The following is a 57,671-nucleotide window of genomic DNA, read 5'->3' on the forward strand; positions in this document are numbered from 1 at the left end:
TAACCCATAAGCTTATGTACACATTTTTCCCGATAACCTCGGTTATCGGGAGAGAGCTTTCTAGTTCTTCATTGAATATATTAAATTTTCTTTATCTCAGTATGTTAAGATATTATGTAATTGTTCCCGAACTTATCGGGACCCCTTGCAAAACGACTTAAGGTGGTTATTGCGGCGGGGCTCACCTCTTCCCATCCCGAACAGAGAAGTTAAGCCCGCCTGCGCAGATGGTACTGCAATTTGTGGGAGAGTATGTCGTCGCCTTTCTTTATCCTGAATTTATTTTAGGATCTTTAAAAACCCTTATCCTTGCGGATAAGGGTTTTTTGTTTTATAAAATAATATAGTTTTGTTTGACCGCTGATAGCTATCGGGGGTCATCGCCTTCCTTTATTCGAATACTGTTATAATTTTTATCAAAGTCTCCATAAAATGAGTCTTCTTTTGTTTAAATAACTCTCGTATTTAGTGGGATTGCTCTGATTATATTGAGGAATAGTTCATTTTTAAAGGTTATATCTTGTTGTTTACTAGTGTGTTATCTCTTTAGAAGTGAAATGGAGTGCTAGTTCATAGCTGTAATTTTTCAAAATTACAAATAATGCACGAGTCAATGACATTTAGCAATTTGTTGATAGAAACACTGCCTTTTATACTGTTTGAGACTAAAATTTATGTGCTTAATGTTGTTATTATTTAGGTGAATTTATGAAGTAATGATAGATTGAAAATAAGTTTAATTTTCGCTGTATCCTAGATTGCAACTTGGCCTTTGAAATTATTTAAAAAGTTCAGCATATTGTAGACAATAGGTAATAATAATTCTTTTTAATACCAAGTATACTCTATGATCTATGTATATTTTCACTAAAGGCAGTTGGTAAGATTACCTACATTTTTAATTTACTCTATAATGTCAACCATTATTATATATATGTATTTATAAATTAAAAATTTCTATTAAATCTTCAGATAAAATCGATATATTACTCGTTGCATTGCCGAAGGTTGTACTAAATGATCGTTGTCTAATGATTCGTCAATATTAGAGATCTCTTCTACTTCCGAGTTTTTCCTGAGACTTTTTTAGACATGTAGGGCAAAATTTTTTGAAAACTCAATTTTCTTGTGCTTGGATATTGTCGTTTTGAAGTCATATTGTTGAAAATTAATGCAACTATTAGTAAGATTAAGCAACCTACTAATACGGGTGAAATCACGTACCAATATCCTAAATTTTTAATTTCTGCAGATCCTGTTACTGCAATTAACGCCGTTGCACCGCCGGGAGGATGTAGTGTTTTTGTAATTTGCATGATGACAATGGAGAGCGAAACCGCAAGTGGCGCACTAATATAAATGAGATCCGGAACAATCTTCTGAATTGTAACACCAATTATTGCCGACAAAACATGTCCTCCGATTAAATTTCGCGGTTGAGCAAGTGGACTTTCTATGACACCATATACCAAAACGCTTGAGGCACCAAAAGATCCTATCAAATAAACGATGTCTGAAATGGGCAATTGTAATGTTTGCAGATATGATATAATTCCAATTCCAATAAATGATCCAATAAATGCCCACATGTGTTCCGTGAAATCCACCAAAGTTTCTCTATAAAGGATGTACTTTGTTGTACGATAACCGCGCTTTATCTTTTGTATTGCCATTATTTTGTAGTAGGAATGATAGAATAAACGGTGTAAGGGTAAATATATTTAGAAGTATATTTTGCAATCAAACAAACGACTAAAATGGGTATGAAAAGTGTATAACTGCCAGTGGCACCACAAATTAAAAATAAGGATGTAAAAGGTGCATGAATACTAGCGCTTAAAACGGCTGCCATTCCTAAAATCATAAAATTTATTGGTATAACTTCTGCATGAAAATAAGTGTTTAGTATTGTGGCCAATAGAAATCCTAGAAATGCGCCTGCAAATAGACTTGGAGCAAAAACGCCGCCATCTCCTCCAGCAGCTAAAGTCACAGATGTTATAATTGGTTTCAAAAGTATAATCGCTAATGTGGAAAGTAGAAGTGTAAAAGAAACTGTAGCATCGGTGTGCAAAAGTGCTCTCATTGCGTGATATCCATCGCCATAAAGTTGCGGAAAGAACAAGAGTGATAAACTTAAAATTGCTGAACCAATCAAAACTTTATGATAGTCGTTATTTAATTTTGCAAAAATTGATTTCAAAAACATAACTGTTTTTGTAATGTAAACTGAATTCAGTCCTGCCAATATTCCAAGTAGGATGAAATAGGGTATTGCGTAGTAATTCCATGTAATGTTATGTATCGGAAACAATGGTGCTTCATCTAAGAGGTGCAATAGTCCCGTCGCAATCAGAATTGAAATTCCAATGGTTAAGAAAAATGCTTTTGTCTTTTTTTTCGAAATCACTTCTATAACAAAAAATATTCCTGCCAATGGACTTCCGAATAAAGCAGTAATTCCAGCTGCTACTCCAGCGCCAATCAATTCCGACTTGTATTTTCTAAAAGTATTCTCCTTTCTTTGTGCAATGGAACCTATAGTGGCAGTAGCTACAACCGTTGAAACCTCAATTCCGGTGGAACCTCCAAAAGCTACCGTAAGTAAACCATTTATAAAATGTGATGGCACTTTATAAATTGGTAGGTTTTTATTCTTGTTTTTTGTGACTTCAAAAACTTCCTTGATTCCTTTATTTGATTTTCCTTTGAATAAATAAATACGGAGAAAGTAAATAATCGATAAACCAAAGACTGGGAAAACTATTAGCAACCACGGTGAAACAATTGATTTATGAAAGAATATGGTTTCATAATACTCAGTTGTGCGTTTTAGTGTTAATGCTAAAAAAGAGGATAGAAATCCAATTAAAATTGATGCAATCACTAATTTTTGAAGAACGATGTACTTGTATTTTTTTTTGATATCAGAAAAAGGACGCATTTTAAATGTTTTTTGCAAAATTAGGAAACGAGTGGTCAAATAGTCCAAAATTTTAGCTAAAAAAAAAGGTGTACATTAATGCACACCTTTCAGTTTCTGATTCACAATTAGTAGTTGTGTTCTTTTTTGTAAGCTTGAATATCGGCGTCAATATCATTTTTACTTTTTTCAATACGATTTTTGAAATCATTCCAATTTTCTGAAGCTCCTTCTTTAAAATCATCAATATCGTCTTCTAACTTGTCATTCCTTTTCTCTAAAGCATCCACTTTTGACTGCCATTTTGCTTTATTTTCAGCAGTTTCGGCTTGCAATTTTACTTTAAATTCTGCAATTCGAGTCTCATTTTCTGCAATGACAACTTGCGTTGCTTCTTTAAATTGCTCATAATCCGATGCATTTTCGTATTTTGCTTCATTCAAATCTTGTTGTGCATCCATTTCATCCTCTTTTGCCTCAACAACATTTTCTTGTGCGTCTTCCACTTTTTCTTCATTCGACTTACAACTTGTAAATACAGCTCCCGTTAAAAATAAAGAAGCGGCTACTAATCTGATTGACTTTTTCATAGTGTTTAATTTTAGTATTATTGATAAGTCAAATTTCCAATAATTCAAACAAATTACGGTTACGATACATCACTTGTGTTTTATAAAATTTAAATCAACTAGTTAACGGTGTATACTACGTGATCTGTTTCCGAAAGACTAAAAAAGCCTAAAACATAATTGTCTATTACTGTATTGTTTACGATGTTTCCTCTAACCGTTGCTGGTGGTGATTGGAAGGGACTTCCGCCTGCACTTCCTGCAATGCTCAGTAAAACTTGCAGGTAGTTAAAATAACCTTCTGAGATTCCAGACAATGTAAAATCTACAGTGTCTCCTGATTTAATATCTTCATTACTATAAATTCCGAAAATTTGATTTCCTTGATAAAATTCATCACGACTCACACTGTAAGCCGGAATTTGGTAAGTAGAAAGTTGCGATCGAAATAAGTAGTAATCGTTTGTCAATCCATTATCTGTGTAAAATAGTTTTAATTCTATATTTTCTCCGGAAAAACCGCCGTCGTCTTTTTGCTCAATTTTATCAATGGAAGGAACTGGTTTTAATTGTTCTGTTGCGGTATAATTGATCCCGTTTTGAATCACCGTTAATGTATAAGTAGCATCTACAACAGGAATAAAATTGGTACATAAATATTCGCCCGAATAAGGAACTGTTTCTATAAAGTCAAAAATTACAGCATCTTCATTCGTTACAAAAATTGTAGCTCCAGAAACTTTCGGAATATTTTGATCAAAATAACCTGTCGTAGTTGAGAGTTTTATGATCTGGTTGGCACCATCAGTTCCTTTTTCCCACTTTAAGGCGGCGTCAATTACGAGTCGCGGTGCTGCAGTATTTAAATCAACGTCAATGACTTCTTCGCAAGATGATATTCCTAAAACAAGGATTAAAATCAGTATTATATATTTTTTGGTTTTCATTTTCTTAAAATTTAAAATTATAACTTACCGCTGGAACTACGCCAAATATGGAAAATCGTACTGCCTCATTTGCTCCATTATCATTTTGACTAAAATTTATGGAAGCAGCATTGGATCGGTTGTAAATATTGTAAACACTAAAAACCCATTCTCCTTGCCAACCTTTTTTCTTATCTGGTTTTGGCGTATAAGTTGCCGCAAGATCCAAGTGATGGTACGTCGGCAAACGTTCCTCATTTCTCAATCCGTAACTGGGAATAGTAATGTCTTGGTATTGGTATTGGCCGTTTGGAAACGTAACCGGTTGACCCGATTGCAAAGCAAAGTTAGCTCCAAAACTCCACTTTTTGTTCAAATCATATGCTGCAGTTATGGCAATATTGTGCAACTTGTCGTAAGCCGATTTATACCAATTTCCGTTATTGATTCCAATTTCTGTAGCTGTTCTTCCAGGTGTTTGCTGTTCAGAACGCGAAAGTGTGTAGGAAATCCATCCGTTAAATTTTCCCGTATTTTTTCGGAACATTACTTCTAATCCATACGCTCTTAATTTTCCGTTTAGGATGATTTGCTCTAAAGCTTCATTTGCAATCAAATCTGCTCCGTCAATATAGTCAATTCTGTTTTTTACAGTTTTATAAAACGATTCCACTTCTAATGAATAGGCATCATCGTTGAAATTCTGAAAATAACCCAACGCTACCTGATCCACAATTTGTGGTTTGATGTAACGGTCACTTGGCGTCCAAACATCCAGAGGAGTTGGTGAAGAAGTATTGGATACCAGTTGCAAATACTGTATCATCCGATTATAACTGGCTTTAACCGATTGTTTGTCGTTCAATGCATAAGCTACTGCAACTCGTGGTTCTAAATTATCAAAAGAAGCCAGCGTTTTATTACTGTCAAAAAATTCAGTTCCAATAGGTTTTCCTTTCTCGTAAATTTTCAACGTTTCATTGTAAGTTACGGCTTGGTTATTTTCGTATATATTTACAGTCGATTGTCCCAAACGGTAAAACATGCTGTAACGTAAACCGTACATCAACGAAAGTTTTTTACTAAAATCATGTTCTGCTTCAAGATAAAGTGCCGGTTCAAAGGCATATTTTTGCTCCAATTGTCTGCTATTAATTCCAGAAGAAGAATTAGTAGGGTTTATAGTTCCTGGATTGAAATCATAATAAATAGCGTTGGCTCCAAAATTTAATTTTAAATTTTCTGAAATGTAATTTTTAAAATCATATTTTATATTGTAATTCTTGATTCCAGAATCGTATTGAAACCCAACAAAGTCTAATTTCAAACCGTAATAATAATCGCTATATATTAAGGACAAATTTGAAAATAATTTATCACTGTATAAATGATTCCATCGTAAATTTAAAGTTGAATTTCCATAAATATTGGTAAAACTATCGGCAAGCTTAAACACGTCACGACCAAAATATCCGGAGAAGTACAAACTGTTGTTTTCATTTAATTTATAACTCAACTTTGCATTCAAATCATAAAAATAAGCGGCGTTATCGTTATCGGCTAATTTTAAAAATAAATGTGCATAGGAACCTCGACCACCAATTAAAAACGAGCCTTTGTCCTTTACAATTGGTCCTTCGGCTAGAAGTCGACTCGAGATTAAACCAATTCCACCGTTCATGTGAAATTCTTTTGAGTTTCCATCTTTCTGATAAATATCTAGAACAGAAGAACCTCGACCACCATACCTTGCGGGAATTCCACCCTTATACAACTTTAAATCTTTAATGGCATCGGGATTAAAAACAGAGAAAAATCCAAAAACGTGAGACGAATTAAAGATAGTAGCTTCATCCAGTAGAATCAAATTTTGATCGGCTCCACCACCTCGAACATTAAATCCCGAAGCGCCTTCGCCTGCATTTGTAACACCCGGAAGTAATAAAATGGACTTAATAACGTCAACTTCTCCTAAAACCACAGGCATCTTTTTAATTGTTGCAATGGATAATTTATTGACACTCATTTCAGCTTTACGAATATTAGTTCTGGTTTTTTCCGTAATGATCACTTCCTCAAGTAATTCTCCACTTCCTAAACTAACATTCTTTTTTACATTGGCAGTCATTGCAATTTCGCTTACAATAGTTTGATAGCCCACATAACTAAACTCAAAAGTATAAGTTCCTTCGGGAAGGGTTAACGAGTAAAATCCATATGAATTGGTGGAAGTTCCAATCTTGAGTTCAGGAACATAAATATTGACACCAATTAAAGTCTCGTTACTATTGGCATCTGAAATGGTCCCGCTTAGAGTGAATTTTTCTTGTGCGATTCCAGTAGCAATTTGAAAAAAGCAGATAATCAGAAGCAGCTTTATTTTTAAATGCATGGGTGTAAATGTTAAAATTTGAATGTTAAAAAATGCTAAATTACTCCTTTTTTATTAAAAACACTTGTTAACGTTTCTACAATTGTAAAGGTACAATTCAGTCGTATTTATCAACAGTTCAGTTCTTTTTAATTGATATCGAAAGGTTGTAATTGCATATTTGTACTATAAATAGTCACAACATGAGAACACTAATTACCTTTTTACTTTTAACACTTACACAAATTTTACTTGGGCAAACTGTAATTTCAGGGAACGTCATGGACGAGAAGAAACAACCTATTCAAGGAGCAAATGTGTTTCTAGACGGAACGTATGATGGAACTTCATCCGACGTAAACGGAAATTTTAAATTTTTGACTTCCGTCAAAGGCATTCAGGTATTGAAAATCACGTTTCTTTCTTACGAGGCTGTTGAGCATAAGCTAACCATCGAAAATTATCAAGAACAGACTTTTGTTTTACGGGAAAGCGTCAACAGTTTAGACGCTGTAATTATCAATGCTGGAATGCTTCAAGCGGGAGATAAAGCGCGAGTTTCAGTTTTAAAACCGTTGGATATTGTAACAACTGCGGGTTCGGCTGGCGATATTGTATCTGCTTTGCAAACGCTTCCTGGAACCCAAATGGTGGGCGAAAGTGGACGCTTATTTGTTCGTGGTGGTGAAAGCGATGAAACCCAAACCTTTGTAGATGGACTTAGAGTGGCTCAACCTTACGGCGCTTCTGCTAATAATGTTCCTACTCGTGGCCGATTTTCACCGTTTCTTTTTAGTGGAATTTCTTTTTCAACGGGTGGTTTTTCAGCAGAATATGGCGAAGCATTGTCAAGTGTTTTGTTGTTAAATACAATTGATGAACCCGTTCAAGAACAAACCGATATTTCATTAATGACAGTCGGTTTAGGATTGAGTACTACAAAAAAGTGGAACAAAAGTAGTTTGTCTATCAATACGGCTTACATTGATTTGGCACCTTATCAAATTGCAATTCCACAAGCTGTGGATTGGAATCGGCCGTTTCAGTCGCTATCTGGTGAAGCGGTTTATCGGTATCAATTTGAACAAGGTTTACTGAAAGTTTACACAGCTTTTGATGCTTCTCGATTTGATTTGAATCAAGAAAATCTCAATTCTCAGGTGAAAGATAGAGTAGATTTGAACAATAATAATTTATACTTTAATGCGGTTTATAAAGGGTTTTTAGTTAACAATTGGCAACTTATTGCTGGAGCGAGTTATGGTTTGGGTCAAAATAAAATCGATCTAAATCAAGATGATATAAATAATGAAGAAGATGCGTTGCATTTAAAAATGAAAGTTTTTAGCAAATTGACCAATCGCTTTAAAGTGAGTTTTGGCGCTGATTATTTCTTGACGCAGTTTGATGAAAGTTATAGTCCGTTCCAACAAAGTCGTTTGACCATTAGCTATAATTCAGAAATTGGCGCGGTATATTCGGAGGTGGACTACTTTTTTAGTAAAAAACTGGCCTTTAATTTGGGAATTCGCGCTTCTAATAATGCAATGTTGGAGGTGTCAAGTGTTAGTCCTCGTGCTTCTGTGGCTTACAAAACGGGTAAATTCAATCAGTTTTCTTTTGCATATGGCAATTTTGAACAAGCACCACGACAGGATTATCTTAAATTTTCGAATCAATTTGGCACTGAAAAAACACAACATTTTATCCTGAATTTTACTTTCGCCAAGGAAGGAACCACTTTACGTGCCGAAGTTTATTATAAAAAGTATAAGGATTTAGTCAAGTATGATACGGAAACTCCAATCTTCAGCAGTGATTATAGTAATTCAGGTTTTGGATATGCAAAAGGTTTAGATGTTTTTTGGAGAGAAGATTCCAGGATTAAAAATCTAGAATATTGGATTTCTTATTCTTTTATAGATACGCAAAGAGATTATAGAAATTATTTGCAAGAGGCAACACCGAGCTTTGTAGCGAAACACACTGCTTCGGTGGTTACTAAATATTGGATTTCGACTTTGCGGTCGCAACTGGGCGTTACTTACAATTTTAATTCAGGACGTCCTTACGAAAATCCAAATACTGAAGGATTTCTAAATGAAAAAACTAAAAGTTTTAGCAATATAAATCTCGGTTGGGCTTATTTACTTTCGCCTCAAAAGATTTTATACTTTTCGATGTCAAATGTATTGGGAACTAAAAATGTTTTTGGTTACGAATATTCCAACACTGCAAATCAACAAGGTATGTTTCCGAGTCGTGCAATCATTCCTACGGCAAGTCGCTTTGTCTTTGTAGGTTTTTTCTGGACCATTAGTGCAGATAAAAAAACCAATCAATTGGACAATTTGTGAAATTACAATTGAGTAACCAAAATCTACACTTCAGTCATTCCGTTTTTTATTTTGTTCCAAAGCGACGCATATTTGTATCAGAATTAAAGACCTTTCAATCAGCTATTCACTAAAAATCAATATCATGAAAAAATTAATTTTAACTTTAGTAGTCGTATTTGCAGTTTTTTCTGCACAATCACAAAACCAGTACGAACAAGGAATGAATAAGGCATTTGCACTTTGGAAAGAAGGAAATCCAACGGAAGCTGTTGCGTTATTTGAACGTATCGCTTCTGCAGAAAAAAATAATTGGTTGCCTAATTATTATGTTGCTTTTGTAAATATAACAACTGCTTTTCAAGTAATGAACGATAATGAACAATTGACACCTCTTTTAAATAAAGCGCAAGAAACGTTGGATATGGAACTCATTAAAGACCCAAATAATGCTGAGTTATTGGTTTTGCAAGCATTGATTTATACGGCTTGGATTTCTTCTGATCCTATGAAAAACGGCATGAAACTTTCAGGAAAGGTGATGGAATTATATTCAAAAGCAGAGAAATTAGCACCCAATAATCCAAGAGTTGTTTTTGGAAAAGCAGAATTTGAAATAGGTGGAGCCCGCTACTTTAAGCAAGATACGTCTGCAATGTGTGGACAAATTGATAAAGCTATTGCTCTTTTTAGTACTTTTAAACCGGAGTCCGTTTTTCATCCCAATTGGGGATTGGACCGAGCGTTGGAAGCGCAGAAAAAATGTGCTAAAAAATAATTCAAAATGCAGAAATTCATTCAATATACTATTAAAAGTATTGTTACTGGCTTTATTGTCAGTATTGTCATCGCTTGCGTAATTATTGGAATCGAATATATGTTTGGAAGAACTCTTCTATTCAATAATTCATTCCTTACTGAAATAGCATACTATTGCTTATATGGAATAGTTTTGACGGCCATGAACGGTGCTTTTTTTGACTATATGAACAAGCGCGTGGACTGGAAGAAGTACGCTAGATTCCGATTAATATTGGGGGTTGTAGGTAGTATTTGTGTGACGATTGTAGGTATATTTTTGATACGATTGGTTATTAATATTACTATTGAAGGAAAATCGTTCGCAGAATTTTACGTGTCTGAAAAGTATACCTATTATGTTTTTTCAATACTGATTACATTAGTTGTTTCTCTTTTTTTTCACACTATTTATTTTTACAAAAAGTCGCAAGAAAAGAAAGTTACAGAACAAAAAATAATTGCAGGTACGGCATCTGCTCAATTTGAAAGTTTAAAAAATCAGATCGATCCGCACTTTTTGTTCAACAGCTTGAATGTGCTAAACTCTTTGATTGAAGAAAATCCAGAAAACGCTCAACGATTTACCACTTCACTTTCCAAGATTTATAGGTACGTTTTGGAACAGAAAGACAAAGAATTAATTTCGGTGGCAGAAGAGTTGGCTTTTGCAAAGACGTACATGAATTTATTGAAAATGCGTTTTGAAAACAGTCTCTTTTATGAATTGCCTGAAGAAGCACCTGATGTAAATGCTAAAGTAGTACCGCTTTCCTTACAATTGTTATTGGAAAATACAGTAAAACACAATGTGGTTAGTGAACAAAAACCACTTTATATTCGGATAAAAATTATTGATGCTACTTTAGTTATTGAAAATGATTTACAGAAAAAGGAAGTTTTGGGAGATCGAGTAGGAGTAGGTTTGCAAAATATTATCAATAGGTATGCGATATTAACGCACAGAAAAGTTCAGATTGAAGAAACAAAAAATCAATTTTCGGTCAGTCTGCCTATTTTAACTAAACAAATAACAACGATGGAACATACCAAAACTATTTCAGAAGATCGTTACTTAAAAGCACAAAAGAGAGTTGAAGATTTAAAAGGCTTTTATGGTAATCTGACTTCTTATATTTTGGTAAACAGTGGCTTGCTAATTTTGAATCTACTTACAACTCCGAAACAGCTTTGGTTCTATTATCCACTTTTAGGATGGGGAATTGGAGTTGCCATTCATGCCATGTCGGTTTTTAACTACATGCCTTTTCTCAACCGCGATTGGGAAGCAAAAAAAATTCAGGAATTGATGGATAAGGAAAAAACAAACCAATGGAAATAATGTTAAATAAATCAATCTCGACTTCTGAAATCCAATTTCAGAACGCAAAGGAGAAGGTTCGCAGTATTAAATCGTTTTACATCAATCTGAGTTTGTATTGTATTCTTATTCCTGTAATTATAGGAATTAATTTGCAGTATGTTCCAGAATACCATTGGTTTTGGTTTTCTATGATTGGTTGGGGAACAGGCGTTATATTTCATGGTTTGTCGGCATTTGACGTCAATCCATTTATGCAGAACAATTGGGAAAAAGGAAGCTCGAACAATTTATGAAAGAAGAATTGGAACGCGAAAAGCTAATTAACAATACTATAAAAAATAAAAAATGGAACGATTAAAAACACCAGATGAAATTCGTTTAGACCGAATTACTAAAAAAGTTCAGAAAATTAAAGGATTTTATAAGCACCTTGCTGCATATATTATAATAAATGTAGCACTTATCGCTATTCAATTTTTTAAGCTAGATAAAGGTGAAGTTTTTTTTGAGTTTTCTACGTTTTCTACTGCATTTTTTTGGGGAATCGGACTACTTTTTCATGCATTTAATGTATTTGGAAAAAACATGTTTTTCGGAGAAGATTGGGAGGAAAAGAAGATAAATGAGCTCATGAATCAAAACCAAAATCAAAATAGAAAGTGGGAATAATTAAACGCACTAATTTCAATCTATAAAGAGAAAAATATGCAAATTATTATTATTGAAGATGAAAAACCTGCTGCTCGATTGTTGCAGCGCAAAGTGGAACAGTTGGGATATCAGGTTAGTAAAATGCTACATTCCGTAGAAGAATCCATCCTTTGGTTTTCTGCAAATGCGCATCCGGATTTAATATTTCTGGATATTCAATTGTCTGATGGTTTGTCTTTTGAAATATTTGAAAAAGTAAAAGTTCAGAGTGCAATTATCTTTACTACGGCTTACGATGAATATGCGTTACGGGCTTTTAAGTTAAACAGTATTGACTATTTGCTTAAACCCATTGACGAAGAGGAACTTAAAACTGCTGTTGATAAATTCCAATTGCAACATGCTAAAAACGAATCACTTTCCTTAAATTTTGAGCAAATTAGGAGTATGTTCGCTCCAAAGGAAAAGATCTACAAATCCAGGTTTACGGTTAAAATAGGTTTGCAACTTAAAATCATCGACATCGAAGACATCGAATGTTTCTTTAGTGAAAATAAGGGAACGTACATCCACACGTTTGATAACCGGGATTATTTAATTGACACTCCGCTTGAGGTTTTGGAAGAGGAACTAAATTGCAAAAAATGGTTTAGAATTAGCAGAAAATTTATTGTGCCAATAACATGTGTGAAGGAAATTGTGGTGTACAGCAATTCGCGTCTCAAAATTATTTTACCAACCTATAAAGTAGAGGAAGTTATTGTGAGTCGCGAGAAAGTGAGTGACTTTAAAAACTGGATGGCATAAAAAAATCGATAACTGGGTGGTTATCGATTTTTAATTTGTGTTAGATTTGAAAAGTTAATCAACTAGTGATTTCAATTCTTTTTCAGTTTTACCTAATTTTTGTTGCAATTTTCCCCACATTTCTTGTTCTTTACCTTCTTCGTACATCAAATCATCGTCTGTTAAATCAGCATACGATTGTTTCAATTTACCTTTTAACTCTTCCCAAGAACCTTTAATTTCATTTGAATTCGGCATAATATTAGTTTTTAATTATTAGTTTAATTCTTTTTCTTTAACAAAGTTACAAGGTTAGGAGGTTTATAATGTTACAGTTTTCGCATCATAGATTACATTATTTTATAGCGCATAAAAAAAGCGCCTCCTTGCGGAAGCGCTTTTCATCAAACCTTATAGTTAATTAATCTACAATTTCGAATGATTGGTTATCACCGCTAACTGCTTTTCTAACGTTGATGGCTCTATTATCAGCACCCACGATGAACGCTACAAATTCCATGTTTGCTGCGTTTGCAACATTTGCAGGTACAGGAACAGAATACGTTTTAGTGTAAGTATTATCGTATACAGATTCAGATGCAGGAATCTCATCTCCTATTATGTTAGTATAAGTAGCTCTTAAAACATGATTGTGTTCAAAATTAGTAAGAGGATTTACACCACCGTAATAAGCAGTAGAGTTGGATTGATTGTATAACAATCCATTTTCTAAAGCATAAACTACTAATTTAGCTCCAGTAAAAGTTTTACCAAATTTAGTTTTTACAGTTAAGCTTACAGTTCCACCAGAAACCATAGCCGTCATTGCTAAACCTAATTTTGGTGCAGCTCCTTCAGTAAGTGCAATAACTTGACTTACGTTATTTGGTTCAGGGTAGCCCCATTCTGTCAAGCGGTTCAAACGAGCATCTGGATATCCTTGTAATCCAATTAAACTTTCCAAAGCACTAGCAGCTGAAAAGTGATAAGGATCTGCACCACCTGATCCTCTATGAATTGCAACAGGAACGGCATAAGTTGTTTGTGCCATAACCAAGTCAATTCCTTGAGAAACTCTTGGGCAATATTGGCACCAAGTTCCTGTATAATCTTCAATCAAAACTCTTTTTGTAAAGTTAATTGATGGAGTGTACACTACCGTTATTGCAGGGGATGTAAAGTTTTCAAAAGTAGCAACAGCTTCAAAACTTCCTGGAGTATTAGAAGTAAATACAGCACCATTAACTGGAGTTCCGTTTACTTTTACAACTGCAGTTGAAGTCACATTGATTCCTGTATTCGTTTTTACAGTAAATGCAGTCTCATCTCCAGTAGACTGTGCCAATGAATTTGCCGTTAAAATAATAGATGTTGGCGGCTCATCAATGAAGGTTACACTAACAGTTGCACTTTTTCCACTGTATTTTGCTTCAACTACAAATTGTCCAACAGCAGTGCTGGCAAATGTTGCGTTGGAAATAACGTTATTTCCAGCAGAAATAGTAGAAGTTGCAGTTACATCGGTACCTGCATCTGTAGTTACTACAAATGTAATTGGCTGACCTACAATTTGTGTAGCAGTGCTTGCCGTAATCGTAATTGAGGAAATGTTTGATCCTCCATCTCCATCGCTGTCAGATGAGGAACAGGAGTAAAGCCCCATGAATAATACACTAAGAAATAAAAATTTTAAAATTCTCATAATGATTTGGTAAAGTTTTGGTTAGTAATGTGGTTTTATTTATTGAATACAATATTAGGGGATTTTTCTTCAAAATCGCAAAATAATCGAATTATTTTTGTTTTATTTGCAACACTAAACAACTAAATTATGAAAAAAATAGCATTACTACTTCTATTTGTATCCACTGCCGCCTTGGCACAAAAGGAACTTCCCAACCTCAATTTAAAGTCGCTAGACAATAAATCGGTGAATATTAAATCAGATTTTAACGAGAAAGATAAAGTGTACGTGTACGTATTTTGGGCCACCTGGTGTGCACCTTGCATTCAAGAGTTGGACGCAATTAACGACGTATATCCAGATTGGCAAGAAGAATTAAATATGGAAGTTATTGCAGTCTCTATTGATGATGCAAGAACAGGAAAGCGTGTAAAACCATTAGTAAACGGTAGATCTTGGGAATACAATGTTTTACTAGATACCAATCAGGATCTAAAAAGAAGTTTATCCATTGCAAATCCACCCTACACGATTGTTGTAAAAAATGGAGCAATTGTTTTTGAACAAGCAGGTCATGCACCAGGAAGCGAACACGACTTTTTTAAAAAATTAAAATCTTTATAAGCTATTCATGAAGAAAAAATTAGCATTAGGTATATTACTTTTATCAGCAATAACGGTAGTAGCCCAGCAAGAAAACGATTCAATACGTAAAACAAAATTTAAATTCAACGGAGGTTTAGAATCTAACGCCCAATGGTATTTAAATGATGTAGAACGCAAAATTGACCAACCAGAAAGTCCACTTCGGTCCAACAACTATTTATTTTTAAAAGCCAATTATGGAAATTTCACCGTTGGAACTCAGGTAGAATCGTACTATAAAGAGGCACTTTTAAATTACAATCCCGCATTTGAGGGCACTGATTTTTCGCTATATTGGGCAAATTACCGCTCTAAAATATTAGATATTACCGCTGGATATTTCTACGAGCAGTTTGGAAGCGGAATGCTTCTTCGTGCTTGGGAAGATCGCGCACTGGGAATAAACACGGCACTTCGCGGAGGTCGAATTAATTTTAAACCCACTGATGGCGTATCTATTACAGCACTTTACGGCAGACAAAAATCAGGTTTTCACGTTTCTGATGCAGATGTTTTTGGTGCCAATGCCGACTTAGATCTTGCTACGCTTTTTAAGCAAGATAGTTTTGGATTAACAGCAGGTTTCAGTTATATATTGAAAAATGCAGAAATTGACGAATCAGTTGTAGATCCTAAATTTGATAAGGAAACACCCGCTTATTCGGGTAGAGTCGGATTTTCAAAAGGAGGATTTTACGCTGCAACTGAGTACAATTATAAAGGTGAAGAGCCCATTTATCAACCAACTACAGGACTAGATTACGATTTTATAAAACCAGGAAATGCGCTTCTTGTTAACTTGGGTTATTCGCAAAAAGGATTGGGAATTGATGCTACATTAAGACGTATGGAAAACATGTCTTTTTTAAGTGATAGAGAACCATTTGTATATCAAAGTAATGGCGATCAATTGGCTACAAACAGTTTGGATTATAACGATAGAGTGTTGAGTTTTACGCCTGCTTTGACCAAACAGCATCATTCTAACTTGGCAAATATTTACGTTTATCAAGCTCAAAACAGAGTGAACATTGATGTAACAACCAATATTAATAAAACAGGAGAAATCGGAGGTCAGTTTGATGTTTTTTACAATTTTAAAAAGGGAAGTCCTTTAGGTGGAAAATATGGAACTAAAGTAGCACTTAACGTTTCTAATTGGTTCAACCTTGACGCTGATTTTGAGTTCGAAGATGAAAATGGCGCTTATAAACCCGATTATGATGCGAAATTTTTAGGTGGTGGTGAGAAATATTTTTCAGATTATAACATCGAAGTTTCAAAGAAATTTTCTAAAAATTTTAGAGGAAACTTTATGTTTATCAATCAATATTACAATGACAGGTTGATCAAGGGTAGCTTTATAGAAAATGTTGTTAAAACCAATATTCTCTTTGCTGAAGGAATTTATACGTTCTCAGGTTCTCGATCACTTACAGTTGGTGCAGAACATATGTGGGCGGATAACGACAGAAAAAATTGGGCTTCACTTTTAGTAGAATACAATCATAACATGAACTGGTCTGTATTTGTTATGGACATGTACAACTACGGTTTTGAAGAAGAAGGAAATCTTATTGATGACGCGTATGACTTGTTTAAAATTCATTTTTATAATGCGGGAATAACCTACAGAAAAAACAGCTCTCGATTCTCTCTTGGATATGGACGTCAAAGAGGTGGCTTAGTTTGTGCAGGAGGCGTTTGCCGCTTTGTACCGCCAAGTACGGGATTGTCTTTTACCATTTCTACATCGTTTTAAAGCAATTCGAATTATAAAAAAAAAAGCAGTTAACTTTAAAGGTTAACTGCTTTTTTTTTTAGACTGTAAAATTTACTTGCTCAGTCGATGCAATGTAAAAGTCATTGAAGCTAATAGTAAAAAAGCCATTATTTGGTGTACTAATCCCAACCATAATGGAACTTGGAGCAGCAATGTAAAGACACCTAATGTAAACTGTATGAAAACGAAAAGCAGTAAAATATTTAAGCCTCTTTTTTGACTTGTAACTAATACAAATTTCCGGGATTTATAATATAAAAATAAGATGAGTCCTACTACAATATAGGCTACATTTCGATGCACAAATTGGACGCCACTTTTTCCTTCCACCAAATTTAAAAACAGAGTTGGCTGCTCAATTAAAACCGTTTCATGCATATATTGTTCTTCGCTCATCAATGGCCAATGGTTGTGAATCAAACCCGCATTTAAACCTGCCACAAACCCGCCATAAATAATTTGAAAAATCAAAAAAACTAACGCCACTCGAGCTGTATTTCTCAAAGGAATAAAAACCGTTTGTCGATTTGGATACATTAAATCAAGTGCGACCCACAATGTATACGCAAAGGTAATGAAGGCAAAGGTCAAGTGTAAAGCCAATCTAAAATGACTTACATCCGGATTGTCAATTAGTCCGCTTTTTACCATAAACCAACCCAAGAATCCTTGGAAGCCGCCCATAAATAACAGAACGACGCACTTTTTTATGGTAGACGCATCTAGTCTTTTCTTGATCAAAAAGTATACAAAAGGGACGATGAAAACCAATCCAATAATTCTACCTATAAAGCGGTGAAACCATTCCCAAAAATAAATAAATTCGTAATCGGCAAGTGTAAAATCATTGTGGATGTTGATTTTTTGGTACTCGGGAAATTTCTTGTATTCGTCAAAAGCTTGTTGCCATTTTTCTGCTGTAAGTGGTGGAAATGTATCCGTGACTAAATGCCAATCGGTCATTGAAAGTCCCGAATTGGTGAGTCGGGTAATACCTCCAACTACAACCATTATAAACAATAAAACACAACCGGAGAGGAGCCAAATAATGACTGATTTATCTTTTTTCATTTCTATGTAATTGGAAAGTTGGTTCAGATTTTTCCCTTACCACACCTTCTGTAAATCTCAATTAAATGCAAAATTACTGCTTTTCTAAAACGGGTTGAACGAAACATTCGTTAATCTTTCTTTAAACCCATTTTTAAAGCTTTTTTAATTACAAATTCCAGAGCAGCTTCATACTCGTTAGCAATTGTTCCTTCTAAGATCGCTTCTTTTACCGCTTCTTTTAAAGTGCCAATTTCCCGACCGGGCTGCAAATTAAACAGTTCCATAATTTGTTCACCGGAAATAGGAGGTTGAAAATTCCGAACTTTATCGCGTTCTTCCACTTCCACAATTTTCTTCCGAACGATATTAAAATTGTTGTGGTACTTTTTAAATTTAGAAGGATTTTTGGTTGTTATATCTGCTTCGCATAAAACCATCAAATCATCCACTTCTTCACCAGCATCAAAAACCAAACGTCGTACGGCAGAATCAGTTACTTCGTCTTGCGACAAAACAATAGGTCGCGAACTCATGATGACCATTTTTTGTACAAATTTCATCTTTTGGTTCAAAGGCATGTGCAATCGTTCAAATATTTTTTTGACCATTTTTCCGCCCAGAAATTCGTGTCCGTGAAATGTCCAACCTTGTCTTTTATTAAATTTTTTGGTAGGTGCTTTTCCAATATCATGCAATAACGCTGCCCAACGAAGCCAGACATCATCTGTGTTGGGACAAATGTTATCTACAACTTCCAACGTGTGGTAAAAATTATTTTTATGGGTATGTCCCTCTATTTCCTCCACTTGATTTAAGGCAGTCAATTCGGGTAAAATAGCGTCAAGTAATCCTGATTTGTACAATAATAGAAAACCTGTGGAAGGTTGGTCTGTCATTAAAATTTTATTCAATTCCTCTACAATACGTTCGCCAGAAATAATCGAAATTCGATCTTTGTTTTTTGTAATGGAATCAAAGGATGTCGACTCAATTTCAAAGTTCAATTGAGCTGCAAATCGAATACCTCGCATCATGCGTAACGGATCATCAGAATAAGTAATGTCTGGGTCAAGAGGCGTTTTAATAATTCTCTTTTCCAAATCGTTCAAGCCGTTGAAAGGATCTACTAATGTTCCAAAACTTTCTTTGTTTAATGACAAAGCCAGCGCATTTATCGTAAAATCTCTTCTGTTTTGATCGTCTTCCAAAGTGCCATTTTCTACCAGAGGTTTTCTGCTGTCAAAATTATAAGACTCTTTTCGGGCGCCAACAAATTCAATATCAGTATCTTCAAATCGAAGCATTGCTGTTCCATAATTCTTAAAAACTTGGACTTTTGGTTTTCGGGGCAACAATTCAGAAACTTTTAACGCCAGTTCAATGCCGCTTCCTACAGCTACAATATCGATGTCTTTTTTAGCACTGCGGTTTAAAAGTAAGTCACGTACAAAACCACCAATTACATAGCTGTCCACTTCAAGTTCTTCAGAGGCTTTTGTAATAATTTCAAATATGGGATTTTTTAATGCTTGAGAATAGTTCATTGTTTGTTTAAAGTTTAAGCAATTCCGTTATTGCTTGTTTCGCTTCTTCAGTCAGTTTGTCTTCGGATAACTTTCTTTTGAGTTCTGTTTTGGATAAATTTTTAAATTGTCTTCTAAAGAAGTTTACTTTTCTTGTGTTTACGTTTTCTATTTCCTTTTCGTTTTCATCAAAAAAATTTTCTTTTAAGTCTAAAATTTGACTCCGTCTTTTATAAAATAAGACGACTAATAAAATAAAATTTGTTATACTAATTACGCCCAAATTCAAGCCGAAAGCAAGACTGAACTTAATTAAATTAAAGGTAGCACAAAGTAAAATTACGATTAAACTTGCTAAACTAAATTCGGGATATTTTTTAGTAGTAATTGTAACTAATAATAAACTTAATATTCCAAAAATAAAAAATAAATCAAATTTATAATTAAGGTATAATGAGAGAATTACACTTGACCAAAGTATAAAAATTATCACTATTTCTATGGTAAATTTATTCATTACGCTTTCTTTTGCTATGTGTTGCAAACGTATAAATGCAAACAATTATCGTTTTCACTTAAATAGTACTATTCGTTAACTATGAAAAACATAATAATTTGTGAATTTGCGACGAAAAATTATTTCCGAATGATTTTCACCTGTGAATCGTTTGTCAATTTTATAATTGAAGATGGATTTCCAGCGCTTTTTTCGTGGTGCAAATTTACAACATAGTCCACGCCTTTTATAATTTCAGGACTGATTTCTTTAAAACATTTTGGCGTCGGTTGGCCCGAAATATTTGCTGAGGTAGAAACCAGTGGTTTTTTCATGCGTTCTAATAATTTGAAACAAAAAGGCTCTTTAACCATTCTAATTCCTAAGCTATTATCAGCTGCAATCAAGTTTGGTGCTACATTTTTTGGATTATCTAAAATTATAGTTGTGGGTTTATCCGCACATTCAACAATGTCCCACGCCACTTCTGGCACTTCTTTAAAAACGTGATGAACCATACGATCGCCACTCATAAGTACAATCATACTCTGCGTTTCTGCTCGTTTTTTCAAGGCGTATATTTTAGCTACTGCTTCCGCATTTGTCGCGTCACAACCAATTCCCCAAACCGTATCGGTAGGATAAAGTATAATTCCACCATTACTTATAACTTCAAATGCGTTGTGTACTTCTTGATTAATTTGCTCCATGCCGTGTTTTTTTGTAAAGGTATTTAAAATCAGAATAAGGAGTAATAGTAGGTGGAATAAAAATCAGTTAAATGCATAAATATTTCTTTATTAGTACAGGAAATTTATCTTTGTCAAAAAAATAAAGATGAGATTGATTCAGTTTACTGCAGCAGATGGATGGAGAGGTCATGAACAGAAGATTATTTATTTATATGAGGCTTTTCAAGAATTTGGACTTGTAGAAGACCAATGGATTATATGCAGGAATGATTCTGAAATCTTTAAAGTAGCGACAGAGAAGAAGTTGCAGGTTTTAGGTTATGACTTTAAATCAGAATATGATACGTCATTTGCAAAAAAACTAAAAAATATTTCACACAGTTTAAATGCGGATGTTTTATTTATGCACAGCAGTAAAGCGCACACGCTAGGTGTTCTTTCCTCTCTTCTTTATGGAATGAAAACTAAAATGGTTTTATGCAGAACTATGATTGAACGTGTAGATACCAACTTTTTTAGAAAATGGAAATACAATTACAAGGGAATACAAAAAATCATTTGCGTGTCTCAACCAGTAGTTGATATTTTGAAATTCGCCGTAAAAGATGCATCTAGAATGTCCATTGTGGGAAGTGTAACTGATATCCGAAAATTTGAAAATAGCAGTAAAAAAGGATATATTCATGAGAAATACGCCATTCCTCACGACTATAAAATTGTTGGAAACATTGCCGCTTTTACTCCGATGAAGGATTTGGTGACTTGGGTCAATACAGTAGAAGAACTTGTAAAAAGAAAGGTAAAAGCTAAATATGTTTTAATTGGAGAAGGTCCTTTGGAAGCAGAAATTAAAGAATTAGTTAAAGTAAAAGGTTTAGAAAATGACATCATTTTTGCAGGATTTGTAAAAAATGTTCCAGAATATTTACCTGAATTTGACGTGCTGCTATTTACCTCAATAAATGAACCTACTGGAGGAGTAATCTTAGAAAGTTATGCGTGTCATGTTCCTGTAGTGGGTACCGATGCTGGAGGAATTCCCACTGTAATTATGGACAAGGTAACAGGATTATTAGCACGTAAGCAAGATGCAGTTGATTTTGCTGACAAGGTACTTTTTATCTTAGAAAATCAAGAAGAAAGAGATAATATGGTGGCGAATGGTTACAAATTTTTACTTGAAACTGGAACTAAAGAAGTTATTGCAAGAAAAATGATGATTGAATTAGAAGCTGTTTTGTAAGAATTATTTCACTTTATAAACACCGATACTTTTCTTGATCACCTTACTCATTAAGGTAAGTTTGACGTGCATAAAGTTCCTAAAACTTTTGAATTGCCATTCTTTAAATGGAATTATTTTATTTGTAATTACAGCGTTTATAGCGTCAGAAACTATAAACGTTCTGCTTATTTCATTCCAATCCACTTTTCCATAACCATCAAATTCGTTGACTTTATTTTTCTCGTGAATAATGGACATCCACAATCTTCTGTCTGAAATTTGCTGGATGTTCGTTTCTTTTTTCCAAGCGGTATGGTCATTGGACCAAACGGTTTTAGGATTCACATTTCGTTCAATTAAACTGATAAACGGATTGAAAACGTGCTCTTTTTTGCCCAAAATAAATTGCGGCTCAATTTGCAGCGTAAATCCTTTTATGATATCAATGGCTTGATATTCTTGTTTGTTGAATGATTTTTGAATTGCATCAATATAGTCCACATGGACACAATCGTCGTTATCAATTCGGGTAGTAATTAAGTACGGTTTTGTGGCGTGTTCTGAAACATGTTCCTTTATTGACGGTTGAAAAGCACCCATTCCATCAATGAAAAATAATTTTATAAATGGATAATTGGCAGTCAGCTTTTCTAAACGAGTTTTGAATTTTGGTGTTGTAGTTTCATCTAGATACAGAAGCCAAGAAAAATTTTTATTTTTTTGTGCAATAACAGATGGAAAGCAGAAATTTTCAAACAATTCCAACCGGTCTTCCATCCATTCATCCGTAAGAAGAGAGCCCTTATTCTTGGTAAAATCCCATTGTGGATTTCTCAAATTAAAACGGGTAATTAAAAAGTGGTCAAACATTTGAAAGTTAAATTTAATAAATTACTGGTTTTCCTTGTACAGTCGTTCAAGTTCTTTATATCGGGCAGTAACGCTCAAAGCGTTTAAGTAGCAAATTACAATTCCTTTTCTACCGTCTAAAATGCCAAGTCGAATCAAATATTGGTAGAGGAAATTATAAATAGAATGTCCATAATAATGAAACACAGTAGGTTTAAAGCCACTTTGGTATTTTTCTCTGGCTTTCAATTTGCCGTATGTGATCATCTTTTTCTTGTACGATTCATAATCAGCATAGGAGTAGTGAATCAGGCGATGTTTGAAATAAGTGATTTTGCCATCCACGTCTAGTTTTTCATGGACCAGACGTTTGTGAGTATATCTGCACTTGTCCTTCTTGAATAACCTAAAAATTCGGTCGGTCTGCCAGCCGCTGAACCGCAAAACTTTCTTTTTAAAGTAAAATTTTCGGTAAAACAGATAAGCGCTAATTTCTTGATTTTGCGAAACGGTTTCAATTATTTCTGCTTTTAGTGCAGGAGTCAAACGTTCGTCGGCATCAATAAATAAAATCCAATTATTTTTGGCTTGATCAATTGCAAAATTTCGCTGCGACGTATAATTCTCAAATTTATTGACTACAAATCGGACATTTGAAAACGATTCGCAAATTGATTTTGTCTGATCCGTACTCATGGAATCAATAACGATTACCTCATCAGCAAACTCTAAGTCGCTCAGTAACTCGTACATATGCGCTTCCTCGTTCAAGGTGATGATTAAAACCGATATTTTTTCGTGTGGTTGCAATTCCATTAAGTAGGATATATTCAACAAATATAAATTATTTACTATTTTTGCAATGGAATAATTGAAAAAAAAACATGAAAATTTCTGTAATAGTAAGTACGTACAATGCCGAAAAGTGGTTGGAGAAGGTTTTGATTGGATACAGTTGTCAAACATATAGTGATTTTGAAGTCATTATTGCAGACGATGGTTCTCGTGAAACTACCAAAGAATTGATTGATAAATATGCAGCAAATTATCCCGTTCCTTTAAGACATTTGTGGCACGAAGATCAAGGATACCGTAGACAAGAACTACTGAACATCGCCATTGTTGAAGCTAAAAACGAATACATTTTGATGACCGATGGTGATTGTATTCCCCGAAAAGATTTTGTAGAAGTTCATGCAAAAAATGCACAACGAGGACGTTTTTTATCTGGAGGTTATTGCAAACTTAGCATGAAAGTAAGCGAAGAAATTACTAAGGATGATATTCTTGCCGAAAATTGTTTTGACGTAAAATGGCTTAAAAGCAAAGATAAATTGGGCTTTTCGCAAACACTTAAACTTTCTAGTGATGGCGTTTTAGGAACTATTTTAGACACAGTAACGCCAACTAATCCTTCGTTTAACAACTGTAATTCGTCTGGTTTTAGAGACGATATGATTGCAATAAACGGTTATGATGAACGAATGAAATATGGTGGTCCAGATCGTGAATTTGGCGAACGCTTGGAAAACAACGGAATTAAAGGAATGCAAATTAGACACAAAGCCATTTGCCTTCATTTAGATCACGCACGCGGTTATAAAACACCAGAATCATTAGCTGCAAATTTGGCTATTCGTTCAGATGTGAAAAAGCAAAACAGCGTTTGGACACCGTACGGAATTGTGAAAGAGGAAAAGAAAGCTTAATTTTTTAAATAGTTTTCTAACGAGGGAGTGATTAAGTCAGGCGTGAAACTTTGATACAAAGTCATCGCTTCTTTTTTCATTTCCTTTGGTGATTTTGAACCGTATAATTCAGGTTTGAAATCTTTTAAATGCACCGACACATTTCTAGTTCCGTCCTCAAAGGAGTTCCAAGCTTCTTTTTTAATCCAGGTTGAAAAAATGGTAAAAGTAGGAATATTTAGTGCTTTTGCCATATTTACCGCGCCACCTTCGTTTCCAATTAAAGCGTGGCAGTGGTGCGTGATGGATAGAAATTCTCGAATACTTCCCGGAACAACATCTATTTTAATGTGGTTTTGTGTTTCTTTTTGACACAAGTCAAATATAGCTTTTGCCTCTTCAATTTGAGAGGGCATGTAATTAAATAAAAGCGTTGCATTTGTTTTTTGAACAATATTGTCAAGCACTTTTGCCATATATTCCAGCGGATAGGTCTTTGATTTGCCACTTCCAAGGACGCCAATCATGAAAACTTTTTTAGAAAAATCGATGTGGTGTTTTAATAAAATACTTCTACCGATTTCTATTTCATTTTCCGTCAAAAAAATCTTTGGTCTGAAATCAAAATCAGTTTGATCTGAAACAGCTTTGACCAAATTGATGCGGTTTTCCAAAGCGGTTCCTGCATTTGTTAAAGGTGTTGGGATTTCCTTAATTGTTTTGGTATACAGAAAATTAGAATACGACTTATGAAATCCAATCTTAGTTTTTGCATCAGAAAAAGCAACCACTAGATTACTTTCCAATTTACCATACGCGTCAAAAACCATATCGTAGCGTGACTTTCGTATGGAAATCAGAAATTTTAAAAATGCTTTTTTGCTTTCTCGATATTCGTCTTTAAATAAGATGAGGTGGTCAATATTGGGATTGTTTTCTACAACAGGCTTTGTAAAAGGATAAATTAAATAATCAATTTCCGATTCGGGATACAGCGTTTTCAAGTTGTTGCAAATAACGCTACTTGCCAAAACGTCGCCTATCATTTTCTGTTGAATAACCAATATTTTCATAGGTCAAAACTACTTAATTGAAATGAGTTATACTATACTTGGATTTGATTATTTAAGGCAATTTATTTTATTTTTTAAAATTAATAGTAAATATTGTATCGAGTTTTCAACAGATCTTGGCTAAGATTCAGTACGTGTGTCAGCATAAATCGTTGTGTCAAAATTCACAAAAATGGCATCTGTTGGTGAACGTCTTATTTTGAATAAGCGCCAGAAGAATATGTTAATTCGTAACTGTGGGTGTAAATTTCAAATACAATTCCGAAGGGATCTTCTACATAGCACATTTTAAAGGGTTTGTCGTTTGGATAATAAGCTCTGATGGGCATTCTTTGCTTTCCGCCATAGTGCACAATAGTTGCTATCAGTTCTTCAATATTGGGATCCTGTACGGAAAAGTGAAAAAGTCCGGTGTTAAAAGGATTAAATTCTGGTGCTTCTTTAACGCCATTAGGAAAGCTGAACAATTCAATTCCAATACCATCTGACGTTGCTAAATGAGCAATTTCAAATTCTGTCCAGTCCGTTCCAAAAACGTCAATGCACATTTGTCCAATGGCAGTTTCCGTTTCTTTTTTGACTGTGGAAGGTTCCATAATTACATACCATCCCATTACTTCTGAGTAAAATTTGACCGCTTCATTTATATTTGGAACGGTTAACCCAATGTGCGAAAAGGATTTTGGATAATTTTTATTTGTTTTCATAATTTTTATTTTGGATTACAAATTTAGATTATATTTGTCTTAATAGCAATAACTTACCATTTGGTACTATACATACTAAAAGGGGTAAAATAATGATTATCAATACTATATTTTTTAAATTTTGGAAAAAGAAAACATTTGCCCATTGAATTATACGATGAATTTGATCGGGACAAAATGGAAACCGTTGATACTATTTCACTTATTGGAAGGCGAGTTGCGATCTGGCGTTTTACAGAGCAAAATTTTAGCAATTTCAAATAAAATGTTTACGCAGACGGTAAGAGAATTAGAGAAAGATGGACTTATTCTTAGAAAAGTCTATCCAGTGGTTCCTCCCAAAGTAGAATATAAATTAAGTACAAAGGGTAAATCCTTAGAACCTATTTTGAGAAGTTTAGACGATTGGGGTTTAAACAACATGTAGAAATAAATTGAACTAAAGATCTAGTTTTTTTTAAAAGACGAATGATTACAACTTTTTACATTGTAATTGCAAAGCAAAAAATAGAGTGGCGCTCTTACTATTTTTGATTTTAATTAATGAATTTCTGGGATTTAGTTAGTAGTAAAAGTTAAATAAATTGCGATTTGAAACCTGAATAAAATGCAATCTTTTCATGCACTGTTTTTTACATTAACTTTTTATTGAAGAAGTTCTAGTCGCTATAAATTGTAGCCTTATTTATGAAGCTCAAAGCCCAAAAGATAAAAAGAAGCCTTAAGCCGTTAAGTCAGCCCCGATAGAAGAGAAAATCCTTATGTCCCGGGGTTCGGGACATAAGGATTGCAACGGATAGCGGGAATAGGGTTTAATAGAAGCACTAATGACGTGCTCCAAAAAAATCTTAAACTGCTACGTCATATTCTCTCAAAGCGTCGTTTAGACTTGTTTTTAAATCGGTAGAAGGTTTGCGTTTTCCGATGATCAATGCACAAGGCACTTGGTAGGAACCTGCAGCAAATGTTTTGGTATAGCTTCCAGGAATTACCACTGAACGAGCGGGAACAATTCCTTTCATTTCAATAGGAGTTTCGCCGGTTACATCAATTATTTTTGTAGAAGCGGTAAGACAAACATTAGCACCTAAAACGGCTTCTTTTTCTACACGTACACCTTCTACAACAATACATCTGGATCCGATGAAAGCACCGTCCTCAATAATTACGGGTGCGGCTTGAAGTGGTTCTAAAACGCCTCCAATTCCAACACCGCCTGATAAATGTACGTTTTTGCCAATTTGAGCACAACTTCCAACGGTTGCCCAAGTATCTACCATGGTTCCTTCGTCTACGTAAGCACCGATGTTTACGTAACTTGGCATTAAAATTACACCTTTAGAAATGTAAGCTCCGTGTCTTGCCACAGCATTGGGTACCACTCGAATTCCTTTTTCAGCGTATCCTCTTTTCAATGGAATTTTATCGTGGTATTCAAAAATTCCTGCTTCTAAAGTTTCCATTTTTTGAATAGGGAAGTATAAAACAACTGCTTTTTTAATCCACTCATTTACTTGCCAACCGTTTTCTGTAGGTTCTGCTACACGTAACTTTCCTTGGTCTAGTAAATTAACAACTTCACGGATTGCCGTAGTAGTTTCAGATTGTTGCAACAATTCGCGGTTTTCCCACGCTTGTTCTATAATGGACTGTAAGATTTTCATGTTTTTAAATTTTACTACAAATATAAGGTTTTGAAGAGTTCAGGAAAATATTTTATTGGGTTTATGAAAAAGGCAAATACACTAATATAAATTTTTTAATTTTTTTTTCTTTTGCGTAAGATAAATTCTATCTTTAGTGCGCTAACGATTCAATAGTAAAAGCGCAAAATGAATAAATTGACTAAGATATTTAACCTCCACGATGGAGAGGACGACAGAGAGAAGACGCTGGAAATTATCAAGAAAAACATTGATTTTACAGGTGCAAACTTATGGATTCTGGCCTGTGCTATTATTGTAGCTTCGGTGGGCCTGAACGTCAATTCTACAGCCGTAGTAATTGGGGCGATGTTAATTTCGCCATTAATGGGGCCTATTGTTGGAGCAGGTTTCGCATTAGGCGTTTACGATTTCAATTTGTTAAAAAAGTCCTTGCGCAACTTGGCTTTATCCACCATTATTGGATTGGTGTTTTCTACTTTGTATTTTTATATCAGTCCTTTTAAAGATGTGCAGTCGGAAATCTTGGCACGAACCACGCCTAATATTTACGACATTTTAATTGCCTTTTTTGGAGGAATTGTAGGTGTTATTGCGGTAACACGTGTTGAAAAAGGTAATCCAATTCCCGGAGTGGCCATTGCTACAGCTTTAATGCCGCCACTTTGTACCGCGGGTTTTGGATTAGCCACTGCCAATTGGAGTTACTTTTTAGGAGCCATCTACCTTTATTGCATTAACTGCGTATTTATAGGAATTGCAACGTTCTTAATTATTAAATATTTAAAATACGCTCCTAAAAAACAGGTCGATGAAAAACAGCAAAAGCAAGTGCGTTACATCATCACGGGTTTGATACTGGTAATGCTGGTTCCTAGTGCTTATTTGGCTTACAATTTATACATCGAACAACAACTTAAGAAAAATATCGAACTGTTTATTCAAAATGAATTTGTTGAAAACGGCCATACTATTGTCTATAAAAGAACCGATTTGAACAAACAAAACCGGGAAATAGAATTGGGATTTTTAACGAAACGCTTTGATAAAAAGGAAATTGATCTTTACAATAAGAAACTAAACAAGTACCATATTTCAGATACTAAGTTGGTCATTTTACAAGACAGTACGGATCGTTTACTGACGATGAAAGGTGATATTTTAAATGAAATTAGAGGCAGTCAGAAGGTAGACGACCGTGATATTAAAATTGCGAAGTTGGAAAATGAAATGGCGCTTAATCGTTTTGACGATGTCAATATCTATAGCGAATCTAAGATTTTGTTTCCAACAATTGCTAAATTTTCAATTGCCAACCATACTGTTTTAATGGAAAAAGACAGCACCTTTAAAGAAACGGTTGTCATCATTTCCAGCGAAAATCCACTATCTGAAGAAGAGAAAACCAAATTTGAATTGTGGTTGAAAACCAAATTAAAACTGAAACGCATTCAAGTGTTGCAGGATATTCAGCCTAAAATTGTACCAACAAAAAAACTCAAGTAATGCACTTGAGTTTTTAGTTTTTTTATTTAGAAACGCTTATTTGTATACTCGAGTTACTTTATCAATTCCGTCAATCTTCTTAATATTGTCGCTTAGTTTCTTTAAAATGGTAATGTTCTGCACAATAACCACAACTTGACCTTTAAAAATACCCGCTTCCGAACTTAAGGAAATGCTTTGAATATTGACGTGCATGTTGCTGGAAATAACTTTGGTTAATTCATTTGTCAATCCCAAACTGTCCATTCCTGTGATGTCCAACATCGCCTTAAATTCTTGTTGAGACGAGTCAATCCATTTGGCTTGAATAATGCGATACGCATAATTGGATTGCATGCTAATGGCATTGGGACAATCTTTTTTGTGCACTTTGATACCTTCATTTATAGTGATAAAGCCAAAAACATTGTCACCCGGAATGGGATTGCAACAAGCAGAAAGTTTATAATCCAACTTGTCCTGCTCTTTCCCGAAAACCAGCATGTCGTAATTACTACTGATTTCATCTTTATGAATGTGTTCAGGCGATGCGGTTGGAGCACGTTTTATTTTATTCTTGAAGAAATTCATAAAGGAATTACTTTTCAGCGAAGCAAATTCCTTCAATTGTGCATTGTCAATAGAGCCAATTCCCGCCCTGAAAAATAAGTCTAAACTGGTTTTTAGTTTAAAAAAACTAACCATTTCGTTGACAGTCGTTTCATTGAAAGCAATTTTCAAATGACGCAATTTCCGGGTCAATAATTCCTTTCCTTCTTCTGCAACTTTCTTTGTATCCTCGTTAAGAACATTTTTAATTTTGGTTTTGGCACGAGAAGTAGTCACATAATCCAACCAGTGCGAAGTTGGTTTTTGATTGGAAGATGTAATAATTTCTACCTGATCACCGCTTTTCAATTCGTAATTCAGCGGTACCAATTTTCCGTTTACTCGTGTCCCACGTGTGGTAATTCCGATCGCTGAGTGAATGCTAAAAGCAAAATCCAATGATGTAGCACCTTTGGGAAGCGATTTGATTTCACCTTTTGGTGTAAAGACAAAGATTTCTTTGGAATACAAATTCATTTTAAAATCTTCAACAAAATCAACCGCGTTGGATTCCTGATTTTCTAACGCTTCTTTTAAAAGATTCAGCCAAACGTCCAATCCGCTTTCTTCGGTAGCACCTTGCTTATACTTATAATGTGCAGCATAACCTTTTTCGGCAATTTCATCCATTCGTTCACTTCGAACTTGTACTTCTACCCAACGTCCTTTTGGTCCCATAACGGTAATGTGCAACGCTTCATAACCCGTAGATTTTGGCGAAGAAATCCAGTCCCGTAACCTACTCGGACTCGGACGGTAGTGATCCGTAACAATTGAATAAATTTTCCATGCCACAAATTTCTCTTGACTCGGGTCGCATTTGTATACAATTCGAAGCGCAAATTTGTCGTACACTTCATCGTAGCTTACGTTTTGCGCTTTCATTTTTCGCCGAATCGAGTAAATCGATTTTGGGCGGCCTTTAATGACGCAATCAATTTCTTCGGATTCTAATGATTCCCGAATAACCTCAGAAATGGTCTTGATGTACTCATCTTGTTCCTCTTTTGTTTCCTTGATTTTGCTTACTATATCATTGTAAACTTCCGGTTCCGTATATTTTAAACCTAAATCCTCTAATTTCGTTTTAATGTTGTAAAGTCCCAAACGGTGGGCAAGTGGTGCATAAATATATAAGGTTTCAGAAGCAATTTTCATTTGCTTATAATCCGCCATAGATTCCATCGTTTGCATATTATGCAATCGGTCTGCCAGTTTTATCAAAATTACCCGAACATCGTCATTTAGCGTCAACAGCATTTTCCTAAAATTTTCCGCTTGAAGCGAAATATTCATGTCTTTTTGCACTTGAGAGATTTTGGTCAAACCTTCTACAAGTTGCGCAATTTTACTGTTGAATTTTTTCTCGATATCTTCCACAGTGATGTCCGTATCTTCCACTACATCATGCATCAGAGCTGCTGCAATGGAACTCGGACCCAAGCCAATTTCAGACGCAACAATTTTGGCCACGGCAATGGGATGAAAAATATAAGCTTCACCCGATTTTCTCCGCACGTCCTTGTGAGCTTCCACCGCTAAATCAAAAGCATCTCGGATTAATTTCTTGTCAACATCCGTCAGTGTTTGGTAACTAATACGCAATAATTCCTTGTACTCTTTTGCAATTGCTTTGTTCTCTAATTCAATCTCAACTTCTGTCATAAACCGTTTTCTAGTTTAGTTAAAATTAGAATTAAATATTGGATTGTGCAAACAAATACACCTTTTATACAGAATGCAAAAAAGGTCTATTGAATGCAAAATAAAGTACCAATCTGAAATTTTTTTAAAATAATTATTTTTTGGGCGTTCCCTTTTCTGGTCAAAAAAGACGTATTAAAATCAACTGTTTTCAAGACCAGAAAAGGTCGCGTCTTCCGCTGTATCTTTTGTTGAGTCGCGTCCATAAAAATGACGCAACTCTTCAAAAGGATGCCGCTGCAACCGCTAACGCAAACCCGTTGTTAATTGATGCAATTCATTTTTTTCATAACATCTTATTATTTCATTTCCCAATCGATCTTTCTGGAAAAATACATCACAATTCCTAAAATCAAGAACAATCCGATGCTTCCTACTAACAAGGCGTAATTTTCCAACTGAATAATGACGTAAATAAAAGTATACAAAGAGGCCAATGCCAAACCTATAAAAAGTGAAAATTTCATACTTTTTAAAATTGAAAGTGTATACAAAAATAGCATGGCTATTACAGCGAAAGTAGCAGTTGCGTAGGCAATAGAAAACGTGGAGTGTTCCGTAATGGAAATTAATAGAGTATAAAAAAGTACTAAAGCCAATCCAATCATTCCGTATTGAAATATGTGAATACTGATTTTACTAATGGTTTGAATCAAGAAGAAAATTAAGAAAGTCAACCCAATCATTAGAAATCCGTATTTGGAAGCCCGCTCATTTTGTTGGTATTGGTCCACGGTTTCAATTAATTTGACGCCAAATAAATACTCGTCGAGTTGAGGTAATGTTTCCGTATATTCTTGTGAAAACGGTCGGTTGACTTGTGAAACCGTCCAATCGGCATGAAAGCCGTTTTCCGTAATTGATTTTGATTTAGTATTGGCAGAAAAGATACCTTCAAAACTTGGGTTTTGCCAATCTGAATCAATGGAAACCGTTGTGGATTTTCCAACAGGCGTAAATTTTACCGAGTTGCTTCCGTTGTATTTCATCTGGAATTTAAACGGAAGGTTTTCAAGGTCTTTTACTGCAAATACTTCAGATTCCAAATTATCGAAGTATTTATCGGAATTGGCTCTGGACTCAAAAGTTAAAGTAGTGTCGCCGACTTTTAAATTTAAATCACCTTTACTGCTTTTTAAATTTGTGGTTTTAACCAAAATGCTTGCTTGATCCCACATGACATTGGCTTCGTCAATTTGCAATTTTTTAAAATTGGGTTTTGAAAACGCACCTTGAACATTAATGTCTGTGGAAAATACCACTACATTATATAAACCTCTTTTTAAAGAACTGTCTTTTTGAATAGTTGTTTTGAAATCAGCTTTTTCTGGAAAAAAATAAGCGTGATCAATGGATTGCGTCGTACTGATTTCTTGCTTGTTGTTGGTGGGATTTAAAAGGGTTGTGGTGATGTAAATTTTGTACGGTACTTTAAGAATGGGGCCGTAAATATGTACATCGGTTCCCCAAGATTCGGTTACTTCGGTTACTACATTTTGTTTTCGGTTAGCACGCTCGGTAATTAAACTTTGCACGTAAGAAAGCGGAATCAATAAGAAAAGTGCTAACAAACCTACCATAATAATTTTAGCTGTGGTGGTTTGATAAAAAGGAATTTGTTTTTCAGTTTCCATAATAAGTAATTTAAGTTAAAGGTTTTTTTAATTAAAAATGATAAAAATATAAAGTGCGGCAATTGGAATATTTGCAAGAACAGTAAGGATTTCTTCAGTTGTTTTTGGATTGGTTGAAGGTGCTTTAAATGCTTTTCGGATCAAGTACAACAGTGTGATGAAATTTACTAGAACGGCCAACAAGACGAAGAAAAGCCCAAAAACGAGTAAGTCAAATTGATTATGATATATGAATTGACTAATAAATAACAGTGTTCCAATAACAAAGGAAAACAGCGCAATTTTGATAGGAAGGGAAAGTGTTTTTAGCATTGTAATTGCATTTTATAAATTAAAAGTACTTTGAATTTCAAAGTAAGTAGACAAATTTTTTTTAGTTAAGACTTTTGGATCAATTTTTCAAGTGCTTCAATGTGTTCCTGAAAGGCTTTTTTTCCTAGCTTTGTGGTCATGTATCGTGTATTGGGTTTTTTGCCAATAAATTGTTTTTCAATGGCAATATAATTCTCAGCTTCTAAGGCTTTAGTATGGCTAGCAAGATTTCCATCGGTCACGCCAAGCAATTCTTTGAGCATGTTGAAGTCGGCAAACTCATTCACCATCAACACCGACATAATGCCGAGTCGAATGCGATGATCGAACGCTTTGTTTATATTTTGGATGATATTTTTCATTATTTTCTTTCGTATTTAAAATACATCATGGCGCCGTAAAAAATGTGGCACACGCCAAATCCCAACGTCCAAAATAATAAACCATATCCAATAAACCAAAGCGAAAGAAATGCGAGTAGAAGTAATGTTAGTCCTAAATACCGAACATCTCCAACAGTATATTTACTGGCGTTGATACAAGCTAAACCGTAAAATACAAGTGTCAGCGTTGCGATCAAAGAAAATTGACTTTTCTCAATCAAATACAAGATTAAAACGCCACCTGTAACTAGCGGAATTAGGAAATTGATAATCAAACGTTGAGAGGATTGGTCCCAAATTTTCTCACCTTCCACCTTTGCTTTTTTAACGGTCAGAAAAATACCAGTGATAATGGAGAGTGCCACAACGCTTGAAGCTATTATTAAAAGTTTATAAACGGCATATTCTGAAATTACCAATGACTTATACGAACCCATTTCAGCTCCGTCAAAATAAATAGTCCTGTAAGCGAAGTAAGCGCCAATCAAGGCATAAACACCAGCTAAGATTCCAGACAAACCACTTAACGATATAAACCGCGAGGAACGATTCATCATGTTTCTGATTTCGGAGATGTCATTTAAATATTTATTTGCTTCCATTTTAAAGTACTTTGAATCGCAAAGTAAATGCAATAAAATGATTTGAACTAATTTTTAGGAAACTATTTTTTATTACTTAATTTCAAAGTTGCGTAAAATCAATGATTTTAAGATAAAACGATATGAGAAAGGAAGAGTATTGTACTTACTTTATTTAGAATTACACGATTATATAAATGTGTTTATGACTTTTTAAATTCAAGCAATATTATTTCACAAGTCAATAACGTGCCATTTGATATAAGAACTACAAGAAAAATTAGCACAAAAAAAAATCGCTTTTCAAGTTGAAAAGCGATTTCTATTATGAAGTATAATAATTAAATTCTGAAAATTCCTCCTACAGCAATAATGCGTTGAAAAAATGTAAAGTGTTGCGAAGCGCTGTCGTCTGCACTTTGAGTTGTTCGAATATCGGGCATGTTGATGTATCCACCTTTTAATTCGCCTTGGATGTAAAAATGCTTGAAAAAGGTGATATTTAAGCCTGCTTTTGCCGAAACACCCCAACCTGAAATATGAAAATCATCGTGGCGTTCTTTACCTAACAAAGTGGTATTGGTTTTAGGATATAAAACACCAGCTCCTAAACCTTCGGTAATGTTGATTTGGATTTTATCCGTATCGGTAATTTGAAACAGTTTAGAAATATCGTCAAAACGCGACACTTCGGTATGCACATAATTCAATCCATCTGTATGCTCGTATTGTAAAAACTCTTCGGTAAGAAAAACTTGACCATTAGGCAATGTTTCTCCATAAGTGCCTGCATTTGTATACGTTCCAGAATAATCCACCGCTTGGTTTTGGTACATCACGTATTTCATGTGATCCACTCCTAAAGTGATGCTGTACTTGTCAGAAATAAAATAGCCCAATCGGAAATTGGTTTGCGGAATGGTCATTCTTGCCGGATTTACATAATCAATATGCCATCCTTTGGGCTTGTCTTGCGCTTTTACATCGTAAAGTGTAAAATCATAATCCGCACCTTTAAAACGAATATCAGATTTGGAATAACTTTCTCGATTTCCTCCCCACGAAACAAAGAATTTACCTTTGTTATGAGCCGTATATTTTTCAGGATTTGTGCCTAAATCTTGGGCAGAAACCAATGATGAAAAACTACAAAAAGTCAATGCAATCAATGCTAATTTTGTTTTCAAAACTTAAATTTATGTGTATTAAAATTTGCGAACCGTTTGTCTAATGGCAACTAATTTTTTCATTAAATCTTCAAAGTAATCCAAGTGCAACATATTGGCGCCGTCACTTTTTGCATTTGCTGGATCAAAATGAGTTTCTATGAAAATTCCGTCTACGCCAACAGCAATTCCCGCTTTTGCAACAGTTTCTATCATATCTGGACGACCACCCGTTACACCAGCCATTTGATTGGGTTGTTGCAAAGAATGGGTCACATCTAAAACGGTTGTTGCATATTGCTGCATTGTAGGAATTCCACGGTAATCTACAATCATATCTTGGTAGCCAAACATGGTTCCACGATCGGTAACCATTATGTTTTGGTTGTTGCAATCCAATACTTTTTGAACGGCGTGCTTCATACTTTCCGGACTCATAAATTGTCCTTTTTTCAAGTTGACTACTTTTCCCGTATTTGCAGCAGCCACAACTAAATCAGTCTGACGTACTAGAAATGCTGGGATTTGTAACACATCCACATATTCAGCAGCCATTGCAGCGTCTTCATTGGTGTGAATATCTGTTACGGTAGGAACATCAAAAGTTTCGGATACTTTACGTAAAATCTTTAAGGCTTTCTCGTCTCCAATTCCTGAAAAACTGTCAATTCGGGAGCGGTTTGCCTTTTTAAACGAACCTTTAAATACGAAAGGAATTTGAAGATGATCAGTAATACCAATTAGTTTTTCGGCAATTCGAAGCGCCATTTCTTCACCTTCAATGGCACAAGGACCCGCTAAAAGGAAAAAATTATCACTTTCTAAATGTTTTATTTTTGGTATATGTTGTAAGTCCATAGAGTAGAATTTTAATTTTGCAAAGATAGTTAAGTATTGCCAAAGATATGGGGAAGATTGTGCTAATGTTTAAAACTGGATTGGTGGATATTTAGCGCTTTTAAAATGGCATATTTTTGTGAACGACATTTACGTTCTGGAAGTGCAAACGGATAAATGATTTTTTAATAAAAAAATTATTTTGAAACAAAAATGGTTGCTTTTTAAAAAGCCAAAAGTTTAAAAGAAACCAAAAGATTGTTTTATTATCCCTGACCGGAAGGAGCATCCTTTTTTAAAACTGATGGCGCTTAGCCAGCGGTATTAAAAAAGAGGCGGAAGGAGGGCAGGTTTATGGTATAAAGAATGCCAAAAGCCGTGATCCCAATTAAAATATTTTTAATCCGAAACCTTTAGGTGCTTGAATAAAACCTTTTTCGTAGATGTTTAAGTACAATGTTACAGGCGTTTTTTGTCCCTGCCATTTGACTTCGTAAATATCCAACAAGGCTGCTCCTGATGCTGATTTTTTAGAAGGAAAGGGGCAACATATACCTACTTTTTCATAAAAAATTTGTTCGCCATTGGGTCCTGTCAAGGCGTTAAAAAAACGTTTTTGGTTGATGGAATCATTTGCAGTGTTGAGGTGAAAGAGATTAATAGGATAATCTTTATCATAGCCATACTTTTCATCCGTTGCACGTTCTTTTATTATAAATGCATTTTGTTCATTCACGATTAAATACGGTGCCGAATCGTCTACATTTTTTAAAGTGGACTTGGTGCTGATGCAGGAAATACATAAAAAACTGAAACTGATGAGGATTGCAAAATGAGTTTTCATAAAAATTATTTTTTAACTTTAGTTTGCAAAAATAAAGCCACAATAGCAGAAAGTACAACGCCAAATGAAAGTGTGGAGAAGACGTTTTGCAAGATGTAACTTGAAAGATTAAAGTAATTGGTTGCCGTTTCTAAAGAATTTCCCTTTGATACCGAATATGCAATCATGTTTGGGAAAAATTCTGGTGCAATGGCTTTATGGAAAATGATTTGACAAAATGGAGTCAAAATAGCCATGACGATGGTCAAGAAAATACCCGTAGTACAGCCTTGTTTCCAACTCATCTCTCCTTTAAAGAAGTCGTTTTTCTTTTCTTTAATCGCGACATAATATAAAAAAGCGGTGATGAAAAGAAACAGCAAGGAGTAAAGCGCATGATCGCTGATTTTTGCTTCATAATAGCCGCTGCTTTTTTCGATAAAAAGCCACAGAATCCATATAAAGGCGTATCGAATTCCCCATTTAATTTCTGTTGCAAATTTCTTCATTATATAAAACGATTTTAGTGACGCAAAATTAAACCATTATTTTAAACTCACTGCTTTTACCACTAAAAATGATTAATATTCTTACTTTTGCACAAATTTTTTTTAATGGACTATTTATATACAACATGGCCTTGGTACATTTCTGGTTTTATAATTGGAATGATCATGCTTTGCCTGAATTATTTTGGAAAAGTTTTTGGAATGTCATCCAATCTTCGAACGCTTTGTACAATTGCAGGAGCGGGAAAGCACGCTGACTTTTTTAAATTTGACTGGAAAGCACAACGTTGGAATTTATTGGTGGTGTTTGGTGCAATGTTAGGCGGCTTTGTAGCCGTTCATTTTATGAGTGATGCTTCAAACGTAAGTTTAAATCCTGCAACGGTTGCGCAACTTGCTGAATTGAATATTGATGCTCCTGAAGGCAAAATAGCTCCTGATGCACTTTTTGGCAACGCTGTATTTCAATCGCCTAAAATGATAGCGATCTTAATTATTGGTGGAATTCTTATTGGATTTGGCTCACGTTACGCAGGAGGTTGTACTTCAGGACATGCTATTTCGGGATTGAGTAACCTGCAATTGCCTTCATTAAAAGCGGTAATTGGCTTTTTTGTGGGTGGTTTAGTGATGGTACATTTCTTATTGCCCTTGATTTTTTAGCAAGGAATGGATTGGGTTTTCTGATCGAATCGCTCTTTTATTTTTAAATTACAAAACACATTAGAATGAAATATTTAAGATATATACTTGTTGGATTTATTTTCGGCATTGTTTTAACCAAGTCGGAGGCCGTTTCTTGGTACCGCATTTATGAGATGTTCCAATTTCAATCGTTTCACATGTATGGAATTATTGGTGTAGCGGTAATTACAGGAATTGTGGGCATCCAATTAATAAAACGTTTGAATGTTAAGGACATTGATGGTAATCCAATTGTAATTGTTCCGAAAGAGTCAGGATCGGCACGCTACTGGATTGGCGGTGTGTTTTTTGGACTGGGATGGGCTTTAGTTGGTGCATGTCCCGGACCTATTTTTATACTTTTGGGTGCTGGAATTTTGCCGACCATTTTTATATTAATTGGCGCATTGGTGGGAACTTATATTTATGGACTGTTGAAAGATAAGTTGCCTCACTAAAAATAATAGTTAGACCTTGTTCTTATCCCTTCATGACTGTAAAAGATGTAGAATTACGTTCCACTAGTTAGTATACATTAAATATTCGTGCTTAGAAAGTAGTAACTTTAAAAGCATAAAACGTAAGAATGTAAGAGGCAAAGTAAGTTACCTTGCGTTTTAAATAGTAAAACCTAAAATTAAAAAAAATGAAAAAGATTAAAGCAATAATGTTCGCCTTTGTTTTGGCTGGAATGACTGTAGTATCATGTAGTAGTGACGATTCTGGACCTGCTCCAATGATTGAAGGAAAGTGGAATCCAATTAAGACGGTAACTAAAGTTGGAACTGCAGGAAGCCAATCGCAAAATTACGCTGGAAATGAGCCAGGTTGTGATAAGGATTATATCGAATTTGTAGGAACTTCTAGCGGAAATTTAAGAGATGTTGTCTTTTTTAAAAATGCACAAAATTCTTGTACAGAGGATGAAGGTACAGCTGCAACATGGAGTAAGTCAGACAAAATTTTAAATGTAAATGGCGGAAATTTTGATGGAGATTTTACAATTACAAAATTGTCAAATTCTGAATTGATAATTGAAAGTACATCCAATATTGCTGGTCAAGATCTAGTTGTTAAGTACTACTTTAGAAAAGCCTAAAGTTCCAAGTTTAAAACCTAAAAAAAACCTCAAATTAATTATTTAATTTGAGGTTTTTTCTTTTATACTAATTCAGCGCTTAATCCAGCTTCTAAAAGCAATGAGCATTGCGGTTTGAGTTTTTCAAAAGATCCGGTTTTAACCGTACATTTTCCTTTATAATGTACTAAAATAGCACATTGTTCTGCTTGAATTGTTGTATGATCACAAATGGAAACCAGCATTTCAATAACATGATCAAATGTGTTTACATCGTCATTGTATAACACGATTTGATTATTATGATCTACCGATTCCGCTACTAAAACTTCTTCTTGTATTTTTTCTATGGTACTCATTTTTGATGCTTTGGGTAAAAGGTGTTTTCTATGTAGATTGTTTTAAATTGAAATAACAGCTTAATAAGTAATTTCAAATTCTACTGCTAATTTACGTATTTTAGGGAAATCCAATTGTTTCTTTCCAGTTTTTTAGCAAATAGTAAACCTTTCTCTACACAAGAAGCATTAATGGCGTCAAAATCCTCTGAGTAAAATCCGCTTAAAAATAACATTCCTTGTGGATTTAGACAATCTACGTAAGCTTGCATGTCATTCAATAAGATATTGCGGTTGATATTTGCAATGATCACATCGTATTTTTTACCTTCCAATAAGGCTGCATCACCTTCGTAAACAGAAATTTTAGAACAGTTGTTTCGTTCTGCATTTTCAATGGAATTCAGGTAACACCAATTGTCAATGTCAATAGCGTCAATAGGTTCTGCACCTTTCATTTCTGCTAAAATGGCTAAAATGGCAGTTCCGCAACCCATGTCCAAAGTTTTTAATCCGCGAACATCAGTTTCCAATAAATGTTGAATCATCATGTGCGTCGTTTCATGATGTCCTGTACCGAAACTCATCTTCGGTTCGATAATAATGTCAAATTCTGCTTTTGTTTTCGGATGAAAAGGAGCACGAACGTGGCAAATATGGTCTACATCAATGGGTTCAAAATTCTTTTCCCATTCTTCATTCCAATTGACTTGATCAATTTCTTCCATGGTATATGAAACTGTAAATTCTGGAGAATTCAAAATTTGAATATCTTCTAAAATAGCAGCGGTCCACAAGTCTTTTTGCACATAAGCCACCACGCCAAAATCACTTTCGATGAAACTTTCAAAAGCTTTTTCGCCCAGTTCTGCAATTAATATTTCTGAACCTAACTCTTTGGGTTCAACCGTAAAATGATATCCAATATAGATGTTTGACATAACCTTAAATTTTTGCAAAGGTAACATTATCGTAACATATCGCGGTTGAAATTAATGCTAAGTTTGCATCAAAATTACAATTTAATTAAATGAAAAAATTAATACTCCTTTTAGCTCTTTTATTTGGTTGGAAAAATCAAGCGCAAGTAAGTATCACACAGTCAAAGGATGACAATGATTTAAAGCTGTCCACTTTACCTTATTACAGTTATGGAAAAGGGTTGGGGTTGACTTCGCCCGATAGTTTGTTTCAGCTCAATATTAGATTTCGAATGCAAAATAGAGTAAGCTATTTTAAAAATGAAGGTGAAGATGCAGAATACGACGGGCAAATCAGAAGGTTGCGTTTGCGATTTGACGGTTATGTAGGTAATCCTAAATTTCTATATGCCATTCAGCTTTCTTTTGCTCCCGGCGATGTTGGTGAATTGCAAGAGGGTGAAAACATAAATATCATTCGAGATGCCGTAGTTTTTTATCGACCAAATAAACATTGGAATTTTAGTTTTGGTCAGACCAAACTTCCGGGAAATAGGCAACGTCTTAATTCTTCTGGAGCATTGCAACTCACAGACCGTTCTATAAATAATGCAAAATTTACAATTGACAGAGATTTTGGTTTCCAAGTGCATAATTTAAATGAATTTAAAGAGCACTTCTCGTACAATTTTAAAGGAGCTGTTTCTACGGGTGAAGGAAGAAATATTACAGGAAAATCGGATGATGGAGTTGCTTTAACAGGTAAAGTTGAACTTTTTCCATTAGGAGCTTTTGGCAAAGATGGGACTAATTTTGAAGGTGATTTGGTCCGCGAACCAAAACCCAAATTGATGTTATCCGGTGCTTTTCAGCAAAACAATAATTCGCAACGCACACAAGGTCAGTTGGGTACTGCTTTATTTGATAAACGAACTACGAAATCGGTTATGCTGGATGCCATGGTCAAATACAACGGTTGGTCTGCTATGTCAAGTTACATGTCTCGTTCGGCAACTGATAATCCATTGACTTTCAATCCAGCAGATGTATCCGATTTTAACTATGTATATGTTGGAAATGGATTTGATTACCAGCTGAGTTATTTATTTCAAAACGATTATGAACTTATAGGTAGATATTCCATACAACACGTAAATGAGGCAATTCAAGCATTTGCACCACATGCAAAGCAGTACAGTTTGGGTGTAACCAAGTACATTTGGGAACATACGTTTAAATTGCAAACAGAACTTACTTTTGACACATTGCGTTACAGCGGTGGACCTTCCACTAATGATTGGTATTTGAGGTTTCAAGTTGAAATTGGAATCTAAGTACAGTACCATTGCAACTTCATAAATCAACTATTACAATTTTAAAACAACTAACAGTGATTTTGTTAAACTAGGCAAAATTGTGATGGATTCCTTTGCGGTATTGGTTTTAAAAGATATTTTTACGGCAGTTAATTAAACCTTATATTTTTATTATGAAAAAAATCTTTTTATTTCTTGCCGTAGCAAGTACAACAATGTTCGTTTCTTGTTCAGATGATGATGAGAACTCAACAGACAAAAATGCTGCAACTTCAATCGTATTGGCTGCAAATGTAGCTTCTATTGAAGTAGGTCAGTCGGTAACTTTTACTGTAACAGATAACAATGCCTTAGTAGTTACTGGTTCTTCTACAATTTTAGCAAACAATGTTGAAATTAATGGTGCAACTTTTACACCAACAGCTGCTGGATCTTACGCGGTTAAAGCAGTACACACAAATTCTAATGATGTTGCTTTGGAAAGTAATACAGTTACTATTACAGTTACTGCAGTTCCAGTAGCAAGTAATTCAGTAATCGTTGGTACTACATCTTACGTAACTGATAATTCAATTTTGTACTACTTGGGTACAACAGCAGAAAACAATAATGTATTTGTTGCTAATGCATACAATGTTGTAGTTGATGGAGAGGATGAAACTTATCCTAATGATACTTACATCTACTTCACATCTGCTCAAGTTGGAACTACAACATTAACTTTACCTACAGTTGGAGCTTATGCTTTTGGAACTGATGCACAAAGTATGAAAGCTATTGACGCTAATCTTATTGTTAATGACGATGTAATCTTGGCTACAGAAGTTACTACTAACGCTTCAATGAATTTATCAGCACTTGTAGCATCTGATGCTGCTCAAACTTGGACATATACTTATTCAGTACTTATGGCTGATAATACTACTGTAAAAGGTGAGTTCCACGGAGACTTTGGTTTTGTTAATCAATCAACTCCAGCAGCTAAATCTAAAATGATCAACAAAGTTTCTAATGCACAAATCAAACAAAACTTGAAAAGAGTTATGTCTTTGAAAAAATAATTTTAAGCAATTAAAATTCAAACCCGATTGTGAAAGCAGTCGGGTTTTTTTATGTCCAAAACAAATTACAAAAAGTATAGATTACTCAATGTCTAGAATTGGTTTTGTGATGTCAAATAGTATTGAAAAACAACACATTTAATTTACGCTTCTTTAATTCTTCTTCAGTTTTGTAAGGGGAAAATTCTAGGTTCAATAGTTTTTTTTTTTTTTTGATATCAGGTTCTCTGCAGTATTGGAAAAATGTATAGACTACAGCTTAGCTATTTCTAAGCGAAATCAGTCGAGTTTAGGAAAATGATCTCAATCAAATTATCAGTAAAAGATAGAATTTGACACCTACATTATTTCAGTTTAAGTAATAGCTAAAGAGTATATATAGTGTTTTTGCTTCACTTTGACACAAAAAAAACCACTCGAAAGTGGTTTAAGATAAATAGTAGATTTTTTTTAAGTAGTTTTCTTCTTGTTCATCTTCATGTTTAGCATTTCAACAACTAGAGAAAAAGCAATGGCAAAGTACAAATAGCCTTTTGGAACCACGCCAACTGTTTCTCCAACTAAAGTCGCTTCAGATAAATGCATACTTTCAGTAATCAACATAAATCCAATTAAGATCAAGAAAGCCAAACCTAAAATCTGAATGGATGGATTTGCGTTGACAAAGTTTCCAACAGGTACGGCAAACAACATCATAACAGCAACCGAAATGACAACAGCGGTAACCATAATATAAAGAGCACCTTCTACACCATTGGTCATACCTACAGCAGTTAAAATGGAGTCTACAGAGAAAATGAGGTCAATCAATAAAATCTGAAAAATGACATTTCCAAAAGATTTTGTCGCGCTAGCTTTTAGAGTAACTTCTTCATGGCCTTTATGATCCACTTTTTCGTGAATTTCCTTAGTGCTTTTATAAATTAAGAATAATCCACCCAACAATAATATGAGCGCTTGTCCTGTAATATTTCCGCTAAACCAGCCAAAATCAAAAGAAAATAAGGGTTCTTTCATGGCGATCAATACGGTGATTCCAAATAATAATCCAATACGCAAGAACATTGCTAAGAACAATCCAATACGAGTAGCACGTTTTCGTTGTTCAACGGGCAATTTTCCAGTAACAATTGAAATGAAGATGATATTGTCAATTCCTAAAATGATCTCTAGAAAAGTCAATGTCAATAAGGCAATCCATGCATCCGGCTGTAAAAATACTTCCATAGAAATTAAAAGATAATTAAGAGTTTAAAAGGTCAAATTCCTGTGTAAAAGTACATTTTGGGCTAAACTATTTTGTTAATGAAATCAGAATGTTTTAGGGAAATACCGAGATAATTTTGAAATAGATTGCACTAATTTTTACGAATTAAAAAGTATATCTGGAACATTGGCCACGGTTTCAACCGTGGTGCACAAATTCCAAATAAAAAAATGTCCGCAAAGCGCGAACATTTTAATTAGTCTGTTAGTTTAATAACCGTTCCGGTCTGTTTTTCGGGACTTCCCACCACATTGAATTCAAACATATAGCTGTCTTCAGTAGTACTTAAAATCTTAATTGAAACGGCTTTTTGTTCTGCCCTATTTTTTGGATTGATTTTCTGAATAATGTATTCACAATCGTTGATCCAGCGAATGGAGGAAGTGTCTGTTTTACCTTCATACGTATCGATTTCTTGATTTTCGGTTCGGATAAATGTGGTGCTCTTTTTTACACCATCCACCTCAAGTTCAAATTTAAAAGTTCCTGTTTTAAAAGAGGTACAGTCGCGCTGCGGTGTTTCAAAGCAGGAAGAAAGAGCAAGAAGTAGAAATAAAGGAATTAATTTTTTCATAATATAGGGTTCACTAAATAATTTTGATATCGTATTTTTCCAGTAAGCCTGGAATGCCATTTAAGCTGAATCGTGCTTTTTTTAATAGATTAAATTGAGGATCGATCTGAAAGTTTGTTGCCGTAGTAAAATTACATTCACTTAGATCAGTATCGTTGAAAATAGTTCCTGATAAATCGCATTTCTCAAAATCAGATTGTTTCAATTTGGCACCTACAAAAGAAACTTCTTTCAAACTAGATGCAACAAACTTTGTCTTGGGCATTTTCTTATTTGCAAAAGAGGCAAAGTCCAATACGCAATTCTCAAAGCGAACTTGAAACAGAAAGTCATCGCAAACGTGGAAGGCAATCCCTAATAATTTGCAATTTGTAAAAGTAACATTCTTTAAGCTTGAACCTGATAATTCCAACATCGATAAGTTACAATCCACAAATTCGCAGTCCATAAAAGTACTGGACACGAAAGCAGTATTTGAAAAATCGCAGTTTTGAAACACACAATTTTCAAATTCACGGGAGGCCACTTTTTGTCCGGTGTAAATTACTTTTTCAAATGTTTTATGCAGGTGAATTAAGTCCTTCATTCGGATTTGAATAAGCTATTTGTAATTTTTATCAAACCTTTAAATGCAAGAAATACACCGCCAATACACATGGCAATTCCTACAATTAAAATGGCCCAATGCAAAGGCTGTTGCTTGTTGATAAACGCAAAATGAATCACGGCTGGACCAATGAACATTAATGGTAAAGCACCTGCCATAAATACAATTCCGCGGTTTAATACTTCTTTATTTGTTGCCATAAATTTATATTTTTAAAAATGCGTTAACTGCATTTCGGACACTTCCGTTTTCTAAAAGTAAGATTTTTGCGTCAGCATGAGATACATTTATTTCTGCTAGAATCATCTGAATACCACGTTCTACAAGCTTGTCATTACTTAATTGCATGTCCACCATTTTATTTCCTTTCACTTTTCCCAAACGAATCATTATGGCGGTTGAAATCATGTTCAAAACTAATTTCTGTGCTGTTCCTGCTTTCATTCTAGAGCTTCCGGTTACAAATTCAGGACCAACAATTACTTCAATTGGAAATTGTGCCGTTTGCGAAAGTGGACTTCCAGCGTTGCATGAAATACTGCCTGTAACAATTTTGTTTTCGTTGCATTTTTGTAATCCACCAATAACGTAAGGAGTTGTTCCCGATGCGGCAATTCCAATTACGACGTCTTTTTCTGAAATATTATGCTGCTGCAAATCAATCCAAGCTTGTTGGGTATCGTCTTCGGCACGTTCCACCGCTTTTCGGATGGCCAAATCGCCTCCAGCAATAATTCCGTTGACCAAGTCAAATGGAACGCCAAAAGTAGGCGGACATTCTGAAGCATCTAAAATTCCCATTCTTCCTGAAGTTCCTGCTCCAATATAGAACAACTTGCCGCCATTTTGTAATTTAGATACAATTTGGGTAACCAAAACTTCAATTTGAGGCAATGCTTTTTGCACGGCAAAAGGCACGGTTTGATCTTCTTGGTTGATGTTGAAAAGCAAATCGGCAACCGACATCTTCTCAAGGTCTTTAAAGGCAGAGGATTGTTCAGTAGTTTTTATGAATGTCATTCGTATAATCGATTAAATTTCGAATGACCAAAGTTACTTAATTCTGCACAAATTAATGCACATGCGGTACATCAATTCCTAAAAAATATGCCGTAATAATACCAATGGCAATCATGGATAGTTTCGCTAAATTAAACTTATGATTTTCACTGCTTTCAAAAATAATCGTCGAGGAAATGTGAAACAAAATCCCGATCACCACTGCTGTAATTTGGGCATGAAAAGGTTGTAAAAACGTAGCGTAGGATGCCGTTAAAGTTCCTAATGGTGTCATTAAAGCAAAAACAATCATGAATAAAAATATGGTGGTTTTTGTTAATTTGGTATTCAAGAAAAACGACGTCAAAATAATGGCAATGGGTAAGTGATGTATCGCAATTCCCAAAGCCAAATCCGGATGATTGCTTACTGGAAAACCTTCTAAATAGGCATGAATGCAAAGACTTATAAAAAGCAACCAAGGTGTTTTTTCAAAAGTATCATGACTGTGAACGTGACCGTGTTCGGCACCTTTTGAGAAAAATTCCAAAACAATTTGGAACAAAATTCCACACATGATGAAAATGCCAACAGATCCTTCTTGATGCGCACTTTCTGCACTGTGGTACACTTCAGGAAGCAAGTGCATTACAGTTAGCGACAATAAAAACGAACCGCTAAAAGCCATCAATAGCTTTAAACTCGTTTTCTTTTTTGGCATGATAAAAAACGCAATTCCGTAGCCAATTAATACGGATAGTAAGGGAAGTATGTAATTCATTTATTCTGTAAAAATAATACTTAAAACGTAGTCCAATATTAGATTGAAAGATTTATAATCCTCTTAAATCTAGGTTCTTTCTTCTATTCTTTGAGGTCTTTCTTTTATTTAAAAAGCATAATTAATCGTTCACTCTGATTTTTAAAGAATTTCTTGAGTTTATAATCGCCAAAAGTATCCAACAAATAAATACCAGCTTCTTCCATCATTTGCTCAAAATCCTCTAAGGTTAAAGCTCTTACTTTTTCTGTAAAATGGTAGGCTTCTCCTTTATCTGTAAAGTTAATTTCTTTTAAAATATAACCATCCACCACACTTCTTTTGATATGAAAATCAATTCCGTCTACGGTTTTTAACTCAGATTCTACTAAATTATCGATTACGGTATACACATTCATAAAATCAATTACTGCAAAACCATATTCCGTTAAACTGTCGTGAATCGATTTTAAAGTTTTGAAATTGTCTTCGTCATTTTCAAAATAACCAAAGCTGGTAAATAAATTTAAAATGGCATCGTACTTTTCAGTGCAAGGTTGACGCATATCATGAACGGCAAAATGCAACTTATCATTTTCAGACTTCTTTGCTTCTGCAATACTATTTTCAGAAAGGTCAGCTCCAGTTACATCAAAGCCCATTTCGTTTAAATAAATCGAATGTCGGCCTTTTCCACAAGCTAAATCTAAAATTTTAGCCTCTTCGGGCAAATTTAGGTAATGTACGATGTTGTCCATAAAAATTTGGGCTTCTTTATCATCGCGGTCTTTGTACAAAATGTGGTAATAAGGCGTATCAAACCAAGAAGTGAACCAACTTTCGGAGTTAGAACTTGCTTTTTGGGTATCGGAAAGGGGTAATTTAGACATTTATCGATTTCAATTAATTCAAGTCTGCAAATTTAGTCTATTTTTGCAGAATATAATTAAAACAGTTTCCCTTTTGGGCAATTTGAGTATGGAAAATTTTAAAATGGTAGCCAAAACTTTTTTTGGCTTTGAAGATATATTAGCAAAAGAACTTCTACAATTGGGAGCTCAAGATGTAGAACAAGGTGTTCGGGTGGTGACATTCAAGGGAGATAAAGGTTTTATGTATAAAGCCAACCTTTCCTTAAGAACTGCACTAAAAATTTTGAAACCTATTTATTTCTTCCGTGCCACCAACGAAGAAACTTTGTATAAAGGTATTCAAGGTGTAAACTGGAGCAAGTATATCAATGCAAATCAGACTTTTGTAATTGATGCAACCGTGCATTCAGATCGTTTCAATCACACTGAATTTGTGGCGCAGAAATGTAAAGATGCAATTGTAGATCAATTTAGAACGCGATTTGGACAACGTCCAAGCATTGATAAGCAATATCCGGATTTACGAATCAATATTCACATTGATAAAGAACAAGTTTCAGTTGCTTTAGATACTTCTGGTAATTCTTTGCACCAAAGAGGATATAGAACGGCTACGAATATTGCTCCAATTAATGAAGTTTTAGCAGCAGGAATGTTGTTGCTTTCAGGATGGGACGGTAAAAGTGATTTCATTGATCCGATGTGTGGTTCTGGAACTGTTCTAGCAGAAGCGGCAATGATTGCTTGTAATATTCCCGCAAACATCAACCGAAAGGAATTTGGTTTTGAAAAATGGAACGATTGGGATAACGATTTATTTGATCAAATTGTAGATTCACAATTAAAAAGAGTGCGCGAATTTCATTACACGATTACCGGTTATGATAAAGCACCTTCGGCCGTGATGAAAGCGATTGACAATATTAAAAATGCAAATTTAGATGAGTATGTAAAAATCTCCGAACGCAACTTTTTTGATACCGAAAAAGAAACCAAAGGACCACTTCATATGGTATTCAATCCACCCTATGGCGAACGATTGGATATTGAAATGGAACGTTTTTACAGAGAAATTGGCGATACTTTCAAACAAAATTATCCCGGAACAGACGCGTGGTTCATCACAGCAAATTTGGAAGCATTGAAATTTGTAGGATTAAAACCGTCTCGAAAAATAAAATTATTTAACGGAAGTTTAGAAGCACGATTGGTAAAATACGAGATTTATGAAGGAAGTAAACGTACCAAATTTGCTTCGCAAGTGCGCCATGAAGGCTCGGATCAACAAATAGAAGAATAATAAATTAAAGAAACATCATGAATTTAAAAGTAAAAGCATTCATCTTACAGTTAATTAGTTTTGCGACTTTGTTTATTATTGTCCGTTTTGTTTTGGCAAGTTATACCAACTTGGAAGGCATGTGGATTTCGGTAACTGCCTTTGTCATTGGTACAATTGCCGCGCCTCAATTTCAGTCGGTTAAATCAAAAGACGGCGATAAATTATTTATGAAATGGATTTTCATGAAGGATGTAAAGGAGATAAAGTAAGTTGTCAGTTGTTAGTTGCTCAATATTGCATTAAATTTTGATAGAAATATCAATATCAAATGGGACGTGGTGAAGTTCAAAAAATATACCAACAAGGATGTAAAGACAGATTACTATTTTTTACCATAATCTAAAAATCTAGTGGTAAAAGTATATTCAATTAATTAAAAACGATTTAAAACTGATAACGGTCAACTGACAACTGATAACTATTTTGCAACAGCAATCTTCTTCTTGTACACAGGTATAAAGTACGTCACTGTATAGTTAAATCCCACTCCAAAATCGCCATCATAGGTTCTGTTGAATCCAGGAATATACAAGTTGTCAAATTCTCCCGGAGTTTGGTTGCTTACCAATCTATTGGCACGCACCGAAAATCCCACAAAGAAATTATCAAAAACACGTGTTTTAACACCTGCAACTACTTCAATCCATTGAGCAGATAAGCCGCCGTAGTTTTTGCCCAGTTGCGTATCTGGAACAGCTCCAAAGTACGGATTTGGGTTGTAGATTTCGTAGCTGTTTAATTGCTGGCTGAAGGAGCTTACGCCGTAACGCAATCCAATGCTAATGATGTTTTCTAAATCAAGCCAGTTTTCGTGTGCATTATAATCAAAACCGACTTTAAAATAAGTTCCCTTTGTGGTGAAATTTACCTGATCATCATCAGTGGTTTTGTTTTCATTTCCCAATTCTCCTGCTAAAAAGTATTTTTTCGTCAAGCGATAATCAGCAACAAGTTCTAAACCTTGATAATCGCTGTCGTATAAAGTACGAGCGATTTTTGATAAATCAGCTCCCACACGAATACCGTAGCGTTCGACTTTTGGCGGAACAATTATAGTGTCGCTTTCTTGTGCTTGTATCGAAATACCGCACAAAATCAAAAGTAAACTAGAAATAAATTTTAACATGTGTTTCGTTTTCATCGTTGATTTCTGATTGTATTAATTCGATTTTTCGGATCCATTCTCCATCAATTGCTGCAGGATTATTATTTAAAATAAGAGGCTGTTGCATTGGATTTCCAAACAAATTAAACAGTGCTTTAAAACCACATGCTCTTGAAATATATACATCCGATGTAGTATAATTGATTTCCAATTCATCAGTTCTGTCATTGCTACTATCTGCATCTTCTGCGTTCAAAATTAGTTTGAACTTGGTTGAGGTTTCATTTACACGTAAGGGCAAATAAACTACAGTGTCGTTCCACGTGATTAAACCTGATTCGCTCAGTAGTGGATTGTCTACATCCAAACCATCACCAATAACCTTTAAATTGGTAACATTTCGCGTTAGCGAGACATTGTTGATGTCATAGAATTGCACCACCAATCGCGGAGTTGTTGGAGTAGAAGGATCGCAAATATCGTCCTTTTCGCAACCAGCAAAAGCAAAACAGGCGAACAATAAGGTGGCAATTATTTTTTTCATTTCGAGATAATGGTTTGATCGCATTAAAATGACTTTCCTTGAAAAGAAAAGTCATTTTTAATTTCAGTATTTATTTTCTTCTTTCCAAAAGGACTACGTTTTCCACATGGTGCGTTTGCGGAAACATATCCACAGGACGAACGCGTGTTACGCTGTATTTCTCATCCATTAGTGCCAAATCACGGGCTTGAGTTGCCGAATTACAACTTACATACACTACTTTTTCAGGAGCGATTTTCATAATTTGTTCAATAACATCTTTATGCATTCCATCGCGTGGTGGATCCGTGATAATTACGTCTGGCTTTCCGTGTTGCGCAATAAAAGCTTCGTTAAAGACAACTTTCATATCGCCTACGAAAAAGTCGCAATTGGTAATTTCATTTCGTTTTGCATTTTCTTTTGCATCGGCAATTGCTTCAGGAACAGCTTCAACACCAATAACTTTTTTCGCTTGACGCGAAACAAATTGGGCAATCGTTCCTGTTCCAGTATATAAATCGTAAACAATTTCTTCTCCAGTTAATCCAGCAAAATCGCGTGTAATTTTATACAATTCATACGCTTGTTCTGAATTGGTTTGGTAAAATGATTTTGCATTAATACTAAAATGCAAGCCTTCCATTTCTTCCAAAATATAGTCACGGCCTTTGTACAAATGTACTTTTTGGTCGTAAATGGTATCATTTGGCTTGCCGTTAATTACATATTGTAACGAAGTAATCTCTGGAAAACGATCTGCAATAAAGTTCAATAAAAGTTCCCGATTCTCTTTCTGTTCTTCAAAAAACTGAATCAAAACCATAGTTTCGCCAGTTGAAGCCGTTCGAATCATTAAGGTTCTTAAAAAGCCTTCGTGGTTTCTAGGATTGAAAAAAGCTAACTTATTTTCGATAGCAAAAGCACGAATCTCATTCCTGATCGCATTAGAGGGATCTTGCTGCAAATGACATTTTTCAATATTTAAAATTTTGTCCCACATTTTTTGAATATGGAAACCCAGTGCATCTTTGTTTTCAAATATTTCGTCGCTGTTCAATTCTTCTTCCGTCATCCAGCGCGCGTTTGAAAAACCAAATTCCATTTTGTTTCGGTAGAAAAACTGTTCCTTGGAGCCTAAAATAGGTTCAAATTCAGGAATTTCTATTTTTCCAATGCGTTGCAAATGATTTTTAACTTCATTTTGTTTGTAATACAACTGCTGATCGTATTTCATGTTTTGCCACTTGCAACCGCCACAAACGCCAAAATGTTGGCATACAGGTTCAGTTCTGTGCTCTGAAAATTCATGAAAACGAACGGCTTTTCCTTCATAATACGCTTTACGCTTTTTGAAAGTTTGCACATCCACAACATCTCCCGGAACTACATTGGGAATAAAAACCACTTTGCCATCAGGCGCTTTGGCTACAGAAACACCCTTGGCGCCTGCATCTAAAACCTTAATGTGGTTGAAAACAATTTTATTGGTAATTTTTCTAGACATGGGGCAAAAATAAGTTTTTATTAGATTTTAAATTCAAAAATCAAGATAATTTATAAAAATGAAATTTAATTGAACCTACTTTACAGTATTTATCCGATTTTTGCGTAGTTTTCAAAAAAAAAAGTAATTAAAAGCACAAGGGCATGAAACTCTATACGCGTCTATCTAAAATCAATTTCTTAAAAAACCGCTATGCTGCAAAGTTTTTCTTTGTCGCTGTATTTGGACTACTAATTCCAATTGTAGTTTTGCTCTACTTTGTGATTTATTTAAAACGTCATTTAGCACCATTGGATCTATTTCTCGTTGCTTTACTTATTGTTTTGCTTATTGCAGTGGTACTGTTTTTTCTGTTTAAAGCCTTGTTTTTGCCTGTAATAAAAGGAGCTTCGGCTTTGGTAGAATATGAAACGACTCTAAAAATGCCTGCTTTACCTGCTGATTTTACGGACGAGCCTGGAATTATTCTTAAAAACATACAATCTTTGGTTCAAACCAATCAGCGGTTACTTGCCGACAAAAAAGAATTGTGTGATGTATTGACTACCGACTTGCGCGATCAAACCTTGAATACGGAACATCTTTTAGAAACAATCAACAAGACGACTACCAATGGTGAGGTGAAAAATTTGTCAGTTTTGGCAATGCAATCGGTTCAGCAGCAAATTAATTTTGTAAATACGTACGTTGAAATTTTGGCACAAGAAGAAATCATCAATAAGCAACCGATTAAAGTTCGGAAGGTAAACGTTCAAGAACTGCTTGAGGAAGTAAAATTGAAACGTAAGGCTGCTTTGGAAGAAAAAAATATTCAGCTGACTTTTAGTTTGAAATACGTTAGGATACGACTAAAAGTAAGTAATACTTTGTTTTTACAAGCTTTAGGCTATTTGGTTGACAATGCAATAAAACATGCACCTGAAAATTCTAAAATTGAAATTACTACGGAGAAACACCGCGGTAGGTTGGTATTGCAAATTAGAGATTACGGTATTGGATTTAATGCACGTCAAGCGGAAAAGATTTTTAGTAAATTTCAAACAGTAGAAGCCGAAGAAGCATACAGTCCGATAACGGGCGTGTATCTTGCGGGTCAAATTATTGATCGTTTTGGTGGAAGTATCGTTGCAGAAAGTGATGGATTAAATCAAGGAGCAAAATTTATTATAGAACTTAAATTGCAACGCTAGATTTTAAAACTTGACAGTAAGTTATTTAAAATTGTTTTAAGCGGTTTTACGGCTTATCAATTTGTTAAAAGCTTTCTTTAGCCATTTATATAGTGTATATTGCGGGTCAATTTAGAAAGACATGCATCATTATTTTTATGCTACTTTAAACGCGCTTGCATTTGGACAATTAATATCTTTGTCTCATCTGCATGACGACTCCTTCTTAAAAAGTTCTAAAGAGTTTATAAAGTAAGCCCTGTCACACCCAAGACAGGGAAATCTTCCGATTCCTTTATATATTTAAAATCATCAACTGCTTTCAATAGCCTTTTTTATAGCGCTCCATTCTAAACAAAATGTTGTAGAACAGAACACTTTGGGTATTTGTTAAAAAAGCTTTAGAACAGTGATACAACAGAACAAAAAATGATACAAGAAGCACAACAAGAAATTTTATTGACTACCGGAATTTATGATTTGATTAAAGATCACGTAAGACGCAAGAAAGCTACGCCAGAAGAGGAAGAAGTGCTTTTAAAGCAACTTAAAAAAGCAAAGCAAGTGACTCGGAAAAACCTTCCTATGGATGTGGTAACCGTTGATGCAGAAGTGACGATTAAGGACACGCTTACTAATGAAGAAGAAATTTACACCTTTGTAGCACCGGATAAAGCCAAAAGACGCAATAATACAGAGTCTATTTTGAGTACAATGGGTCTGGCACTTGTGGGATGCAAAATTGGCGATGTAATCCATTGGAATTTCAATAACCAAGAGAAACAAATGGAAATTATAGCGGTAGAACGATTGGCATAATTAACTGTTTTCAATAGTAAAAAAGTCGGTAGTTTATTCGTAAACTACTGACTTTTTTGCGTAGAATCCACTTATTATGTCCAACGTAAAGCCGCGGAATGGTGCTAATTTTTGTTTTTATTGAGTTGACTGCTACCTAATAAAATAATTTGAAATCGTTTTAAAAGTTCTCTAAAATGTTTCCTATACATCAGGTTTCTCATTAAAGTCTAGAACGAGAATTTCTAAATTTTAGCCATGATTATTTGTAACAAAACACGTTTTTTAATTCATGAGAGTTCCCGTCATTTAGTAGCTCATCGCCAACAATATTCGGGTGAACTGATGACTAAAAGGGTATTGAAAATCATGTAAAAAACACAATACATTAATGCGGTTTTTCATTGTCCAATGCGTTTCAAAGCGTGCTAGATATTTTAACATGTTAAATATATGATTTATTTTTTACTGTAGAATAGCTCTCGTTTTTTTTTAAAATCATTCTGATTGTTTACATTTTAACCGGAAGGCCTTTTCTTTCCCTTGTTAAACTTCCCCCAAACCATTTCATTAAAAATCTATAAAAGTTTAACTTTGAGATAATTCAAAAAAAAACTGTTATGAAAAGAAATGCAACCGCCGTTTGGAAAGGCACATTAAAAGAAGGAAATGGAGTATTAACTACGGATAGTAAGGTTTTGGACAATTCGCAATATTCGTTTAAAACACGTTTTGAAAATGGTATTGGAACCAATCCAGAAGAATTAATTGCAGCGGCTCATTCAGGCTGTTTTACGATGCAATTGTCAGCATACTTAACCGAAGCTGGTTTTGAAATTGACACACTTGAAACCGAATGTGCTGTTGATTTTCAAGATAAAAGTGTGGTAGGATCGCATTTGATGGTCAAAGGTAAAGTAAAGGATATTTCTGCAGAAGATTTTCAAAAGTGGGTGACAAAAGCAGAGGAAACGTGTCCGATTTCTAGATTGTTAGATACAAAAATTACTTCGGAAGCTACTTTATTATAGTTAAGCTTCTCAATAGATAAAATCGCATTGTGTTAAAAGACATGATGCGATTTTTTAAATATATAGAATCGACATTAATTCGTTTAAATTTTGCTAAATTTGGCACAAATAAGGATGATTTCTCTCCCAAAAGCAGGAATAAAAGCATATTAAGAAAAAATTACACTACAATGGCAGTTTTGGACAAACGCACTTCGCAAGAAATTATCAATTTAGAAAACAAGTATGGCGCTCACAATTACCATCCACTTCCAGTGGTTTTGAGTAAAGGAGATGGAGTTTACGTTTGGGATGTAGAAGGAAAAAAGTACTACGATTTCCTTTCTGCGTATTCTGCCGTAAATCAAGGACATTGCCATCCAAAAATTGTTGGAGCAATGACCAAGCAAGCCGAAACATTGACGCTTACTTCTCGTGCTTTCTTTAACGATCAACTAGGTCCTTACGAAGAGTATTTAACCAGTTATTTTGGTTTTGACAAAGTGTTGCCAATGAATACGGGTGCTGAAGCTGTGGAAACCGCCTTGAAAATTTGCCGTAAATGGGCTTATGAAGTAAAAGGTATTCCAGAAAACCAAGCATTAATAATTGTGGCAGACGGAAATTTCCACGGAAGAACGACTACGATTATTTCATTTTCAAACGATACCAATGCACGAAAAAACTTTGGTCCGTACACGGATGGTTTTATTTCAATTCCTTATGATAATATTGAAGCGCTAGAAGAAGTTTTAAAAAATAATTCTAATGTTGCAGGATTCTTAGTAGAACCTATTCAAGGAGAAGCAGGCGTTTATACGCCCGCTAACGACTATATGATGAAAGTGAAAAACTTGTGTAACCAACACAATGTGTTGTTTATGGCAGATGAAATTCAAACAGGTATTGCAAGAACCGGATCGCTTCTAGCGGTTTGTGGAGATTGTAATTGTCAGAATGCTTGTGAGCGTCAAGAAACGTATGCAAGACCTGATATGTTGATTTTAGGGAAAGCCATTTCTGGAGGTGTGTATCCCGTTTCGGCAGTTTTAGCTGATGATGCAATTATGAATGTGATTAAACCAGGTCAACACGGTTCAACATTTGGTGGAAATCCTGTTGCAGCAGCGGTTGCAATTGCAGCATTGGATGTAGTGAACGACGAGAATTTAGCACAAAACGCAAGAAAATTAGGTAAAATGTTCCGTGAAAAGATGCAAGATTTTATCAGTACTTCTACCATTGCCACTTTAGTGCGTGGAAAAGGTTTACTAAATGCTGTAGTGATTAACGATACAGAAGACAGCGATACCGCCTGGAATATTTGTATGCGCTTGAGAGATAACGGCCTTTTGGCTAAACCCACTCACGGAAACATCATTAGATTTGCTCCACCTTTAGTAATGAATGAAGAGCAATTATTGGATTGCACCCGAATTATTATTGATACGTTGAAAGAGTTTGAGAAATAGAAAGCGTTGAGAACTGTGACTTAATTCTAAATAAACTAAAATGTTTGTTTCATCTTAGGTTTAGATGCATAAAAATAGAAAATCCGCTTTACAATTTGTAAAGCGGATTTTTTGATAAATATAAAATCTATACAAGATTACAATCCTTGCATTTCATTCAATCGTTCTTGCAATAAAACAGGGTCATTCATAACAGCCCAGCCAAAGATAGCGATGAAGGCAACTAAAGTAATAATTCCAATAATGTTCAGAACTAAACCAATTATTGCTAAAATCCGTCCTGTTTTTAAATTACTGTAATTATCATACATCTCTGAATTTAGAGCGTACAATGCCATATCTTTCTTAGCCATCACTAATGCAATGATACTAAAAATAATTCCAACGAAGTAAAAGCAGCAACCTAGAATTGACAGAATTCCGAGTACCAAGACAGCGGTTGCATTAGGTAATTTTTGTT

The 57,671-nt window shown here is 34.7% G+C and carries 61 protein-coding genes and 1 rRNA gene (1 of these 62 running past the window's edge); 24 read left to right on the top strand and 38 right to left on the bottom strand.

From position 1 onward, the window contains the following. Positions 1 to 158: 158 nt before the first annotated feature. Positions 159 to 267 (top strand): 5S ribosomal RNA (gene rrf / locus H602_RS0109590). 791 nt (positions 268 to 1,058) lie between these two features. Here the strand turns inward: rrf and H602_RS0109595 are convergent. From H602_RS0109595 to H602_RS0109615, 5 genes are all read right to left on the bottom strand, one after another. Then, entirely contained in the window at positions 1,059 to 1,673 is a 615-nt protein-coding gene (locus H602_RS0109595) for an HPP family protein (protein ID WP_026977791.1), read from the bottom strand. Then, the gene (locus tag H602_RS0109600) at positions 1,673 to 2,944 is read right to left on the bottom strand and encodes a chloride channel protein (RefSeq protein WP_026977792.1); all 1,272 of its coding nucleotides are present in this window, start codon (positions 2,942 to 2,944) and stop codon (positions 1,673 to 1,675) included. Before H602_RS0109600 ends, H602_RS0109595 begins: the two co-directional genes overlap by 1 nt. A 107-nt stretch (positions 2,945 to 3,051) precedes the next feature. Continuing rightward, positions 3,052 to 3,513, bottom strand: a complete 462-nt coding sequence (locus H602_RS0109605; RefSeq protein WP_026977793.1) for a hypothetical protein — start codon at positions 3,511 to 3,513, stop codon at positions 3,052 to 3,054. A gap of 98 nt (positions 3,514 to 3,611) precedes the next feature. Continuing rightward, positions 3,612 to 4,439, bottom strand: coding sequence for a DUF4249 family protein (locus H602_RS0109610; protein ID WP_035759396.1), 828 nt, complete (start codon positions 4,437 to 4,439; stop codon positions 3,612 to 3,614). Between the two features lie 4 nt (positions 4,440 to 4,443). Then, positions 4,444 to 6,810 carry a TonB-dependent receptor gene (locus tag H602_RS0109615; RefSeq protein ID WP_035759399.1) on the bottom strand — a complete coding sequence of 789 codons (2,367 nt, stop codon included), beginning with the start codon at positions 6,808 to 6,810 and terminating at the stop codon, positions 4,444 to 4,446. Positions 6,811 to 6,992: 182 nt separating this feature from the next. On the opposite strand from H602_RS0109615, the gene H602_RS0109620 reads away from it, so the two are divergent. From H602_RS0109620 to H602_RS0109645, 6 genes are all read left to right on the top strand, one after another. Then, complete coding sequence (locus tag H602_RS0109620) at positions 6,993 to 9,146, top strand: TonB-dependent receptor (protein WP_026977796.1); 2,154 nt, start codon at positions 6,993 to 6,995, stop codon at positions 9,144 to 9,146. Positions 9,147 to 9,270: 124 nt separating this feature from the next. Next, positions 9,271 to 9,903, top strand: a complete 633-nt coding sequence (locus tag H602_RS0109625; protein ID WP_026977797.1) for a hypothetical protein — start codon at positions 9,271 to 9,273, stop codon at positions 9,901 to 9,903. Positions 9,904 to 9,909: 6 nt separating this feature from the next. Further along, positions 9,910 to 11,265, top strand: a complete 1,356-nt coding sequence (locus H602_RS0109630; protein ID WP_035759402.1) for a 2TM domain-containing protein — start codon at positions 9,910 to 9,912, stop codon at positions 11,263 to 11,265. Next, entirely contained in the window at positions 11,256 to 11,540 is a 285-nt protein-coding gene (locus tag H602_RS0109635) for a 2TM domain-containing protein (RefSeq protein WP_026977799.1), read from the top strand. Before H602_RS0109630 ends, H602_RS0109635 begins: the two co-directional genes overlap by 10 nt. Positions 11,541 to 11,592: 52 nt before the next feature. Further along, a complete protein-coding gene (locus tag H602_RS0109640; RefSeq protein WP_026977800.1) occupies positions 11,593 to 11,916 on the top strand; it encodes a 2TM domain-containing protein in 324 nt (107 codons plus the stop codon). A gap of 36 nt (positions 11,917 to 11,952) precedes the next feature. Then, entirely contained in the window at positions 11,953 to 12,705 is a 753-nt protein-coding gene (locus tag H602_RS0109645; protein WP_026977801.1) for a LytR/AlgR family response regulator transcription factor, read from the top strand. Between the two features lie 54 nt (positions 12,706 to 12,759). Here the strand turns inward: H602_RS0109645 and H602_RS0109650 are convergent, their stop codons facing one another. Further along, entirely contained in the window at positions 12,760 to 12,942 is a 183-nt protein-coding gene (locus H602_RS0109650; protein ID WP_026977802.1) for a CsbD family protein, read from the bottom strand. A 163-nt stretch (positions 12,943 to 13,105) separates the two neighbouring features. Next, on the bottom strand, positions 13,106 to 14,386 hold the full coding sequence (locus H602_RS0109655; RefSeq protein WP_084404236.1) for an Omp28-related outer membrane protein: 1,281 nt from the start codon (positions 14,384 to 14,386) through the stop codon (positions 13,106 to 13,108). A 129-nt stretch (positions 14,387 to 14,515) separates the two neighbouring features. Between H602_RS0109655 and H602_RS0109660 the strand changes: the two genes are divergently transcribed. Together H602_RS0109660 and H602_RS0109665 are read left to right on the top strand one after the other, a co-directional pair. Then, on the top strand, positions 14,516 to 14,992 hold the full coding sequence (locus H602_RS0109660; protein ID WP_026977804.1) for a TlpA family protein disulfide reductase: 477 nt from the start codon (positions 14,516 to 14,518) through the stop codon (positions 14,990 to 14,992). Positions 14,993 to 14,999: 7 nt separating this feature from the next. Next, positions 15,000 to 16,775, top strand: coding sequence for a DUF6029 family protein (locus H602_RS0109665; RefSeq protein ID WP_026977805.1), 1,776 nt, complete (start codon positions 15,000 to 15,002; stop codon positions 16,773 to 16,775). A 72-nt stretch (positions 16,776 to 16,847) separates the two neighbouring features. Here the strand turns inward: H602_RS0109665 and H602_RS0109670 are convergent, their stop codons facing one another. The 4 genes from H602_RS0109670 to H602_RS0109685 form a co-directional block, all read right to left on the bottom strand. Then, on the bottom strand, positions 16,848 to 17,867 hold the full coding sequence (locus H602_RS0109670) for a COX15/CtaA family protein (protein ID WP_026977806.1): 1,020 nt from the start codon (positions 17,865 to 17,867) through the stop codon (positions 16,848 to 16,850). Between the two features lie 110 nt (positions 17,868 to 17,977). Next, a complete protein-coding gene (locus H602_RS0109675) occupies positions 17,978 to 19,393 on the bottom strand; it encodes a CCA tRNA nucleotidyltransferase (protein WP_026977807.1) in 1,416 nt (471 codons plus the stop codon). Positions 19,394 to 19,400: 7 nt separating this feature from the next. After that, positions 19,401 to 19,889, bottom strand: a complete 489-nt coding sequence (locus tag H602_RS0109680; protein ID WP_026977808.1) for a hypothetical protein — start codon at positions 19,887 to 19,889, stop codon at positions 19,401 to 19,403. Between the two features lie 119 nt (positions 19,890 to 20,008). Next, a complete protein-coding gene (locus H602_RS0109685; RefSeq protein ID WP_026977809.1) occupies positions 20,009 to 20,578 on the bottom strand; it encodes an L-threonylcarbamoyladenylate synthase in 570 nt (189 codons plus the stop codon). A 127-nt stretch (positions 20,579 to 20,705) separates the two neighbouring features. Here H602_RS0109685 and H602_RS0109690 point away from each other — a divergent pair, with 127 nt between their 5' ends. Beyond that, entirely contained in the window at positions 20,706 to 21,803 is a 1,098-nt protein-coding gene (locus H602_RS0109690) for a glycosyltransferase family 4 protein (protein ID WP_026977810.1), read from the top strand. 3 nt (positions 21,804 to 21,806) lie between these two features. Here H602_RS0109690 and H602_RS0109695 read toward each other — a convergent pair whose 3' ends face one another. Then, positions 21,807 to 22,655: a glycosyltransferase gene (locus H602_RS0109695; protein ID WP_026977811.1), complete on the bottom strand. Its 849-nt coding sequence runs from the start codon at positions 22,653 to 22,655 to the stop codon at positions 21,807 to 21,809. Positions 22,656 to 22,676: 21 nt separating this feature from the next. Next, positions 22,677 to 23,471, bottom strand: a complete 795-nt coding sequence (locus H602_RS0109700; protein ID WP_342663494.1) for a glycosyltransferase family 2 protein — start codon at positions 23,469 to 23,471, stop codon at positions 22,677 to 22,679. A gap of 47 nt (positions 23,472 to 23,518) precedes the next feature. Here H602_RS0109700 and H602_RS0109705 point away from each other — a divergent pair, with 47 nt between their 5' ends. Then, on the top strand, positions 23,519 to 24,343 hold the full coding sequence (locus H602_RS0109705) for a glycosyltransferase family 2 protein (RefSeq protein ID WP_026977813.1): 825 nt from the start codon (positions 23,519 to 23,521) through the stop codon (positions 24,341 to 24,343). Here the strand turns inward: H602_RS0109705 and H602_RS0109710 are convergent. Together H602_RS0109710 and H602_RS0109715 are read right to left on the bottom strand one after the other, a co-directional pair. Beyond that, the gene (locus tag H602_RS0109710) at positions 24,340 to 25,395 is read right to left on the bottom strand and encodes a glycosyltransferase family 9 protein (protein WP_026977814.1); all 1,056 of its coding nucleotides are present in this window, start codon (positions 25,393 to 25,395) and stop codon (positions 24,340 to 24,342) included. The genes H602_RS0109705 and H602_RS0109710 overlap by 4 nt on opposite strands. Positions 25,396 to 25,589: 194 nt before the next feature. Then, positions 25,590 to 26,102 carry a VOC family protein gene (locus H602_RS0109715; protein WP_026977815.1) on the bottom strand — a complete coding sequence of 171 codons (513 nt, stop codon included), beginning with the start codon at positions 26,100 to 26,102 and terminating at the stop codon, positions 25,590 to 25,592. 157 nt (positions 26,103 to 26,259) lie between these two features. Here H602_RS0109715 and H602_RS0109720 point away from each other — a divergent pair, with 157 nt between their 5' ends. Beyond that, positions 26,260 to 26,529: a winged helix-turn-helix transcriptional regulator gene (locus tag H602_RS0109720; protein ID WP_035759406.1), complete on the top strand. Its 270-nt coding sequence runs from the start codon at positions 26,260 to 26,262 to the stop codon at positions 26,527 to 26,529. A gap of 421 nt (positions 26,530 to 26,950) precedes the next feature. Here the strand turns inward: H602_RS0109720 and H602_RS0109725 are convergent, their stop codons facing one another. Further along, positions 26,951 to 27,766, bottom strand: coding sequence for a 2,3,4,5-tetrahydropyridine-2,6-dicarboxylate N-succinyltransferase (locus tag H602_RS0109725; RefSeq protein ID WP_026977817.1), 816 nt, complete (start codon positions 27,764 to 27,766; stop codon positions 26,951 to 26,953). A gap of 168 nt (positions 27,767 to 27,934) precedes the next feature. Here H602_RS0109725 and H602_RS0109730 point away from each other — a divergent pair, with 168 nt between their 5' ends. Further along, complete coding sequence (locus tag H602_RS0109730) at positions 27,935 to 29,272, top strand: TIGR00341 family protein (RefSeq protein WP_026977818.1); 1,338 nt, start codon at positions 27,935 to 27,937, stop codon at positions 29,270 to 29,272. Positions 29,273 to 29,308: 36 nt separating this feature from the next. Here the strand turns inward: H602_RS0109730 and H602_RS0109735 are convergent, their stop codons facing one another. The 9 genes from H602_RS0109735 to H602_RS0109780 form a co-directional block, all read right to left on the bottom strand. Then, on the bottom strand, positions 29,309 to 31,525 hold the full coding sequence (locus H602_RS0109735; protein WP_026977819.1) for a RelA/SpoT family protein: 2,217 nt from the start codon (positions 31,523 to 31,525) through the stop codon (positions 29,309 to 29,311). A 338-nt stretch (positions 31,526 to 31,863) separates the two neighbouring features. Then, positions 31,864 to 33,198 (bottom strand): cell envelope integrity protein CreD, encoded by a 1,335-nt coding sequence (gene creD / locus H602_RS0109745; protein ID WP_026977820.1) that lies wholly within the window; start codon positions 33,196 to 33,198, stop codon positions 31,864 to 31,866. A 27-nt stretch (positions 33,199 to 33,225) separates the two neighbouring features. Beyond that, positions 33,226 to 33,510, bottom strand: a complete 285-nt coding sequence (locus H602_RS0109750; protein WP_026977821.1) for a hypothetical protein — start codon at positions 33,508 to 33,510, stop codon at positions 33,226 to 33,228. A 65-nt stretch (positions 33,511 to 33,575) separates the two neighbouring features. Then, entirely contained in the window at positions 33,576 to 33,872 is a 297-nt protein-coding gene (locus tag H602_RS0109755) for a winged helix-turn-helix domain-containing protein (protein ID WP_026977822.1), read from the bottom strand. Beyond that, positions 33,872 to 34,495, bottom strand: coding sequence for a hypothetical protein (locus tag H602_RS0109760; protein ID WP_026977823.1), 624 nt, complete (start codon positions 34,493 to 34,495; stop codon positions 33,872 to 33,874). The genes H602_RS0109755 and H602_RS0109760 overlap by 1 nt, the downstream gene beginning before the upstream one ends. Positions 34,496 to 34,815: 320 nt before the next feature. Next, positions 34,816 to 35,661, bottom strand: a complete 846-nt coding sequence (locus H602_RS0109765; RefSeq protein WP_051224358.1) for a hypothetical protein — start codon at positions 35,659 to 35,661, stop codon at positions 34,816 to 34,818. 18 nt (positions 35,662 to 35,679) lie between these two features. Then, positions 35,680 to 36,498, bottom strand: a complete 819-nt coding sequence (gene kdsA, locus H602_RS0109770) for a 3-deoxy-8-phosphooctulonate synthase (protein WP_026977825.1) — start codon at positions 36,496 to 36,498, stop codon at positions 35,680 to 35,682. A 367-nt stretch (positions 36,499 to 36,865) separates the two neighbouring features. Next, on the bottom strand, positions 36,866 to 37,321 hold the full coding sequence (locus H602_RS0109775; protein WP_026977826.1) for a hypothetical protein: 456 nt from the start codon (positions 37,319 to 37,321) through the stop codon (positions 36,866 to 36,868). 5 nt (positions 37,322 to 37,326) lie between these two features. Next, entirely contained in the window at positions 37,327 to 37,809 is a 483-nt protein-coding gene (locus H602_RS0109780; protein WP_026977827.1) for a DUF4199 domain-containing protein, read from the bottom strand. Positions 37,810 to 37,914: 105 nt separating this feature from the next. Between H602_RS0109780 and H602_RS0109785 the strand changes: the two genes are divergently transcribed. From H602_RS0109785 to H602_RS0109795, 3 genes are all read left to right on the top strand, one after another. Next, a complete protein-coding gene (locus tag H602_RS0109785) occupies positions 37,915 to 38,472 on the top strand; it encodes a YeeE/YedE family protein (protein WP_026977828.1) in 558 nt (185 codons plus the stop codon). Between the two features lie 65 nt (positions 38,473 to 38,537). Then, positions 38,538 to 38,951 carry a DUF6691 family protein gene (locus H602_RS0109790; protein ID WP_026977829.1) on the top strand — a complete coding sequence of 138 codons (414 nt, stop codon included), beginning with the start codon at positions 38,538 to 38,540 and terminating at the stop codon, positions 38,949 to 38,951. A gap of 188 nt (positions 38,952 to 39,139) precedes the next feature. After that, positions 39,140 to 39,592: a lipocalin family protein gene (locus tag H602_RS0109795; RefSeq protein ID WP_026977830.1), complete on the top strand. Its 453-nt coding sequence runs from the start codon at positions 39,140 to 39,142 to the stop codon at positions 39,590 to 39,592. Positions 39,593 to 39,654: 62 nt separating this feature from the next. Here the strand turns inward: H602_RS0109795 and H602_RS0109800 are convergent, their stop codons facing one another. Together H602_RS0109800 and prmA are read right to left on the bottom strand one after the other, a co-directional pair. Next, positions 39,655 to 39,930: an ATP-dependent Clp protease adaptor ClpS gene (locus tag H602_RS0109800; protein ID WP_026977831.1), complete on the bottom strand. Its 276-nt coding sequence runs from the start codon at positions 39,928 to 39,930 to the stop codon at positions 39,655 to 39,657. Between the two features lie 86 nt (positions 39,931 to 40,016). Continuing rightward, entirely contained in the window at positions 40,017 to 40,850 is an 834-nt protein-coding gene (gene prmA / locus H602_RS0109805) for a 50S ribosomal protein L11 methyltransferase (RefSeq protein WP_026977832.1), read from the bottom strand. Between the two features lie 89 nt (positions 40,851 to 40,939). On the opposite strand from prmA, the gene H602_RS0109810 reads away from it, so the two are divergent. Both H602_RS0109810 and H602_RS0109815 read left to right on the top strand, forming a co-directional pair. After that, positions 40,940 to 42,163 (top strand): porin, encoded by a 1,224-nt coding sequence (locus H602_RS0109810; RefSeq protein WP_026977833.1) that lies wholly within the window; start codon positions 40,940 to 40,942, stop codon positions 42,161 to 42,163. Positions 42,164 to 42,318: 155 nt separating this feature from the next. Then, complete coding sequence (locus tag H602_RS0109815) at positions 42,319 to 43,206, top strand: hypothetical protein (RefSeq protein WP_026977834.1); 888 nt, start codon at positions 42,319 to 42,321, stop codon at positions 43,204 to 43,206. Between the two features lie 450 nt (positions 43,207 to 43,656). Here the strand turns inward: H602_RS0109815 and H602_RS0109820 are convergent, their stop codons facing one another. The 7 genes from H602_RS0109820 to H602_RS0109850 form a co-directional block, all read right to left on the bottom strand. After that, the gene (locus H602_RS0109820) at positions 43,657 to 44,433 is read right to left on the bottom strand and encodes a TerC family protein (protein WP_026977835.1); all 777 of its coding nucleotides are present in this window, start codon (positions 44,431 to 44,433) and stop codon (positions 43,657 to 43,659) included. Between the two features lie 236 nt (positions 44,434 to 44,669). Then, positions 44,670 to 45,047, bottom strand: a complete 378-nt coding sequence (locus H602_RS0109825; protein ID WP_026977836.1) for a hypothetical protein — start codon at positions 45,045 to 45,047, stop codon at positions 44,670 to 44,672. A gap of 13 nt (positions 45,048 to 45,060) precedes the next feature. Then, a complete protein-coding gene (locus H602_RS0109830; protein ID WP_026977837.1) occupies positions 45,061 to 45,633 on the bottom strand; it encodes a pentapeptide repeat-containing protein in 573 nt (190 codons plus the stop codon). Continuing rightward, positions 45,630 to 45,854 carry a DUF6095 family protein gene (locus H602_RS0109835; RefSeq protein WP_026977838.1) on the bottom strand — a complete coding sequence of 75 codons (225 nt, stop codon included), beginning with the start codon at positions 45,852 to 45,854 and terminating at the stop codon, positions 45,630 to 45,632. Before H602_RS0109835 ends, H602_RS0109830 begins: the two co-directional genes overlap by 4 nt. 4 nt (positions 45,855 to 45,858) lie before the next feature. Beyond that, complete coding sequence (gene murQ / locus H602_RS0109840; protein ID WP_026977839.1) at positions 45,859 to 46,674, bottom strand: N-acetylmuramic acid 6-phosphate etherase; 816 nt, start codon at positions 46,672 to 46,674, stop codon at positions 45,859 to 45,861. Between the two features lie 52 nt (positions 46,675 to 46,726). Continuing rightward, positions 46,727 to 47,434, bottom strand: coding sequence for a ZIP family metal transporter (locus H602_RS0109845; protein ID WP_026977840.1), 708 nt, complete (start codon positions 47,432 to 47,434; stop codon positions 46,727 to 46,729). Positions 47,435 to 47,538: 104 nt separating this feature from the next. Next, complete coding sequence (locus H602_RS0109850; protein ID WP_026977841.1) at positions 47,539 to 48,303, bottom strand: SAM-dependent methyltransferase; 765 nt, start codon at positions 48,301 to 48,303, stop codon at positions 47,539 to 47,541. Positions 48,304 to 48,391: 88 nt separating this feature from the next. On the opposite strand from H602_RS0109850, the gene H602_RS18645 reads away from it, so the two are divergent. Beyond that, positions 48,392 to 49,585 (top strand): THUMP domain-containing class I SAM-dependent RNA methyltransferase, encoded by a 1,194-nt coding sequence (locus H602_RS18645; RefSeq protein WP_051224420.1) that lies wholly within the window; start codon positions 48,392 to 48,394, stop codon positions 49,583 to 49,585. A 17-nt stretch (positions 49,586 to 49,602) separates the two neighbouring features. After that, positions 49,603 to 49,836 (top strand): hypothetical protein, encoded by a 234-nt coding sequence (locus H602_RS0109860; RefSeq protein ID WP_026977842.1) that lies wholly within the window; start codon positions 49,603 to 49,605, stop codon positions 49,834 to 49,836. A gap of 209 nt (positions 49,837 to 50,045) precedes the next feature. Here the strand turns inward: H602_RS0109860 and H602_RS0109865 are convergent, their stop codons facing one another. The 3 genes from H602_RS0109865 to rlmD form a co-directional block, all read right to left on the bottom strand. After that, on the bottom strand, positions 50,046 to 50,753 hold the full coding sequence (locus H602_RS0109865) for a DUF6048 family protein (protein WP_026977843.1): 708 nt from the start codon (positions 50,751 to 50,753) through the stop codon (positions 50,046 to 50,048). Then, a complete protein-coding gene (locus H602_RS0109870) occupies positions 50,734 to 51,276 on the bottom strand; it encodes a DUF6452 family protein (protein WP_026977844.1) in 543 nt (180 codons plus the stop codon). Before H602_RS0109870 ends, H602_RS0109865 begins: the two co-directional genes overlap by 20 nt. Before the next feature lie 70 nt (positions 51,277 to 51,346). Continuing rightward, entirely contained in the window at positions 51,347 to 52,762 is a 1,416-nt protein-coding gene (gene rlmD / locus H602_RS0109875; protein ID WP_026977845.1) for a 23S rRNA (uracil(1939)-C(5))-methyltransferase RlmD, read from the bottom strand. A gap of 143 nt (positions 52,763 to 52,905) precedes the next feature. Between rlmD and H602_RS0109880 the strand changes: the two genes are divergently transcribed. From H602_RS0109880 to rocD, 4 genes are all read left to right on the top strand, one after another. Beyond that, positions 52,906 to 53,952, top strand: a complete 1,047-nt coding sequence (locus H602_RS0109880; protein WP_026977846.1) for an ATP-binding protein — start codon at positions 52,906 to 52,908, stop codon at positions 53,950 to 53,952. Between the two features lie 408 nt (positions 53,953 to 54,360). Beyond that, positions 54,361 to 54,750 carry a GreA/GreB family elongation factor gene (locus H602_RS0109885; protein WP_026977847.1) on the top strand — a complete coding sequence of 130 codons (390 nt, stop codon included), beginning with the start codon at positions 54,361 to 54,363 and terminating at the stop codon, positions 54,748 to 54,750. A 599-nt stretch (positions 54,751 to 55,349) separates the two neighbouring features. Then, the gene (locus tag H602_RS0109890) at positions 55,350 to 55,760 is read left to right on the top strand and encodes an OsmC family peroxiredoxin (protein WP_026977848.1); all 411 of its coding nucleotides are present in this window, start codon (positions 55,350 to 55,352) and stop codon (positions 55,758 to 55,760) included. Positions 55,761 to 55,930: 170 nt separating this feature from the next. Then, the gene (gene rocD, locus H602_RS0109895) at positions 55,931 to 57,211 is read left to right on the top strand and encodes an ornithine--oxo-acid transaminase (protein WP_026977849.1); all 1,281 of its coding nucleotides are present in this window, start codon (positions 55,931 to 55,933) and stop codon (positions 57,209 to 57,211) included. 137 nt (positions 57,212 to 57,348) lie between these two features. Here the strand turns inward: rocD and H602_RS0109900 are convergent, their stop codons facing one another. Further along, positions 57,349 to 57,671, bottom strand: partial view of a CCC motif membrane protein gene (locus H602_RS0109900; protein ID WP_026977850.1) — the 3' portion only. Its footprint extends 7 nt past the window's final position; 323 of the gene's 330 nt are visible here — the last part of the coding sequence; its start codon lies off the right edge, out of view — the gene reads right to left on this strand; its stop codon occupies positions 57,349 to 57,351.

Source organism: Flavobacterium tegetincola DSM 22377 (assembly GCF_000425485.1).
GTDB classification, from domain to species: domain Bacteria; phylum Bacteroidota; class Bacteroidia; order Flavobacteriales; family Flavobacteriaceae; genus Flavobacterium; species Flavobacterium tegetincola.

Bases quoted from the DNA above. Each gene is read 5' to 3' on its own strand.
- H602_RS0109595 (WP_026977791.1), bottom strand. From the start codon at position 1,673: ATGGCAATACAAAAGATAAAGCGCGGTTATCGTACAACAAAGTACATC.
- H602_RS0109600 (WP_026977792.1), bottom strand. From the start codon at position 2,944: ATGCGTCCTTTTTCTGATATCAAAAAAAAATACAAGTACATCGTTCTT.
- H602_RS0109605 (WP_026977793.1), bottom strand. From the start codon at position 3,513: ATGAAAAAGTCAATCAGATTAGTAGCCGCTTCTTTATTTTTAACGGGA.
- H602_RS0109610 (WP_035759396.1), bottom strand. From the start codon at position 4,439: ATGAAAACCAAAAAATATATAATACTGATTTTAATCCTTGTTTTAGGA.
- H602_RS0109615 (WP_035759399.1), bottom strand. From the start codon at position 6,810: ATGCATTTAAAAATAAAGCTGCTTCTGATTATCTGCTTTTTTCAAATT.
- H602_RS0109620 (WP_026977796.1), top strand. From the start codon at position 6,993: ATGAGAACACTAATTACCTTTTTACTTTTAACACTTACACAAATTTTA.
- H602_RS0109625 (WP_026977797.1), top strand. From the start codon at position 9,271: ATGAAAAAATTAATTTTAACTTTAGTAGTCGTATTTGCAGTTTTTTCT.
- H602_RS0109630 (WP_035759402.1), top strand. From the start codon at position 9,910: ATGCAGAAATTCATTCAATATACTATTAAAAGTATTGTTACTGGCTTT.
- H602_RS0109635 (WP_026977799.1), top strand. From the start codon at position 11,256: ATGGAAATAATGTTAAATAAATCAATCTCGACTTCTGAAATCCAATTT.
- H602_RS0109640 (WP_026977800.1), top strand. From the start codon at position 11,593: ATGGAACGATTAAAAACACCAGATGAAATTCGTTTAGACCGAATTACT.
- H602_RS0109645 (WP_026977801.1), top strand. From the start codon at position 11,953: ATGCAAATTATTATTATTGAAGATGAAAAACCTGCTGCTCGATTGTTG.
- H602_RS0109650 (WP_026977802.1), bottom strand. From the start codon at position 12,942: ATGCCGAATTCAAATGAAATTAAAGGTTCTTGGGAAGAGTTAAAAGGT.
- H602_RS0109655 (WP_084404236.1), bottom strand. From the start codon at position 14,386: ATGAGAATTTTAAAATTTTTATTTCTTAGTGTATTATTCATGGGGCTT.
- H602_RS0109660 (WP_026977804.1), top strand. From the start codon at position 14,516: ATGAAAAAAATAGCATTACTACTTCTATTTGTATCCACTGCCGCCTTG.
- H602_RS0109665 (WP_026977805.1), top strand. From the start codon at position 15,000: ATGAAGAAAAAATTAGCATTAGGTATATTACTTTTATCAGCAATAACG.
- H602_RS0109670 (WP_026977806.1), bottom strand. From the start codon at position 17,867: ATGAAAAAAGATAAATCAGTCATTATTTGGCTCCTCTCCGGTTGTGTT.
- H602_RS0109675 (WP_026977807.1), bottom strand. From the start codon at position 19,393: ATGAACTATTCTCAAGCATTAAAAAATCCCATATTTGAAATTATTACA.
- H602_RS0109680 (WP_026977808.1), bottom strand. From the start codon at position 19,889: ATGAATAAATTTACCATAGAAATAGTGATAATTTTTATACTTTGGTCA.
- H602_RS0109685 (WP_026977809.1), bottom strand. From the start codon at position 20,578: ATGGAGCAAATTAATCAAGAAGTACACAACGCATTTGAAGTTATAAGT.
- H602_RS0109690 (WP_026977810.1), top strand. From the start codon at position 20,706: ATGAGATTGATTCAGTTTACTGCAGCAGATGGATGGAGAGGTCATGAA.
- H602_RS0109695 (WP_026977811.1), bottom strand. From the start codon at position 22,655: ATGTTTGACCACTTTTTAATTACCCGTTTTAATTTGAGAAATCCACAA.
- H602_RS0109705 (WP_026977813.1), top strand. From the start codon at position 23,519: ATGAAAATTTCTGTAATAGTAAGTACGTACAATGCCGAAAAGTGGTTG.
- H602_RS0109710 (WP_026977814.1), bottom strand. From the start codon at position 25,395: ATGAAAATATTGGTTATTCAACAGAAAATGATAGGCGACGTTTTGGCA.
- H602_RS0109715 (WP_026977815.1), bottom strand. From the start codon at position 26,102: ATGAAAACAAATAAAAATTATCCAAAATCCTTTTCGCACATTGGGTTA.
- H602_RS0109720 (WP_035759406.1), top strand. From the start codon at position 26,260: ATGAATTTGATCGGGACAAAATGGAAACCGTTGATACTATTTCACTTA.
- H602_RS0109725 (WP_026977817.1), bottom strand. From the start codon at position 27,766: ATGAAAATCTTACAGTCCATTATAGAACAAGCGTGGGAAAACCGCGAA.
- H602_RS0109730 (WP_026977818.1), top strand. From the start codon at position 27,935: ATGAATAAATTGACTAAGATATTTAACCTCCACGATGGAGAGGACGAC.
- H602_RS0109735 (WP_026977819.1), bottom strand. From the start codon at position 31,525: ATGACAGAAGTTGAGATTGAATTAGAGAACAAAGCAATTGCAAAAGAG.
- creD (WP_026977820.1), bottom strand. From the start codon at position 33,198: ATGGAAACTGAAAAACAAATTCCTTTTTATCAAACCACCACAGCTAAA.
- H602_RS0109750 (WP_026977821.1), bottom strand. From the start codon at position 33,510: ATGCTAAAAACACTTTCCCTTCCTATCAAAATTGCGCTGTTTTCCTTT.
- H602_RS0109755 (WP_026977822.1), bottom strand. From the start codon at position 33,872: ATGAAAAATATCATCCAAAATATAAACAAAGCGTTCGATCATCGCATT.
- H602_RS0109760 (WP_026977823.1), bottom strand. From the start codon at position 34,495: ATGGAAGCAAATAAATATTTAAATGACATCTCCGAAATCAGAAACATG.
- kdsA (WP_026977825.1), bottom strand. From the start codon at position 36,498: ATGGACTTACAACATATACCAAAAATAAAACATTTAGAAAGTGATAAT.
- H602_RS0109775 (WP_026977826.1), bottom strand. From the start codon at position 37,321: ATGAAAACTCATTTTGCAATCCTCATCAGTTTCAGTTTTTTATGTATT.
- H602_RS0109780 (WP_026977827.1), bottom strand. From the start codon at position 37,809: ATGAAGAAATTTGCAACAGAAATTAAATGGGGAATTCGATACGCCTTT.
- H602_RS0109785 (WP_026977828.1), top strand. From the start codon at position 37,915: ATGGACTATTTATATACAACATGGCCTTGGTACATTTCTGGTTTTATA.
- H602_RS0109790 (WP_026977829.1), top strand. From the start codon at position 38,538: ATGAAATATTTAAGATATATACTTGTTGGATTTATTTTCGGCATTGTT.
- H602_RS0109795 (WP_026977830.1), top strand. From the start codon at position 39,140: ATGAAAAAGATTAAAGCAATAATGTTCGCCTTTGTTTTGGCTGGAATG.
- H602_RS0109800 (WP_026977831.1), bottom strand. From the start codon at position 39,930: ATGAGTACCATAGAAAAAATACAAGAAGAAGTTTTAGTAGCGGAATCG.
- prmA (WP_026977832.1), bottom strand. From the start codon at position 40,850: ATGTCAAACATCTATATTGGATATCATTTTACGGTTGAACCCAAAGAG.
- H602_RS0109810 (WP_026977833.1), top strand. From the start codon at position 40,940: ATGAAAAAATTAATACTCCTTTTAGCTCTTTTATTTGGTTGGAAAAAT.
- H602_RS0109815 (WP_026977834.1), top strand. From the start codon at position 42,319: ATGAAAAAAATCTTTTTATTTCTTGCCGTAGCAAGTACAACAATGTTC.
- H602_RS0109820 (WP_026977835.1), bottom strand. From the start codon at position 44,433: ATGGAAGTATTTTTACAGCCGGATGCATGGATTGCCTTATTGACATTG.
- H602_RS0109825 (WP_026977836.1), bottom strand. From the start codon at position 45,047: ATGAAAAAATTAATTCCTTTATTTCTACTTCTTGCTCTTTCTTCCTGC.
- H602_RS0109830 (WP_026977837.1), bottom strand. From the start codon at position 45,633: ATGAAGGACTTAATTCACCTGCATAAAACATTTGAAAAAGTAATTTAC.
- H602_RS0109835 (WP_026977838.1), bottom strand. From the start codon at position 45,854: ATGGCAACAAATAAAGAAGTATTAAACCGCGGAATTGTATTTATGGCA.
- murQ (WP_026977839.1), bottom strand. From the start codon at position 46,674: ATGACATTCATAAAAACTACTGAACAATCCTCTGCCTTTAAAGACCTT.
- H602_RS0109845 (WP_026977840.1), bottom strand. From the start codon at position 47,434: ATGAATTACATACTTCCCTTACTATCCGTATTAATTGGCTACGGAATT.
- H602_RS0109850 (WP_026977841.1), bottom strand. From the start codon at position 48,303: ATGTCTAAATTACCCCTTTCCGATACCCAAAAAGCAAGTTCTAACTCC.
- H602_RS18645 (WP_051224420.1), top strand. From the start codon at position 48,392: ATGGAAAATTTTAAAATGGTAGCCAAAACTTTTTTTGGCTTTGAAGAT.
- H602_RS0109860 (WP_026977842.1), top strand. From the start codon at position 49,603: ATGAATTTAAAAGTAAAAGCATTCATCTTACAGTTAATTAGTTTTGCG.
- H602_RS0109865 (WP_026977843.1), bottom strand. From the start codon at position 50,753: ATGTTAAAATTTATTTCTAGTTTACTTTTGATTTTGTGCGGTATTTCG.
- H602_RS0109870 (WP_026977844.1), bottom strand. From the start codon at position 51,276: ATGAAAAAAATAATTGCCACCTTATTGTTCGCCTGTTTTGCTTTTGCT.
- rlmD (WP_026977845.1), bottom strand. From the start codon at position 52,762: ATGTCTAGAAAAATTACCAATAAAATTGTTTTCAACCACATTAAGGTT.
- H602_RS0109880 (WP_026977846.1), top strand. From the start codon at position 52,906: ATGAAACTCTATACGCGTCTATCTAAAATCAATTTCTTAAAAAACCGC.
- H602_RS0109885 (WP_026977847.1), top strand. From the start codon at position 54,361: ATGATACAAGAAGCACAACAAGAAATTTTATTGACTACCGGAATTTAT.
- H602_RS0109890 (WP_026977848.1), top strand. From the start codon at position 55,350: ATGAAAAGAAATGCAACCGCCGTTTGGAAAGGCACATTAAAAGAAGGA.
- rocD (WP_026977849.1), top strand. From the start codon at position 55,931: ATGGCAGTTTTGGACAAACGCACTTCGCAAGAAATTATCAATTTAGAA.